56 protein-coding genes (2 of these 56 running past the window's edge) are annotated in these 56,625 nt (G+C 60.2%); 26 read left to right on the top strand and 30 right to left on the bottom strand.

Annotated features, from left to right (window positions below; all coding sequences use genetic code 11):
- From HB633_RS27850 to HB633_RS27835, 4 genes are all read left to right on the top strand, one after another.
- On the top strand, positions 1–1,976 hold the 3' portion of the coding sequence (locus HB633_RS27850) for a glycosyl transferase family protein (protein ID WP_213781388.1). The gene continues 148 nt to the left of window position 1, outside the view; the window shows 1,976 of its 2,124 coding nt (coding positions 149–2,124); the start codon falls outside the window, past its left edge; the stop codon is at positions 1,974–1,976.
- Positions 1,973–2,821, top strand: coding sequence for a twin-arginine translocation signal domain-containing protein (locus HB633_RS27845; RefSeq protein ID WP_346730378.1), 849 nt, complete (start codon positions 1,973–1,975; stop codon positions 2,819–2,821). The genes HB633_RS27850 and HB633_RS27845 overlap by 4 nt, the downstream gene beginning before the upstream one ends.
- The gene (locus HB633_RS27840; RefSeq protein ID WP_213781387.1) at positions 2,818–5,250 is read left to right on the top strand and encodes a tetratricopeptide repeat protein; all 2,433 of its coding nucleotides are present in this window, start codon (positions 2,818–2,820) and stop codon (positions 5,248–5,250) included. Before HB633_RS27845 ends, HB633_RS27840 begins: the two co-directional genes overlap by 4 nt.
- Positions 5,251–5,416: 166 nt before the next feature.
- The gene (locus HB633_RS27835; protein WP_213781386.1) at positions 5,417–6,304 is read left to right on the top strand and encodes an alpha/beta hydrolase; all 888 of its coding nucleotides are present in this window, start codon (positions 5,417–5,419) and stop codon (positions 6,302–6,304) included.
- Here the strand turns inward: HB633_RS27835 and HB633_RS27830 are convergent.
- Positions 6,296–7,549, bottom strand: a complete 1,254-nt coding sequence (locus HB633_RS27830; protein WP_213781385.1) for an MFS transporter — start codon at positions 7,547–7,549, stop codon at positions 6,296–6,298. The genes HB633_RS27835 and HB633_RS27830 overlap by 9 nt on opposite strands.
- A 98-nt stretch (positions 7,550–7,647) precedes the next feature.
- On the opposite strand from HB633_RS27830, the gene HB633_RS27825 reads away from it, so the two are divergent.
- The 9 genes from HB633_RS27825 to HB633_RS27785 all read left to right on the top strand — a co-directional run bounded on the left by HB633_RS27825 (position 7,648) and on the right by HB633_RS27785 (position 15,712).
- Complete coding sequence (locus HB633_RS27825; protein ID WP_213781384.1) at positions 7,648–8,586, top strand: LysR substrate-binding domain-containing protein; 939 nt, start codon at positions 7,648–7,650, stop codon at positions 8,584–8,586.
- Between the two features lie 94 nt (positions 8,587–8,680).
- Positions 8,681–9,850, top strand: a complete 1,170-nt coding sequence (locus HB633_RS27820) for a zinc-dependent alcohol dehydrogenase (protein ID WP_213781383.1) — start codon at positions 8,681–8,683, stop codon at positions 9,848–9,850.
- A gap of 144 nt (positions 9,851–9,994) precedes the next feature.
- Complete coding sequence (locus HB633_RS27815) at positions 9,995–11,137, top strand: ACT domain-containing protein (RefSeq protein ID WP_213781382.1); 1,143 nt, start codon at positions 9,995–9,997, stop codon at positions 11,135–11,137.
- Between the two features lie 158 nt (positions 11,138–11,295).
- Positions 11,296–12,015 carry a TIGR04086 family membrane protein gene (locus tag HB633_RS27810; protein WP_213781381.1) on the top strand — a complete coding sequence of 240 codons (720 nt, stop codon included), beginning with the start codon at positions 11,296–11,298 and terminating at the stop codon, positions 12,013–12,015.
- Positions 12,016–12,131: 116 nt separating this feature from the next.
- Positions 12,132–13,031, top strand: coding sequence for an SDR family oxidoreductase (locus HB633_RS27805; protein ID WP_213781380.1), 900 nt, complete (start codon positions 12,132–12,134; stop codon positions 13,029–13,031).
- Positions 13,032–13,169: 138 nt separating this feature from the next.
- Positions 13,170–13,481, top strand: coding sequence for a DUF2282 domain-containing protein (locus HB633_RS27800; RefSeq protein ID WP_213781379.1), 312 nt, complete (start codon positions 13,170–13,172; stop codon positions 13,479–13,481).
- Between the two features lie 30 nt (positions 13,482–13,511).
- Positions 13,512–14,435 (top strand): DUF692 domain-containing protein, encoded by a 924-nt coding sequence (locus HB633_RS27795; RefSeq protein WP_213781378.1) that lies wholly within the window; start codon positions 13,512–13,514, stop codon positions 14,433–14,435.
- A complete protein-coding gene (locus tag HB633_RS27790; RefSeq protein ID WP_213781377.1) occupies positions 14,425–15,216 on the top strand; it encodes a DNA-binding domain-containing protein in 792 nt (263 codons plus the stop codon). Before HB633_RS27795 ends, HB633_RS27790 begins: the two co-directional genes overlap by 11 nt.
- Positions 15,209–15,712, top strand: coding sequence for a DoxX family protein (locus HB633_RS27785; RefSeq protein ID WP_213781376.1), 504 nt, complete (start codon positions 15,209–15,211; stop codon positions 15,710–15,712). Before HB633_RS27790 ends, HB633_RS27785 begins: the two co-directional genes overlap by 8 nt.
- Here HB633_RS27785 and HB633_RS27780 read toward each other — a convergent pair.
- Positions 15,707–16,816, bottom strand: coding sequence for an alkene reductase (locus HB633_RS27780; RefSeq protein ID WP_213781375.1), 1,110 nt, complete (start codon positions 16,814–16,816; stop codon positions 15,707–15,709). The two genes, HB633_RS27785 and HB633_RS27780, sit on opposite strands and share 6 nt — an antisense overlap.
- 118 nt (positions 16,817–16,934) lie before the next feature.
- Here HB633_RS27780 and HB633_RS27775 point away from each other — a divergent pair, with 118 nt between their 5' ends.
- Together HB633_RS27775 and HB633_RS27770 are read left to right on the top strand one after the other, a co-directional pair.
- A complete protein-coding gene (locus tag HB633_RS27775; RefSeq protein ID WP_213781374.1) occupies positions 16,935–17,852 on the top strand; it encodes a LysR family transcriptional regulator in 918 nt (305 codons plus the stop codon).
- A gap of 155 nt (positions 17,853–18,007) precedes the next feature.
- The gene (locus HB633_RS27770) at positions 18,008–18,955 is read left to right on the top strand and encodes a Dyp-type peroxidase (RefSeq protein ID WP_213781373.1); all 948 of its coding nucleotides are present in this window, start codon (positions 18,008–18,010) and stop codon (positions 18,953–18,955) included.
- Between the two features lie 33 nt (positions 18,956–18,988).
- Here the strand turns inward: HB633_RS27770 and HB633_RS27765 are convergent, their stop codons facing one another.
- Positions 18,989–19,666 carry an HAD family phosphatase gene (locus HB633_RS27765; protein WP_213781372.1) on the bottom strand — a complete coding sequence of 226 codons (678 nt, stop codon included), beginning with the start codon at positions 19,664–19,666 and terminating at the stop codon, positions 18,989–18,991.
- A 142-nt stretch (positions 19,667–19,808) separates the two neighbouring features.
- Here HB633_RS27765 and HB633_RS27760 point away from each other — a divergent pair, with 142 nt between their 5' ends.
- Positions 19,809–20,423, top strand: a complete 615-nt coding sequence (locus HB633_RS27760) for a ProQ/FinO family protein (RefSeq protein WP_213781371.1) — start codon at positions 19,809–19,811, stop codon at positions 20,421–20,423.
- On the opposite strand, the gene HB633_RS27755 is transcribed toward HB633_RS27760, so the two are convergent.
- The 3 genes from HB633_RS27755 to HB633_RS27745 all read right to left on the bottom strand — a co-directional run bounded on the left by HB633_RS27755 (position 20,420) and on the right by HB633_RS27745 (position 22,760).
- Positions 20,420–20,812, bottom strand: coding sequence for a tautomerase family protein (locus HB633_RS27755; protein ID WP_213781370.1), 393 nt, complete (start codon positions 20,810–20,812; stop codon positions 20,420–20,422). The two genes, HB633_RS27760 and HB633_RS27755, sit on opposite strands and share 4 nt — an antisense overlap.
- 192 nt (positions 20,813–21,004) lie before the next feature.
- Positions 21,005–22,324, bottom strand: a complete 1,320-nt coding sequence (locus tag HB633_RS27750) for a PQQ-dependent sugar dehydrogenase (RefSeq protein WP_213781369.1) — start codon at positions 22,322–22,324, stop codon at positions 21,005–21,007.
- A complete protein-coding gene (locus HB633_RS27745) occupies positions 22,317–22,760 on the bottom strand; it encodes a DUF2231 domain-containing protein (RefSeq protein ID WP_213781368.1) in 444 nt (147 codons plus the stop codon). Before HB633_RS27745 ends, HB633_RS27750 begins: the two co-directional genes overlap by 8 nt.
- 47 nt (positions 22,761–22,807) lie before the next feature.
- Between HB633_RS27745 and HB633_RS27740 the strand changes: the two genes are divergently transcribed.
- On the top strand, positions 22,808–23,047 hold the full coding sequence (locus HB633_RS27740) for a hypothetical protein (protein ID WP_213781367.1): 240 nt from the start codon (positions 22,808–22,810) through the stop codon (positions 23,045–23,047).
- Between the two features lie 115 nt (positions 23,048–23,162).
- Here HB633_RS27740 and HB633_RS27735 read toward each other — a convergent pair whose 3' ends face one another.
- The 9 genes from HB633_RS27735 to HB633_RS27695 form a co-directional block, all read right to left on the bottom strand.
- Complete coding sequence (locus HB633_RS27735) at positions 23,163–23,789, bottom strand: DAK2 domain-containing protein (RefSeq protein WP_213781366.1); 627 nt, start codon at positions 23,787–23,789, stop codon at positions 23,163–23,165.
- A 12-nt stretch (positions 23,790–23,801) separates the two neighbouring features.
- On the bottom strand, positions 23,802–24,812 hold the full coding sequence (locus HB633_RS27730) for a dihydroxyacetone kinase subunit DhaK (protein ID WP_213781365.1): 1,011 nt from the start codon (positions 24,810–24,812) through the stop codon (positions 23,802–23,804).
- A 31-nt stretch (positions 24,813–24,843) separates the two neighbouring features.
- Positions 24,844–25,845 carry an ABC transporter permease gene (locus tag HB633_RS27725; protein WP_213781364.1) on the bottom strand — a complete coding sequence of 334 codons (1,002 nt, stop codon included), beginning with the start codon at positions 25,843–25,845 and terminating at the stop codon, positions 24,844–24,846.
- Positions 25,842–27,395, bottom strand: a complete 1,554-nt coding sequence (locus HB633_RS27720; protein WP_213781363.1) for a sugar ABC transporter ATP-binding protein — start codon at positions 27,393–27,395, stop codon at positions 25,842–25,844. Before HB633_RS27720 ends, HB633_RS27725 begins: the two co-directional genes overlap by 4 nt.
- Before the next feature lie 76 nt (positions 27,396–27,471).
- Entirely contained in the window at positions 27,472–28,575 is a 1,104-nt protein-coding gene (locus HB633_RS27715; protein WP_213781362.1) for a substrate-binding domain-containing protein, read from the bottom strand.
- Between the two features lie 76 nt (positions 28,576–28,651).
- Positions 28,652–29,314, bottom strand: a complete 663-nt coding sequence (locus HB633_RS27710; protein WP_213781361.1) for a class II aldolase/adducin family protein — start codon at positions 29,312–29,314, stop codon at positions 28,652–28,654.
- Complete coding sequence (gene mtnA / locus HB633_RS27705) at positions 29,311–30,390, bottom strand: S-methyl-5-thioribose-1-phosphate isomerase (protein ID WP_213781360.1); 1,080 nt, start codon at positions 30,388–30,390, stop codon at positions 29,311–29,313. The genes HB633_RS27710 and mtnA overlap by 4 nt, the downstream gene beginning before the upstream one ends.
- 15 nt (positions 30,391–30,405) lie before the next feature.
- Positions 30,406–31,677 carry an S-methyl-5-thioribose kinase gene (mtnK, locus tag HB633_RS27700; protein WP_213781359.1) on the bottom strand — a complete coding sequence of 424 codons (1,272 nt, stop codon included), beginning with the start codon at positions 31,675–31,677 and terminating at the stop codon, positions 30,406–30,408.
- A gap of 38 nt (positions 31,678–31,715) precedes the next feature.
- Positions 31,716–32,411, bottom strand: coding sequence for a GntR family transcriptional regulator (locus tag HB633_RS27695; protein WP_255581210.1), 696 nt, complete (start codon positions 32,409–32,411; stop codon positions 31,716–31,718).
- 335 nt (positions 32,412–32,746) lie between these two features.
- Here HB633_RS27695 and HB633_RS27690 point away from each other — a divergent pair, with 335 nt between their 5' ends.
- The gene (locus tag HB633_RS27690; RefSeq protein ID WP_213781357.1) at positions 32,747–33,862 is read left to right on the top strand and encodes an acyltransferase; all 1,116 of its coding nucleotides are present in this window, start codon (positions 32,747–32,749) and stop codon (positions 33,860–33,862) included.
- 133 nt (positions 33,863–33,995) lie between these two features.
- Positions 33,996–34,961 (top strand): glycosyltransferase family 2 protein, encoded by a 966-nt coding sequence (locus HB633_RS27685; protein WP_218626873.1) that lies wholly within the window; start codon positions 33,996–33,998, stop codon positions 34,959–34,961.
- A 3-nt stretch (positions 34,962–34,964) separates the two neighbouring features.
- Here the strand turns inward: HB633_RS27685 and HB633_RS27680 are convergent, their stop codons facing one another.
- The gene (locus tag HB633_RS27680) at positions 34,965–35,870 is read right to left on the bottom strand and encodes a LysR family transcriptional regulator (RefSeq protein WP_213781356.1); all 906 of its coding nucleotides are present in this window, start codon (positions 35,868–35,870) and stop codon (positions 34,965–34,967) included.
- 102 nt (positions 35,871–35,972) lie between these two features.
- Here HB633_RS27680 and HB633_RS27675 point away from each other — a divergent pair, with 102 nt between their 5' ends.
- The 4 genes from HB633_RS27675 (at position 35,973) to HB633_RS27660 (ending at position 39,163) form a co-directional block, all read left to right on the top strand.
- Complete coding sequence (locus HB633_RS27675; RefSeq protein WP_213781355.1) at positions 35,973–36,854, top strand: aldo/keto reductase family oxidoreductase; 882 nt, start codon at positions 35,973–35,975, stop codon at positions 36,852–36,854.
- An 80-nt stretch (positions 36,855–36,934) separates the two neighbouring features.
- On the top strand, positions 36,935–37,468 hold the full coding sequence (fae, locus tag HB633_RS27670; RefSeq protein ID WP_213781354.1) for a formaldehyde-activating enzyme: 534 nt from the start codon (positions 36,935–36,937) through the stop codon (positions 37,466–37,468).
- A 316-nt stretch (positions 37,469–37,784) separates the two neighbouring features.
- Complete coding sequence (gene ampC / locus HB633_RS27665; protein WP_213781353.1) at positions 37,785–38,951, top strand: class C beta-lactamase; 1,167 nt, start codon at positions 37,785–37,787, stop codon at positions 38,949–38,951.
- Complete coding sequence (locus HB633_RS27660; protein ID WP_213781352.1) at positions 38,948–39,163, top strand: hypothetical protein; 216 nt, start codon at positions 38,948–38,950, stop codon at positions 39,161–39,163. Before ampC ends, HB633_RS27660 begins: the two co-directional genes overlap by 4 nt.
- On the opposite strand, the gene HB633_RS27655 is transcribed toward HB633_RS27660, so the two are convergent.
- The 9 genes from HB633_RS27655 to HB633_RS27615 all read right to left on the bottom strand — a co-directional run bounded on the left by HB633_RS27655 (position 39,153) and on the right by HB633_RS27615 (position 48,469).
- A complete protein-coding gene (locus HB633_RS27655) occupies positions 39,153–39,947 on the bottom strand; it encodes a glucose 1-dehydrogenase (RefSeq protein ID WP_213781351.1) in 795 nt (264 codons plus the stop codon). The two genes, HB633_RS27660 and HB633_RS27655, sit on opposite strands and share 11 nt — an antisense overlap.
- Positions 39,948–39,973: 26 nt before the next feature.
- The gene (locus HB633_RS27650) at positions 39,974–41,443 is read right to left on the bottom strand and encodes an FGGY family carbohydrate kinase (protein ID WP_213781350.1); all 1,470 of its coding nucleotides are present in this window, start codon (positions 41,441–41,443) and stop codon (positions 39,974–39,976) included.
- Positions 41,444–41,463: 20 nt separating this feature from the next.
- Positions 41,464–42,546 carry an ABC transporter permease gene (locus tag HB633_RS27645; protein ID WP_213781349.1) on the bottom strand — a complete coding sequence of 361 codons (1,083 nt, stop codon included), beginning with the start codon at positions 42,544–42,546 and terminating at the stop codon, positions 41,464–41,466.
- Positions 42,547–42,565: 19 nt separating this feature from the next.
- Entirely contained in the window at positions 42,566–44,092 is a 1,527-nt protein-coding gene (locus tag HB633_RS27640; RefSeq protein WP_255581209.1) for a sugar ABC transporter ATP-binding protein, read from the bottom strand.
- Positions 44,089–44,727, bottom strand: a complete 639-nt coding sequence (locus HB633_RS27635) for a DUF2291 family protein (protein WP_213781347.1) — start codon at positions 44,725–44,727, stop codon at positions 44,089–44,091. Before HB633_RS27635 ends, HB633_RS27640 begins: the two co-directional genes overlap by 4 nt.
- 74 nt (positions 44,728–44,801) lie before the next feature.
- The gene (locus HB633_RS27630) at positions 44,802–45,749 is read right to left on the bottom strand and encodes a D-ribose ABC transporter substrate-binding protein (RefSeq protein ID WP_213781346.1); all 948 of its coding nucleotides are present in this window, start codon (positions 45,747–45,749) and stop codon (positions 44,802–44,804) included.
- Positions 45,750–45,853: 104 nt separating this feature from the next.
- Positions 45,854–46,651 carry a GolD/DthD family dehydrogenase gene (locus HB633_RS27625; RefSeq protein WP_213781345.1) on the bottom strand — a complete coding sequence of 266 codons (798 nt, stop codon included), beginning with the start codon at positions 46,649–46,651 and terminating at the stop codon, positions 45,854–45,856.
- Positions 46,652–46,677: 26 nt separating this feature from the next.
- Entirely contained in the window at positions 46,678–47,622 is a 945-nt protein-coding gene (locus HB633_RS27620; protein WP_213781344.1) for a transketolase C-terminal domain-containing protein, read from the bottom strand.
- Positions 47,615–48,469, bottom strand: coding sequence for a transketolase (locus HB633_RS27615; RefSeq protein WP_213781343.1), 855 nt, complete (start codon positions 48,467–48,469; stop codon positions 47,615–47,617). Before HB633_RS27615 ends, HB633_RS27620 begins: the two co-directional genes overlap by 8 nt.
- A gap of 180 nt (positions 48,470–48,649) precedes the next feature.
- Between HB633_RS27615 and HB633_RS27610 the strand changes: the two genes are divergently transcribed.
- A complete protein-coding gene (locus HB633_RS27610) occupies positions 48,650–49,417 on the top strand; it encodes a DeoR/GlpR family DNA-binding transcription regulator (protein ID WP_213781342.1) in 768 nt (255 codons plus the stop codon).
- A gap of 145 nt (positions 49,418–49,562) precedes the next feature.
- Here HB633_RS27610 and HB633_RS27605 read toward each other — a convergent pair whose 3' ends face one another.
- Together HB633_RS27605 and HB633_RS27600 are read right to left on the bottom strand one after the other, a co-directional pair.
- Positions 49,563–50,552 carry a PDR/VanB family oxidoreductase gene (locus tag HB633_RS27605; protein ID WP_213781341.1) on the bottom strand — a complete coding sequence of 330 codons (990 nt, stop codon included), beginning with the start codon at positions 50,550–50,552 and terminating at the stop codon, positions 49,563–49,565.
- Positions 50,553–50,620: 68 nt separating this feature from the next.
- Entirely contained in the window at positions 50,621–52,162 is a 1,542-nt protein-coding gene (locus HB633_RS27600) for a Rieske 2Fe-2S domain-containing protein (protein WP_213781340.1), read from the bottom strand.
- Positions 52,163–52,392: 230 nt separating this feature from the next.
- Here HB633_RS27600 and HB633_RS27595 point away from each other — a divergent pair, with 230 nt between their 5' ends.
- A complete protein-coding gene (locus HB633_RS27595) occupies positions 52,393–53,091 on the top strand; it encodes a GntR family transcriptional regulator (protein ID WP_213781339.1) in 699 nt (232 codons plus the stop codon).
- Here the strand turns inward: HB633_RS27595 and HB633_RS27590 are convergent.
- Both HB633_RS27590 and HB633_RS27585 read right to left on the bottom strand, forming a co-directional pair.
- Positions 53,076–54,437: an MFS transporter gene (locus tag HB633_RS27590; RefSeq protein ID WP_213781338.1), complete on the bottom strand. Its 1,362-nt coding sequence runs from the start codon at positions 54,435–54,437 to the stop codon at positions 53,076–53,078. The two genes, HB633_RS27595 and HB633_RS27590, sit on opposite strands and share 16 nt — an antisense overlap.
- Positions 54,438–54,530: 93 nt before the next feature.
- Positions 54,531–55,382, bottom strand: coding sequence for a class II aldolase/adducin family protein (locus HB633_RS27585; protein ID WP_213781337.1), 852 nt, complete (start codon positions 55,380–55,382; stop codon positions 54,531–54,533).
- Between the two features lie 149 nt (positions 55,383–55,531).
- Here HB633_RS27585 and HB633_RS27580 point away from each other — a divergent pair, with 149 nt between their 5' ends.
- Positions 55,532–56,431: a LysR substrate-binding domain-containing protein gene (locus HB633_RS27580; protein WP_213781336.1), complete on the top strand. Its 900-nt coding sequence runs from the start codon at positions 55,532–55,534 to the stop codon at positions 56,429–56,431.
- 11 nt (positions 56,432–56,442) lie between these two features.
- On the opposite strand, the gene HB633_RS27575 is transcribed toward HB633_RS27580, so the two are convergent.
- On the bottom strand, positions 56,443–56,625 hold the 3' end of the coding sequence (locus HB633_RS27575) for a GNAT family N-acetyltransferase (RefSeq protein WP_213781335.1). The gene runs 345 nt beyond the window's last position; 183 of the gene's 528 nt are visible here — the last part of the coding sequence; its start codon lies off the right edge, out of view; it ends in the stop codon at positions 56,443–56,445.

Genomic DNA, 56,625 nt, shown 5'->3' with positions numbered 1-56,625 from the left:
TTACGGTCAAGCGCGAATACGCGTCGCTGAAAGCAGCACAGTTGCAGGAGCGCGCGGAGCAGCCCATCGCCATCATGATCCCCGCCTGGCACGAATATGGCGTGATCGCGGCGATGCTGGAAGACGCCGTGCGCGTGCTCGATTACCGGAACTACGCGATCTTCGTGGGAACGTATGTGAACGATGCCGCGACCATCGCTGAAGTCGAACGCATGCGGATGCGCTACAAGCAGCTGCATCGCGTGGAGGTGCCTCACGAGGGTCCGACCTGCAAGGCAGATTGCCTGAACTGGGTGGTGCAGGCAGCGCTTCAGCATGAACGCAATGCGGATCTGGAATTCGCAGGCTTCGTGTTGCATGACAGCGAAGATGTCCTGCATTCGCTGGAACTGAAGTTTTTCAACTTTCTCCTGCCGCGCAAGGACATGATCCAGTTGCCGGTGGCATCGCTCGAGCGGCACTGGTACGAGTTGGTCGCGGGCACTTATATGGATGAATTCGCCGAGTGGCACGCAAAGGATCTCGTGGTCCGCGAGAGCATGACGGGCAGCGTGCCGTCCGCGGGCGTGGGCACATGCTTCTCACGGCGGGCGATGCTCGCGCTTATCGAAACAACGAAGAACCAGCCGTTCAATACCGATTCCCTGACCGAAGACTACGACGTCGGCGCGCGCTTGCTGAAGCTCGGCATGGAATCGATTTTCGCGGTGTTTCCAGTGCAGTACCTCACGCGCCGCAAGAGCGTATTCGGCTTGGGCGAAGATCGCGAAGTGACCGTGACGGTGCCGCTTTCCGTGCGCGAATTTTTCCCCGATACGGTTCGCACCGCGTACCGGCAACGTGCGCGCTGGGTGCTCGGAATCGGCATGCAGGGCTGGCAGCAGACCGGCTGGAGCGGCTCGCTCGCCAACCGCTATTTGCTGTTTCGCGACCGCAAGGGTGTGGTGACATCGTTTGTCGGCATGCTGGCTTATGTGCTCGTGCTGCAGTTCATCGCGTTCATGTGCGCGGCCTCGCTCGGGCTGACGAGCAACTTGCTGCCATCACCGTTCGTGGATTCGGCGTGGATGAACACGGTGCTCGCGCTGAACGCGATCGCCGTATTGCTGCGGGTCGTGCAACGGGTGTATTTCGTCACTCGCCTCTACGGCTGGGAACAAGGCATTGTCTCCATTCCACGCATGGTCGTCGCCAACTTCATCAACTTCCTGGCGGTATCGCGGGCATGGCGGCTATTTGCGTCGCATCTGGTTACAGGTAAGCGGCTCGCATGGGACAAGACCATGCACGACTTTCCATCGGCGGCGGGTCTCTCCGAAAAGCGGCGTCAGCGGCTCGGCGAACTGCTCGTCTCCTGGCAGGCAATCAACGAGGACCAGCTCAAGACAGCAATGGAAGACGAGCTCGCGAGCGAAGCGCCGCTTGGCCGCGTGTTGATCGCGCGCGGCTGGCTCGATGAAGAGACGCTGGCCGAAGCGCTGTCGTTTCAATCGGAGCTGCAACGCGCGGCGCTGGACCCTGCTCTGCTCGACGAAGGCCAGGTACACGTGCCGCTCGAACACGCCATTCGATACCGCGTGCTGCCGCAAGGCACGGACCATGCGGGCCGACGGATCGTGCTGGCGGCGAGCCCGCTCGAAGACGATGCCCTCAAGGAAATCGAACGCGTCGCCGGAACGCCTGTCACGCAGCGGATCGTACGTGAAAGCGAAATCGCGACCGGCTTCCGGTTCTTGCGCGGCGCTGACAACGCCCTCGAGCCGAACGAGACGAACGTGCCGCTTCTCGGCGATTTGCTGATCCAGATGGGCTACATCACGCGCGAGAGTTTCAATGAAGCGCTGAAGGTGTACAGACCGGAACGCGATGGCCGGATCGGTGAATTCATGGTGGCGTATGGCGCGATCTCGGCACGGGCGCTGAGCGATGCCGTGCAGACGCAGATCCGCACGCGTGAAGCGGGGCAGCACACGTGAGCGGCGGCTGCGCCTTGACGCTGAGCCGCCGTGCTTTTCTGCGCGGCAGCGCCGCCGGAATGCTGGCGCTCGGACTCGCGGGCTGCCAGTCCACGCCGCTCGTCCAGGGTGTTGCATGGCAACTCGACAACACGCATGCCGACGCACATGGCGACTGGAATCGCCTGGGCGTGAGCGACCTGCTGCTGCAATGGACCGCCGTCGATAACACCGCGTATGTAGCCGGAACGCGGATTCCCGTTGCGGCGCGCTTGCCGGACTGGAACCGCATCGCGCAAGAACCCTGGGCGCGGCACGTGCTCGTCGGACTGGCCGGCCGCTTCGACGAAAACGCCGCGCGCGCCAATGTCGCGCTGCTTGTCGATCAGTCTCTCGAACTCGTGCGCGCGGCGCCGCGGCTGAACATCGAAGGTTGGTATTTCCCCGTTGAAGTCGATCCGAGCTGGCAGGACGCGCATTCGCTTGCGCCGTTGCTCGCACGGTTGCCGCGGCCCTTGTGGATCAGCGTCTACGACCGCGGCAACATCGGCGGCGCGGCGCTGGCGGACTGGCTTTCGGCCTGGCTGCCGAACGATGTCGGCGTGTTGTTGCAGGACGGCGTGGGCGTGTATGCGCGCGAACCGCGTATTGCCCGGACCTATGCCGATGCCCTCAGCGCGAAGTTCGGCCTTGAGCGCGTGCGGGTCATCGCGGAAGCGTTCCGTCTTGCGCCGGGATCGTCATTTCGATCGGCCACGGCACAAGAACTCCGGTTGCAGCTGGATGCCTACCGCGGTTATCGAACGTATCTTTTCGATGGACCCCACTACGTGCCGCCTCAACTCGTGGACAGTCTTCTGCAGTGAATATCAATCCGCTTCGTGGTCAACTTCCCAAACGTGTGCAAGCGTCAGTCGTCGGCGTCGCGCTCTTCTGGTCGCTTCCCGCAATATCGCAGGCCGATCAAAACCTTCCACTGCCGCTGACCGGCAGCGCCTACAGGGTCGCGCGGCAAGCGTACGGCAGCTACGACAGCCATCGTTATCAGGCGAGCGCCGGGTATGCACGCGAAGCGATCCGGCAACGCCCTGATGTGGTATCACTGCGCCTGTTGCTTGCCAGCGCGCTCGAAGCACAAGGCGACAGGCGCGCAGCGGTACGCGCAATCGATGCCGCCATCAAGGACCTCGGCCCCGAAGCCGCGTTGCGCGCCCGGCGCAGTGCCTTGCTTGCGATCATCGCGAGCGGCGGGAATGGTCCGGCCGATCCGAACGCGCTGACGGGCAAGTTGGCGAAGACGGCGCAGCGCGCTTATCGGGCGTATGCGAAGCATGATTATGAAAACGCGATCGCAGCAGCGAACGAGGTCTTGGCCGTACGGCCCGATGTCATGCCGCTGCATCTTCTCGTGATCGATGCACTGACAGCCGAAGGACGCGACCTGGATGCGTACAACGCGGTCATCGCGGAAACGCAACGCGGCGCAGACAACGAGGGGCTGCGTGCGCGGCGCGGGTTTATCGGTGCGCGGCTTGGACCGGTGGCGGCATCGGAAGCCTATGACGCGCTCAAGCGCGGCGATACGGATGCTGCAATCGAACGCGCCCGCGCTGCGATCGGTTTTGCGCCGGACGTACCCGGTGCACGCGATTTGCTGATCGACGCCTTGATGCAAGGCAATCGTTTCGATGAAGCCGATCAGGCTGCAACCGACGCAATATCCGCCAATCCATCCGCCCTCGCGCCGTGGCTGTTACGCGGCGCGATTCGCGAACGGCTCGGCAGGCATGACGCATCGCTTGCGGATTTCGCAGACGCGCTGCGGCTTCAGGACGGCACTCGACAAGAACGCCGCAACGGCCGGATCGTGATCGCGGATATGGCGTTGGCAACCGGCGATCCGCAACGCGCGCTCGATGCGCTGAGCGGTCTCGATGCCGATGGCGACGCCACCGATCTGATGATCGCCGTACGCCGTCAAAAGGCGCGGCGCGCGTTATCGTCGTCTGTCGCGGCCAATCCGGCCGATCTGCCGCTGCCGTTGCTCGATTGCGCGCGCATCGACTCGGGCATCCTCTGCACGCTTCATCCGTACGATCCCGCCTATGCGCAGTACGCTGCGGCTTCGCGCGCCTACGACCAGCAGGACTACGCGCTTGCCGTGGCGCAGGCGCGCGAGGCCGTTCGCATCGCGCCCGACGATCCGGTGCATAGGCTGTTGCTGATCCAGGCGCTGGCATCGAACGGCCATGCGGCCGAGTCCAGACAGGAAGCGTCGAACCTGATCCAAAGCGGCATGATCGATGTTTTGCCGAACGTGAACGCCGCGTATTTCGCATCGAATGCGGGACAGCCGGAGCTTGCCGCACGCTATTACAACGAGGCCGATCGCAACCAGGAATTGCCTCCTTCGAGCTTGCTCGATGCAGGTTATGCCAACCTGAACGCAGGCGCGGCGCCCGTGGCGGGCGGATATTTCAGGCGCGGCATCGACGCCGGCAACAAGGGCGATATTTCGCTGCCGCCGCAACAGGCCTACGAAACCCGCCGCACGATGTCCGAGCTCGACCGGACCTGGGGCGTGAATGCATCGCTGGGATACCGGCCTACAGGCGACCAGACCACCTTTGTGGCCAGTCCTGGAAGTACCGCCGACAAGAATGTGCAAGCCGGCGCGGAAGCCTACTGGCGTCCCTTCGGTTACCTCGATGGACACATTGTCGAGCTCTACGCGCGCGCCTACGAGACGCTCTATTCGAAAGCGGGCAACACCACGGGCACGCCGAGTCTGGAAGGCGCGCTGGGTGTGCGCGCGAAGCCGTTCGCGAGCCAGAACCTGGTGTTCGCGTTCGAGCGCATTGTGCCGCTTGGCAGCGCGGTGCAGCCGGACTGGCTTGGACGTATCGCGTATTCGAACGGTTTCGGCACGGATCTGCGTGTGGACACGCCAAGCTGGTGGACCGGGCAGCTTTACGCGGAAGGCGGCCATTACGTGACGCATCCGGACAGCTATGCAACCTTCAGCGGCGAGCTGGGCCGAAGCTACCGGCTCGATGCCATCGATCCGCATCTGGTCGCGTTTCCCTACGCGGTGCTTGGCGGCGACTACAACACGCAGATCAACAACCGCGCGTCGATGGGCGCGGGCGTCGGCTTGAATTTGCGCTACTGGTTCCGCGAGGACACGTATCACGCGCCGCGCTCGTTCGTGGATTTCTCGCTGCAGTACCGGCTGAAAATTGTTGGCGATGACCGCGCGAAGGGTGTGTTCTTCAACGCCAGCTTCAACTATTAGGTGTGTCCGAACCGGACACCATCGCCGGTTCGATACACTCGATCGCGAAGGTTTATCTAACGCGAACATGGAATTTATCTGGATTGCCCGCCGGCCACGTGCTCGATATCCTTCCTCGGCGCATCATGGGAATCCCTTTGAAACGAACCATCCTCAGGACGGCGTCATGCTGAAAAACATCGTAACCGGCTTGCTTGATATCGCCTACGACGAACAAGGCGATCCGAACGGATGGCCGGTCGTCTTGCTGCACGGCTTCCCATACGATATCCACACATACGACGACGTCACGCCCCGCCTGACCGCCCAAGGCGCACGGGTCTTGACGCCCTATCTCCGGGGCTACGGGTCCACGCGCTTTCTTGACCCGGCGACACTTCGATCGGGCCAGCAGGCAGCGCTCGGGGCCGACCTGCTGGCGCTGCTCGACGCGCTTCAGATCGAACAAGCCGTGCTGGGCGGATACGACTGGGGCGGCCGCGCGGCCTGCATCGTGGCGGCGCTCTACCCCTCGCGAGCGCGCGGTCTGGTATCGGTGAACGGGTACAACATCCAGAACCTGTCCATTGCCGGGCAACCGGAAAGTCCGGAGAAGGAGTATCGGCTCTGGTATCAGTATTATTTTCATGGCGAGCGCGGCCGTGCCGGGCTGACCGAGAACCGTCGGGAGTTCTGCCGGCTCTTATGGTCGTTGTGGTCGCCAACCTGGCATTTCGACGACGATACCTACGCGCGCTCGGCCGCCGCGTTCGACAACGCGGATTTCGTCGATGTCGTCATCCACTCGTACCGGCATCGCTATGGACTGGTCGATGGCGATCCACAGTTCGATGACATCGAGCGCCGCCTGGCGGCCCTGCCACCGATCACTGTCCCGGCGATCACCCTTCAAGGAGACGCTGATGGCGTCAGTCCCCCAGGAGGCAGCCAGGCCGGCTTGAAGCGCTTCACGGGCCGTCACGAGAACCGCGTAGTGCCGAACGCCGGTCATAACCTTCCACAGGAAGCGCCGGACGTGTTCGCCACTGCGATTCTCGAAGTCCGTTCATGGTGACCTGGAGGTTATCCGCAGCGCGAATGCGAAGCCGGTGAACGCAAATCCCACGGCACAGACGCCAGTCCAGCCGGCCATTGCCCAGGCAGCGCCGGAAAGCGCTGCCCCTACCGCACCGCCGACAAAAAACGTCCCGACGAACAGGCCATTCAGTCTTCCGCGCGCAGCCGGGTCCATCAGGTTGATCGCGCGGCGGCCCAGGGTCTGGTCGGTTACCACGCCGGCATCGAGCGCTGCTGCGCCTAGAACGAGCGTCGCGATAGCCATAACCGGATGAGCCTGCGCCGAAAAGCCTGCCCAACCGGCGCCCGCCACGCCGATCACCGCGAGCGCGACAAGCATCGTCAGGTGGCCGGCGGACAACATCTTGCGGCTCCATCCACGGTCGCCAGCGCGGCCGGCAAGCGGCGTGACGATCGCACCGGCTGCCCCGGCGAGCGCAAACAGTGCAATGCCGTCCATGCCGAAGCTGAATGGCGGCTGGACAAGCCGGAGCCCGATCGCTGTCCAGAACGCGCTGAACGCGCCCATGACCAGCGCCGCCGATGCCGCATTGCGTTGCAGCACGCGCTCGGTGCGCACCAACGTCCAGAGCGAATATAAAAGTGCGGAGTAAGACGTCTGGTTGCCCGGCGTGCGCATGGGAAGCTTCAGATACAGGACGACAGCGACCAGCGCGTCGGTCAATGCAGCCAGGCCATAGAAAGCACGCCAACCGACTGTACCTGCTATCAGGCTTGCGGCAGGACGCGACAACAGGATCCCGAGCATCAAGCCACTCATGACATTGCCAACCGCGCGGCCACGGTGGCTTTCCGGCGCCATTGAAGCGGCCATCGGCACCAGCATCTGGATTGCGCTGGAAGCAACGCCGGCGAGCAAAACGGCGACGAGAAACAAGACGCGCGACTCGGCGAGCATCGCGATTGCGAGAAACGCGGCACCGCACGCCAGCGTGTAGACGATAAGACGGCGATTTTCCAGCAGGTCGCATAGCGGCACGAGCAGCACCAGTCCGATCGCATATCCGAGTTGCGGCAGCATGGCTGCCAGGCCGGCATACTGCGGCGCGAGATGCAGGCTGAGGCCAATTGCTCCCGTCAGCGTTTGCGCGGCAAACAGGTTCATCACCATCACACCGACCGCTGTTGCAAAGAACACGGTCATCGGAACGGTAAGCGTATGAGCGCCGTCCGGCTCGGGCGCCGGCGCCACGCGAGCGGTCGTTTCTGCTGTTGGAATCATCGAAGGGAAGTCTCTGGACTGGATCAGAGAAACATCCTATCGGCGAGATCATTATGCGACAATTGAAAAATGTTGATAATGATTATGCGGATATATTTGTGAACACGCGAGATTTGCAGGCGTTTGTTGCCGTGGTCGACAGTGGTTCGATGGTTCGCGCCGCGGAAAAGCTGCATCTCACGCAACCGGGTTTGACGCGGCGCGTGCAAAACCTCGAATCCATGCTAGGCGTGGAATTACTCGAACGGCAAAGCAAGCCGCTCAAGCCATCGGCGGCGGGCAACGAGGTCTATGCGCTGGCGCGGACCGTATTGCGTGCGGTGGACGACCTGCTGTCGGTGGCGTCGCTCGACAGCGAACCTTCCGGCGAACTGCGGATCGGCATGCCGCCTTTTCTGGGCGAGGTCGCGCTCGAAAAACCCGTTGATCAACTGCGCTCCGTCTTTCCGCGACTGACGCTACGTGTCACAGCGGGCTGGTCTCCGGCACTCGTGCAAAGCGTTGAACGCGCGTCCCTCGATGCAGCAGTCGTGCTGATGCCACCTGGCTTCTCGCCGCCCGAGACGTTGCACGCAACACGCCTCGCGTTCGTGCCCACGGTGATTGTCGCGGCGCGCTCCCTCGGTCTGTCCGAAGCGCCGGTGACGCTGGCCGAGCTGAGCCGCTATGAATGGGTGCTCAATCAGGACGGCTGCGGAATGCGCTCGGTATTGAGTCGCACGCTGCAGGCTGCGGGGCTGCCGTTGAATGTTGCAGTCGAAGCGTTCGGCTCCGAGCTGCAACTGTCCCTTGTCGCACGCGGGCTGGGTATCGGGCTTGTCACGCCGGACATGCTGGAACGAAGTTCGCATCGGCTGTCGCTGCAGATCATCGATACCACTGACTTTCGCACCGGCGTCGATGTCTGGTTCGTGCATGGCTCCCTTCCCGGCCGGCTGATGCGCGCTATCGAAGTCTTGCGTGCCTCGCTGGACGAGGTGCTGGCCGAACGCGGGATTTCCACGCTTGCCGAAGACATCGAAACGGTGGACAGATAGCCCGAAGGTATAGGTATTGCTGAATTGTCGTGCCGGGCGTGAACCCATGGACGGTGTTCACGGAACCTGGCCCACGATTATTCAGGAGTTACAAATGAGAGCGCTGCGCTGGCATGGAAAACACGATATTCGATGTGACACGGTTCCCGACCCCGTCATAGAAGAAGGGCGCGACGCGATCATCAAGATGTCGACCTGCGCAATCTGCGGCTCCGACCTGCATCTTTTCGACGGCTTCATGCCGACCATGGAAAGCGGCGACATCATGGGTCATGAGTTCATGGGCGAAGTCGTTGAAGTGGGCAAGGACAACAAGGCGCTCAAGGTTGGCGATCGGGTGGTAGTCCCCTTCACGATCTTCTGCGGCGATTGCGATCAGTGCAAACGCGGCAACTTCTCCGTTTGCGAACGCAGTAATCGCAACAAGGACAAGGCCGACAAGGTGTTCGGCCATACGACCGCCGGGCTTTTCGGTTACTCGCATCTGACCGGCGGTTATGCGGGCGGCCAGGCCGAATACGTGCGCGTGCCCATGGCGGACACCACGCACGTCAAAATTCCCGACGGCCTGACCGACGAACAGGTTCTTTTTCTCGGCGACATCTTCCCGACCGGCTGGCAAGCGGCGGTCAACTGCGATATTCAGCCCGACGACACGGTCGCAATCTGGGGCGCGGGGCCGGTCGGTCAGATGGCGATCCGCAGCGCCGTGCTGCTGGGCGCAAAGCATGTTGTCGTGATCGATCGGGTTCCCGAACGGCTGGCCATGGCAAAAGCCGGCGGCGCGATCGTCATCAACTTCGACGAAGAAAGCGTGCTTGACCGGCTGAAGGACCTGACCAACGGCAAGGGCCCTGAAAAGTGCATCGATGCCGTCGGCATGGAATCCCACGCAACCCGCTCTGTCGATGCCATGTACGACCGCGTCAAGCAGGCGGTCATGCTGGAGTCGGATCGTCCTCACGTGCTGCGCGAAATGATCTATGTTTGCCGTCCTGCTGGAATCCTGTCCGTGCCGGGCGTCTACGGCGGCCTGATCGACAAGATCCCCTTCGGTGCGTCGATGAACAAGGGACTGACATGGAAGATGGGCCAGACCCATGTAAAGCGCTGGACTGATGATCTGCTCAATCGAATTCAGGAAGGCCAGATCGACCCATCCTTCGTGATCACCCATACGGTCTCGATGGAAGACGGTCCCGCGATGTACAAGACCTTCCGCGACAAGGAAGACGGGTGCATCAAGGTAGTCATCAAACCCTGACGGCATTTCAATCCCGCCGGCGGGTTTGCGCCGGTGTGGATTCGAGCAGCTGTTCGTATGACAATGTGGACTTTGTTTAATAATGCGCGCCGGCCAAACTCGGCGTACGCGCACGATCAACCATGTTGCATGGGAGACAGCTGAATGAAATGCACGATCGTGGGATCGCGGTATTTCGGCGCGTCGGTGCTGGAAGCGTTCCGGGCCGACGGAATCGAGATTGCCGGCGTAGTCGCACCCGCCGCCGATGACCGCCTTGCTGTCGCAGCCCGCGCGGCAGGCTTGCCGACGGTGATCCACGAAAATCCAAAATATATCGATGGCAGCGCCATTCCCGAAGACACCGGTCTGATCATCGCCGCGCACACGCATGCGCGCGTGAGCGACGAGGCGCTGGCGCGCTCGCGCCTGGGTGGCGTGGGTTATCACCCTTCGCTGCTGCCGCGTCATCGAGGCATCGCAGCGGTCGAGTGGACCATTCTGGAAGGCGACCCCATTGCGGGTGGCTCGATCTATCACCTCTCGCACGGCTGGGACGCCGGGGCGATCGCCGCGCAGGACTGGTGCTTCGTGAGGAAGGGCGAGAACGCGCGAGAACTTTGGGAGCGCGCGCTGGCGCCAATGGGACTTGCGCTGCTACTGCGCGTGGCGCACCACGCACGCGAACACGGCGAGCTGCCGGCAAGCGTTCAGGACGAACAATTTGCCACGCGCGCGCCGATCATCCGCCGGCGCATCGATCTTGTCGAGGAACCGACTGGGCCGCTTGCAACGCTCGTTGTCACGGCGATTGGCGCGGATCGTCCGGGAATAGTCAATCTGCTTTCCGAACGCGCGCGAGCGTTCGGCGCGAACTGGACCGGCAGCCGCATGGCGAGTATTGGCAGCCAGTTTGCCGGGATGGTGCAATTCGATGTCGCGCAACGTCACGCCGACGCGCTTACCACCGCACTGCGCGATCTGGAGAGCGCGGGATTGCGCGTCGTAATTGCGCGCAGCGACCTGCCGCCGCTCGGTCAAGGCCGGCGCCGCATATCGCTAGAGTTAAGCGCTCCCGACCGGCCCGGGATCGTGCAGGATCTCTCGGCCAGCCTCTCGGCGCACGATATCAGCATCGAAGAACTGGGCACGGATCTCACGCACGAGGCCGAGCGGCCACGTCAGTTCAACGTCAAGGCGATGCTCGCCGTACCCGGGACAATGTCGATCGATGCGCTGCGCGTGCTGCTCGAATCGCTCGCCGCCGACATGCTGGCCGACATGGCGCTCGGGGAAGGCAGCGCCTGATCCTGTTGCCCTGGCCTCCTCGGCCAGGCTCCTGCAGCGGAAATCCCGGATCGCCGAAACACGCGGCACGGCGTTTGCTCCATGATGGGGCACGCCATCGCGTGCAAATACCAACACGATCTCTAACGGCTCCGGCTTCCGTTCAATCAGGAAAACTTATGAAACTGCTCACTACTCAAGACGGTCTGCCGCGCCTTTCATGGGGTTCCGTGATCGCTGGCGTGATTCTCTCGTCCATCGTCTATCTCATCATGAGTGTGCTCGGCGCCGCCATAGGCGCCTCGCTTCTGTCTCCATTGTCCCAGCCCAATCCCATGCACGGTTTCGGTTTTGGCTCCGGCGTCTGGGTGATCGTCACAACGGTGCTGGCGGTGTTCATCGGCTCGTATTTCGCTGGCCGATGCGCGCCCGTGCTCGGCTGGCTGCATGGCCTGCTCTCATGGGCGGTCATGACGCTCTTGATTGTCTTCGGCATGACGTCGATGATAGGAAGCGCCGTAAGCACGGTTGGCAGCGTTGCCGCCACGAGCGCACAAGTCGGGGCAACGGCCGCGAACCAGGCGAACGCGGATCCGTCCATGATGAATTCGGCCAAGCAACAGCTCCAGGCCGCGGTTGCATCGGCGGCATCCGCTGCGTCGAGCCCCGACGCTGAACAGGACGCACGGCAGGCAGCCGATACCGCTGCACGCGGTGTCGCTCGTGCAAGCTGGTTCTCGTTTGCCGCGCTGATCGTGGGCGCGATCATCGCCATCGTTTCCGGCGGCGCTGGGTTCCGTCATCAGCCGCCCTACGAGGACGTAGGCGGCTCGGCAGTAGGCAACGATGCGATCTCCGCACGCAGCCGCGTGGTGCGTCCAGGCACTGGACCGCTGTAATCCCCCCGCAGTCCGATGCTGGCCGAAGCAAATGCTTCGGCCTTTTTTGTATGGAACGGGCATTGCTGTTCCTTTGGCTGACGACTATTCGTTCATCAATTCGCCAAGGAGCGCGCATGAGCACCGAAAATCAATACGCAATGCAGGACCCGACCAAGCAGTATCCACAACCCGAATTCGATAAACAGCCGCAGTCCGCCCCCGGACTTGCTGCAGACATGAACCCCAGGCCCGATCACGGTGAAACCAGCTACAAGGGCTTCGGCAGACTCGCCGGGCGGCGCGCGCTCATTACCGGCGCGGACAGCGGCATTGGCCGCGCCGTTGCAATCGCGTTTGCCCGAGAAGGCGCTGATGTCGTGCTCAACTATCTCCCGAGCGAAGAGGAAGATGCGCGCGATGTCGTGGGTTTTGTCGAGCAGGCCGGACGCAAGGCGGTCGCGCTTCCGGGCGATATTGGCGACGAGGCGTTCTGCAAGTCGCTGGTATCGCAAACAATCGAGCGGTTGGGCGGGATCGATATTCTCGTGAACGTCGCGGGCAAGCAAACAGCGGTCGAAGACATTGCCGACCTGAGCACCGAGCAGTTCGAAGCCACGCTGCGCACCAACGTTCTGGCGATGTTCTGGCTGTGCAAGGCAGCGCTGCCCCACATGCCGCCGGGCGCGACGATCATCAACACGACATCCATTCAAAGCTACCAGCCAAGCCCGAGCCTGCTCGACTATGCGCCATCCAAAGCCGCCATTACCGCGTTCACCCATGCGCTGGCGAAACAAGTCATCGGCAAGGGCATTCGCGTGAACGCCGTTGCGCCGGGACCGGTGTGGACACCGCTGCAACCCAGCGGCGGACAGCCTCAAGAAAAGATCGTCTCATTCGGTTCCGAAGTACCAATGAAGCGGCCCGGCCAACCGGCAGAACTGGCGCCGGTTTATGTGCTGCTGGCATCGCAGGAGTCGAGCTTTACGACGGGCGAAGTCTATGGCGTGACGGGCGGCAATCACTTGCCTTGAGCGTTGTTACGAATGCTGCATGCGGCAATAATCAAAAACAAAAAGATTGAATCCGCTGTAACCGGATCTCGACAGTCGGCGAAATAGATTACGTACCCGCCACGGGTACCGTCTACCTCAACCACTGGAGAGATTCAAATGTCCGCAAAGACCACTGTTAGCGCCACCCTTCTCGCTGGCGTTGTCGCGAGCCTGCTTGCATCGGTGGCTCACGCCGCGCCGCTTACGAAGGGCGAAGAAAGCGCCGCCATCGCGGCTCATAAAGAGAAGTGCTATGGCGTTGCACTGAAGGGGCAAAACGACTGCGCCGCCGGTCCCGGCACGACGTGTCAAGGTACGTCAACGATGGATTTCCAGCACAACTCCTGGAAGTTCGTACAAGGCGGAACGTGCGCAAGCATCCAGGTTCCTGGTGGCGAACACGGCTCGCTGACGCCGATGAAGTCCTGATCCCGCGAACGATCAAGAATGGAAGCGGTCATGGACAATTCCACGAAGACAAGCGCGGTGATTGATGCAGGCCGCTTCCGTCGCGCGCTATCTGATACGCCGAAGCTGACCGGCACTAGTTTCAAGCACGAACACCTCGCTGCGATTCTCTCGGATGGATTGAACGAAGCGTTCTTCGAGGTCCACGCCGAAAACTACATGGGTGCGGGCGGGCCGCCGCATCGGATGCTTGCGTCGATTCGCGAAAACTATCTTGTTTCCATTCATGGCGTGTGCATGTCCATTGGCGGCCCGGGCGCGCTGGACGATGTTCATCTCGCACGATTCCGCGATGTGGTGAGCCGATACCAACCCGCGCTGGTATCCGAGCATCTGGCGTGGTCGTCGCACGGCGGGTCGTTCTTCAACGATCTCCTGCCCTTGCCGTACACAAGGCAGACTCTCGACAAGGTGTGCTCGCACATCGATCAGGTTCAGGAAGCGATCAAACGGCCGATCCTGCTCGAGAATCCATCAACGTATGTGGCCTTTGCTTCATCGACCATGAGCGAGACGGGATTCCTCCGCGCGGTCGCGCAGCGCACCGGCTGCGCCCTCCTGCTCGATATCAACAACGTTTTTGTATCGGCGAACAATCACGGCTTTTCGGCGTCGGCGTATCTGGCTGAGTTTCCGCTTGAACGCGTCGGCGAAATACATCTCGCGGGACACAGCGAGCAAGAAGACGACGAGAACGAACTGCTTCTGATCGATAGCCACGACCGCGCCGTCTCCGATCCGGTCTGGAAGCTGTATGCAGATGTCGTATCGAAAATTGGGCCGGTGCCCACGTTGATCGAATGGGACAGCAAGCTTCCCGACTGGCCCGTGTTGCGCGAAGAGGCACAGATGGCGCGGCGAGTCATGGAAAGAAGCGCCATGCCGATCTCCCGGGAGATCAATCATGCGTTCTGAGAATTTCGTGAGCGAGTACGCCTTTACGTTTGCGCCAGGACTGACGGACCCGGCGACGGTCGCGCCGCAAGACGTGGTTGCGCGACATGGCAAGGGCGTGATCAAACGCTACAACGTGTATCGCAACAACGTCACGGTCAGTCTGATCGATGCGCTCGCCGCGATCTATCCAGCGGTCCAGCGCATTACCGGCGCCGATTTCTTCAAGGCAATGGCGCGCTTCCACGTGCGCGAAACGCCTCCCACATCGGCGTTGCTGTTCGAGTACGGTCGGCATTTTCCGGCGTTCATCGAATCGTACGAGTACGCGCGGGAAATGCCGTGGCTCGCGGATACGGCGCGCATCGAGCGGGCATGGCTAGACGCGTATCACGCTGCCGACCGCGTCACGCTTTCGGCTGAAGCGCTGGCGTGCATCGATCCGGCATTGCTGGCCGACGTGCGTTTCGAAGCGCATCCCGCCACGCGGATCGTGCGCTCGGCTTACCCCGCCGTTGCCATCTTCGCGATGAACCGTACCGATGGTCCCGTGTCCCCGCTCTGTGCGAGCGATCCCGAAGATGCACTCGTCACGCGCCCGGATCAGGATGTGATCGTCTCGCGCCTTCCGGCGGGCGGCGCGGCCTTCCTCAGCCGTCTTCTCGATGGCGCGTCACTCGGCGACGCGATCGCCGCCGCATTCGAAGAAGCCCCTGCCTTCGATATCCACGCCAATCTGGCAGGAATGATCTCGGCCGGCGTGTTCACCGCCGTTCAACCTGGAGACAAACAAGATGTCTGACCGACAAGATGTAGCACTTCCCTTCCCGGGCGCGGTGGTATCGGTGATTGGCGCCGCGAGGCGGCTGGTCGAGCGGCTCGCGCAGCCGTGGCTCGTTCAACTCGTGCTGCGGCTTGCGCTCGCCGTGCCGTTCTACAAGTCCGGCATTCTCAAATGGCACGGCTTCCTTCAACTCAACGATACCGCTATCGACCTGTTCACCGAGGAGTTCAAGCTGCACCTCCCGGGCGGTCCATACGCGTTCCCCCATCCTGCCGTTTTTGCGTTCCTGTCAGGTTGCGGTGAAGTGATGTTTCCGGTTCTGCTCGTGCTTGGATTCGGCACGCGCTTCGCCGCGCTCGGTTTGATATTGATGACCTGCATCATCGAGTTGACGGTGCCGGAAGGCTGGCCAATTCACCTGACCTGGCTCGCCATGGCGCTCGCGATCGCCGCCTGGGGACCGGGACGGATTTCCGTCGACTATCTGCTGGGTGACAGGTCGTTCAGGTCATGACCCGCGCGCGGCTTCCGGATAATCCGTATAGCCGCGAGCGTCGCCCTGATAGTAGGTCTCGGGCGCCGATTCGCGCAGCGGCAGGTCTTCGCGCAAACGCTTGACCAGATCAGGATTGCCGATGAAAGCCTTCCCGAAGGACACGAGATCCGCATGTCCGCTTTCTATCGCACGACTGGCCGATGCCTTGTCGAAACCGAAGTTGGCGATCAACGCACCCTCGAAGCGCTGCCGGAAGTATCGGATGGTGTCCTGCAAGGCCGCCACCGGCGTGCCGGCAAGGTCGTTCAGCGCCTGGACCACTTGAAGATGCGATAGCGGCAGGTCGTTGAGACGCGCGACGAGGTAGTCGTAGGTCGCGATGGTCTTGCCGGTTGGCGCAAAGCCGCCCATCGCCATAGTGGGGCTGATCTTGACGCCCACACGGCCGGGGCTCCAGTCGCCTACCAAAGCTTCCATGATTTCAAGCACGATTCGCGCGCGATTTTCGACGCTGCCGCCATACGCATCATCGCGTATGTTGAGCACGCTGTTGAGAAACTGCGGCAATAGATAGAAGGTGCCGGCATGCACTTCAACTCCGTCGAACCCTGCTGAACGGGCGTTCCTGGCAGCAGCGCGGTAAGCATCGATTGTTCTCGTGATGTCATCCTTCGACATGGCTCGCGGCGTGACCGTCGCCTTGAATCCTTCCGCCGTGAAGGACCTGAGGCGCGGGTTGATCGCGGACGGCGCGAGGGGTTGCTCGCCACTGAAGAAATCCGGGTGCGAGACCGATCCCGAATGAGCCAGCTGCGCGAAGATTGTGCCGCCCGCCGCATGGACCGCGTCGGTAACGGCGCGCCATCCAGCGACCTGTTCGGGCGTGAACAAGCCCGGCACATTGATGAACCCGATGCCCTCCGGGCTGACCCACGTCGCCTCGGTCAGGATCAATCCCGCCGATGCCCGCTGACGGTAATACTCGACATGCAAATCCGTCGGGACGAGTCCGGCGTTCCGGGCCCGTCCGCGGGTCATCGGCGCCATGACGATCCGGTTGGTCAGCATGCGCCCGCCGAGGTCGAAGGACGAAAAAAGCGGATTTGCCGCAGTCTGGGACATCAAAACTCCTGATTCCGATGAGGCCTCCGGAAATGGAAGCCTCGATCCGACGGAGCCTAACTCATGCGAAAAAGTCGTAGTAGCATCAGAAACTAGCTAACTTAAATTTGATTTCTGAATGAACGACCGCTTCTATTCGCTGATGTTGTTCGCCCGCGTGGCGCGGACCGGCAGCTTTTCTCTTGCCGGCCGGGAGCTTGGCATTTCGCAGCCGACTGCATCGCGGATCGTCGCCGCGCTTGAAAAACAGGTCGGCGCAGCATTGCTTACCCGGACGACCCGCGCCGTCACGCTGACCGAGGCAGGCGCGGACTACCTGGCGCGAGTCGAAGCGATCCTTGCCGCTCTGGACGAGGCCGATCACGCGGCGCGCGGCACGGGCGAGCTTCGCGGCGTGCTGCGGATCGCAATGTCGACATCCACGGCCGTACGAAGCGTGCTCCCGCGCATGCCCCGCTTCACCGATAAACATCCCAAACTTCGCATCGAATTCGTTCTCAACGATGAAAAGCAGGATCTCGTGGGCGATGCCGTCGATGTCGCGCTGCGCATCGGCAGCCTTGCGGATTCGTCGGCGGTGGCGCGGAAGATCGGCGTCGTGCACAGGACGCTCGCAGCGTCGCCCGGCTATCTGGCGAAAGCGGGCACGCCGCAAACGCCTTCGGAGCTGACCGGATTTTCGATCATCGTCGGGCCGGCAGGCCGTGGAATGGAGGGATGGATATTCACCAAGAACGGCAAGACCGTCTCGGTCCGTGTCGATGGCCGTTTCATCCTGAACGGCGCCGAGGGCGCGACGGCCGCGGCGGTTGCCGGCCTCGGCATCGTTTCGTCCGGCGCCCTTGGCATGCTCGAGGAGTTGCAGAGCGGCCAGCTGGTCCGCGTGCTCCCGGACTGGGAGATGGGATCGGCCGATGTTCATGTAGTGCTCCCCGCCGGACGCGCCGCCAAACCTTCTGCACGGGCATTCGCGGATTTCATTGGCGCCGAGTTGCGGGAGCTGGAGACGGTTTGGGCGTCATTGGCAGGTGCGTGACGTCACGTCCTGAGCTGACAGATCTCGCGTCGATTGCAGGAATTCGTTAATCTTGGTGAGACACAAAATTTGACCAATTCCTGAAACCCCGAGCTTTCCGGCGGTGACGATCCACAACCTCGCCGGAATCCTCGAAGCGCAGAGATCCCCATCCGATGCCCACCGACACTCCAGAACCACAGGCCGTCTGTAATCCCGTCACTCGCAGCGCGATTTTTATCGTCGCCACGCTTAAAGCCGGCGCTGAAAACGCCGGCACCGTGCGCTCCTTGTGCGGCGACGTCGCGGCGCTGGTCCGTGCAGTTGGCACGCGCGCGCCCACGGGCGAACTGTCGTGCGTGTTCGGCTTCGGAGCCGAAGTCTGGGATACGCTTTTCGGCGCGCCGCGCCCGGCGAATCTTCATCCATTTCGTGAGTTCGGCGACGGCAACCGCCGCGCTGTCGGCACGCAGGGCGACCTGCTCTTGCATATCCGCGCGGACCACATGGACCTGTGCTTCGAGCTCGCCGCCCAATTGATGGCGCGTTTGAGCGATGCCGTTTCAGTCGTCGACGAAGTGCACGGTTTCCGCTATTTCGACTTGCGCGACATGGTGGGTTTCGTCGATGGCACCGAGAACCCGCGAGGCCGCGAGGCTTTCGACTTTGTAGTGATCCGCGATCAGGATCGCGATTTCGCCGGTGGCAGCTACGTGATGGTGCAGAAATACCTGCATGACATGACGGCGTGGGAATCACTTCCGGTCGAGGCACAGGAGAGGATCATCGGCCGAAAGAAGCTGTCCGATGTCGAACTCGACGAGTCCGTCAAACCCTCGTCGTCGCACAGCTCGTTGACGACGATCGAAAAGGACGGCCAGGAAGTGAAGATCCTGCGTCACAACATGGCGTTCGGGCGTCCCGGCGCGGGCGAGTTCGGAACGTATTTCATCGGCTATGCGAGTTCACCCGAGCCTATCGAGCAAATGCTCCAGAACATGTTTGTCGGGCGTCCGCCCGGCAACTACGACCGGCTTCTCGACTATAGCCGCGCGGTCACGGGCGGCTTGTTCTTCGTTCCATCGGCTGAGTTGCTCGAGGAGCTCGCTGACCGCAAGCCTTGACTCGCGGTCAGTGAGAAATCACGCCGCCCGGCTCTACCATTGGGCGAGCAACGCGGGCAAGCCGGCCATGTCCTTGAAGACGTGAGCCACGCCCGCCTCGCGAAGCGCTTTCGGCTCGCTATGTCCTTCCTCGCGCGGGCTGTAGCCAAACACCGTGGCGCCCGCGGCCACGCCGGCCGTCGCGCCCGTGACCGTGTCCTCCACGATCGCGCAACGCGCCGGATCGACGCCCAGCGCCTTGGCTGCCGCCAGATAAACGTCCGGGTAGGGTTTGGTGTGCGCCATTTCGTGGCCGCTAAAAACGCGGCCGTTGAAGTACTCCATCATGCCGACCTTCGTCAGTTGCATCTCGACCTTGAACCGGTCGGCGCCGGAGGCCACGGCAATGCGTCCATCGAACGTCCGGTGCAGCGTTTGAACAGCCGAAAGCGCGCCGTCGATAGCGACCAGCCCACGTTCGAGCGCCACATTGCGTCGTTCGCGGAACTGCACGAGCCACTCTTCTGTAAGAGGCACGCCGGTGCGCGCTTCAATCAGCGGCGCCTCATCCTTCACCGCCTTGCCGATAAAGATCCGCATGGTTTCCTCGACACTCACGTGCCAACCCAGTTCGCCCAGCATCTCGCTGAGGACGCGGTTGGTGATGAGTTCGGAATCGACGAGCACGCCGTCGCAGTCAAACAGTACGGCATCGAAAGGAAGCTTGGACATGGAGGATAAGAGTGTTGGTCCGCAGAACGGGCAAGGATACCGCACGACGCGCACGGCTTAGTGAAGGCACGTGTGACCTGCCCCAGCGCTTGCAGACCGAGGGACTGCTACAATTCCTGTTCTTTTTGCCCGGACGGACGTAATGGGATTCGAACAGCTAGCAAAACTCAGGGATCAGCTTTCAAAATCGGCTAAGACGAAGGCTCCCGCGCGCGCAGACCGCAACCGGACGCCCGCTGCCGTTTCGAAAGGGAAGCCGGCTGCCGACGCCAGGCCTGATAACAGAGCCAACGTCAGACCCAATGCGAAGTCCGCAAATCCGGTATCGAAGGCAGCGCCCAGGCCAAAACCGCCGGCCAACGCCAAACCGGTCGATCCGGTCGTGGTGCATATCGGGCGGCTGCAAAAGCGCTTCCCGGAGGCGTTTCCCAAGAATCCGGCGCCAAAGGTTCCGCTCAAGATCGGCATTTTCGAGGATCTGATTCCGCATATCGCGGAGTTGAAGCTGACCCAGCCTGAACTGCGCGATGCCATCAAGGTGTGGTGCCGCGGAAGCCGCTACTGGAGCGCCATGAGCGCCGACGCCATCCGCATCGATCTTTCAGGCGCGGAGGCCGGCCGGGTGTCGCCGGAAGATGCGGTTCGCGCGCAGAAGCTCGAGGAAGCGCGCCTCGCCCGCGTCGCAGCCAAAGCGCAGACGGCAGCCCCGGCGGCGCCCGCGGAACCCGCAGCGGCTTCCGAGCCCAGCGAGTCTTAAACGCCCGGCGCGTACTGCATTTCGCCGTTCCCGAACGACCAGTTCTCGCGCTGGACGTCGATCAGACTGATCCACACGTCCTCGATCCGCACCCCCGCCTTTTGATGAACGCCTTCTGCAACCGCTTTGTAGAAGGCCTTCTTCACATCGACTGAACGTCCTGCGTTCCACGTCACCTGAATGAAAACAATACCCGGCGAATAATCAATGCCCAGATATCCCTCCGTGGGATAGACGAGTTCGCCTGGCGCGTGGCGGGTGATGATCTGGAACTTGTCGTTCGCCGGAACGTTCGCGACGGCAAGCATGGATTCGTAAATGACGTCGCTGATGGCTTGAACGCTTTCAGCGGAGGCCTCTTTCGAGACGTTGATTCTGACCAAAGGCATATCGGATCCTTACATTGTCGAGTGCGTGGCAAAGGCTGTTGCTCGCTTGGATTATGCGGCAACTCCAAATTTTCGACAGAACCGGAGAGCCTTTGAGAAGCGGTCTTGCCGTGCACTCAATATCCGATCAAACCCGGTGTCTCCGATAAACAATTGGAGACACCGGAGACGGAGACACCGAAGACTTAATGCCTAAGCTCCCGCCTTCGTCACGCGCCAGACGGTATTGCCGGCATCGTCTGCGATGATCAGCGCGCCGTCGTGATCCTGCGTCATCCCGACCGGCGCACCATACAGTTCCTTCTCATCGGCGGACACAAAACCCGTGACAACAGGCTTCGGCGTGCCAACAGGTTTGCCATTCTCGAACGCGACGTACGTCACCGCATAGCCGCTCAGCGGCGAGCGATCCCAACTGCCATGTTCGCCAATGAAAGCCCCGCCTTTGAACTGCGCCGGGAGGTTGTTGCCCGTGTAGAACAGCAAGCCGAGCGGCGCGACATGTGAGCCGATCGCGTAATCCGGCGGGATTGCTTTCGCGACCAGGTCCGGGCGCTGCGGCTGGACACGACGGTCCACGTGCTGCCCGTAGTAGCTATACGGCCAGCCATAGAAAGCACCGTCCTTCACCGAGGTCAGGTAGTCCGGAACAAGGTCGGCGCCGATTTCATCGCGTTCATTCGCGACGGTCCAGAGCTGCCCTGTTTTCGGCTCCCACTGCAGCCCGGTCGGATTGCGTATCCCCGCTGCAAAGATGCGGCTGGCGCCTGTGGTGATATCGACTTCAAGCACGTTTGCACGGCGGTACTCCACGTCGAGCCCGTTTTCGCTGACATTGCTGTTCGAACCCACGCCAACGTAGAGCTTCTTGCCGTCGGGGCTCGCGAGCAGCGCCTTGGTCCAGTGATGGTTGACGCGATCCGGCAGGTCGGTGAGTTCCACGCCGGGCGTGGCAATGGCCGTGTCACCGGGCTTGTACGGAAACTTGAGGATGGCATCGGTATCGGCCACATAAAGCGTGTCGCCGACCAGTTGCATGCCGAACGGCGAATGCAGATGGTCGATGAACACATGCTTGTCCCATTCGCCGCTGCCATCGGTGCGTTTTCTCAGCAAGGTGATGCGGTTGCCGCCCTTCGCTTCCTTGCCCGAACGGCTCTGGACCATGCCGGCAATAAGCTGCTTCGGCGTGGTCACGGGTTCGGCATCGGGACTGCTCGATTCCGCTACCAGGATGTCGCCGTTGGGAAGCCCATACACCTGCCGCGGATGTTCGAGCCCTGAGGCGATCTTCTCGATCTTCAGTCCGTCCGCGACTTTCGGTGTTTCGTTGTTTTGCCAGCCGACGTGCTTGGGTACTTGCATCGGCGGGGTGAAGAAATTCTGTACGCTCGGCAATGGCGGGTTGGCGCCGGCCTGATGTTCCGAATCGTATTGGGCTTTCTCGTTGCATCCGCTGAACAAAGCCGCAATGGACACCGCGATAACGCTGGTCAAGATGGATCTATTCACGAGTCGTCTCCTTGAAACCGAACTTGTCGAATGCAAGCACGACTTGTCCAAAGCTCAGCAACGCAACTGTAATGACTGAAAGAATGACGCTGAGCGGTACTTGAGCATAAGCATCGCGGCTATGAACGAATGCATTCAAAATCGCCGCGATAATGCCGAGCAGGTTTAGCCAGAAGGCGAGTCTCTCGCGGTTTTTACCCACATAGCGATATCCAAACCACACGTGGCCGAGATTGATGAAGCGCGGAATGATCGCGAAAAGGAGTCCGACGGTTACCAGCCATGCAGCGCCTTTTGCCCAGAAAATATTTTCTGTTATGGCGTAGATAATGTCGAAAATCAGGGTGCCGACGAACATTCCGTACGGGATGGGATTTAAAAGATCGAAGAGTGATGTCGCCAGTCTTGACCGATATCTCGGGCTGGTCGGAGTCATGGATTAAGTCCCTTACTGAAGGTAAAGATGCGATAAACGGTGCACCGGTGATAGACGTTCGAATCCACGGTGCATCGTTTTCCCGGCTCGTACCGCTCGGGCATCGCGTCACGCAACTGAATCTCGAATGGCGTGCGGCCGTCGAAGATCAGGCACGCCTTCATCGAAAGGGTTTTGCAAGCGTTGGGATCCAGAACGATCCGAAGCTTGGGCGCGTGTCGTGCGGGCAGCGTTTTCCAGTTGGACGAGCCCCTTGCGTGACGCACATCACGTGCCCGACGCTTTAGGTTTTTATTTATAGGCGTTCGGGAAAGGCAAAATACAGCTTCATGACTGTATTGAGGAATAACAGTCTATCGGCTGTATTTCTGGGAATACTACGCATGCAGGCATTCTGAAGGCTTAACCCTTCATCCCTTCTCGCAACGCCTCTAGAAACCTTGAATACGCGGTAGCGCCCGGATCTGCATGCCCGATACTGCGCTCCTGCACCCACGCCGCGCGTCCCTTTTGCGATTGCAATCCCGCCGTCGCTTTCACCCGTTCCTGCGATGTCGCGATCATCGCGGCAAGCAATGCATCGGTATCGCCGTCTGTGTTTTCCAGCATATCGAGACTTGGAACGAGCGCGTCCAGCACGGTTTTATCGCCTACCTGGCTCTTGCCACGCTCGATAATGCGCCCCGCAACCGCACGTCCGATAGCCAACGCCTCCTCTTTGCCGACCGCGTCCTTACCCGCCATCGTCTTCGATGCCGCCAGCAATCCGCCGCCGATCAACGCCGCGAACGTCGATGGATTTGCGGTCGAAAACGCCTTGCCCGCGGCAAGCAGCACTTCAGCAACGCTCGCCCCTTCAGGCAAAGCGGCAAGCGCCTTCACGACCGCCGCCGACCCCGCTTGCACGGTAATGCCAAGATCGCCGTCGCCGAGGGCGGCATCGAGCTCACGCAGCTCCTCGGCATGCGCGGGCAGCACGGCGAGCGTACGCGCAAGCAAGCCGCGCAGTTCAGTGGAAGAAATACTCATGTCATCCTCCGTTCAGGCTTGCGACCATTCGCGAAAGAAAGGCGAGCGCGCCGGCGCTGCGAGCAGCGCTTCGAGTTCGTCATCGACGAGCATGATCGTGATCGACGCACCCGCCATTTCGAGGCTCGTCACGTACTCGCCCACGTACGAGCGCGCGATCGTCAGCCCTTGTCCGCCAATGATCGCCGCCGCGCGCCGATACAACAAATACAGCTCTTCCAGCGGCGTCGCGCCGAGCCCGTTGATCAGCACGGCGACACGCGAACCTTTGGGCGCATTGAGGTCTGCGAGAATCTCGCCAGTCAGGCGCGTTGCGATCTGATCGGCGGTTTCGAGCGGACCGCGATGCGTGCCCGGTTCGCCATGAATGCCGATACCAATTTCCATCTCGCCTTCAGGCAGCGTGAATGTCGGTTTGCCCGCAGCTGGAAGAATGGTCGGCGAGAGCCCCACGCCCATGGTGCGGCACTGGTTGTTGGCCTTCGCCGTGATGCGCGCGACTTCATCCAGCGAATCGCCGCGTTCCGCCGATGCCCCCGCGCACTTGAACGCAAACACCATCCCCGCCACGCCGCGGCGGTCGGCGCTGCGTGCACTCGGTGCCGACGCTACATCGTCGGTCAGCAGCACGGTCTTGATATCGATACCTTCCGGTTCCGCAAGATCCGCTGCGAGGTCGAAGTTGAAGACATCGCCGCCATAGTTGCCGTATACGTACAGCACGCCGGCGCCGCCATCGACGGCTTTCGTCGCTTCGAAAATCTGTTCCGACGACGGCGATGAAAACACGTTGCCCACCGCCACGCCGCTGCACAGACCCTCGCCTACGTAACCCAGGAAGCCAGGCATATGCCCTGATCCGCCGCCGGTCACAATGCCCACGCGTCCTTGCTTCGGCGCGTCGGCGCGCACGAGCGCACGGTTATCGGCGGTCGCGGATTTGATCCATCCTGGATGCGCGAGCAAGAGCGCATCGATGACTTCGTCCACGAATTGATCCGGCTGGTTGATGATCTTTTTCACGTGATGCTCCTTGAAAGGAAACTGCGATGGCTCACACCTTGCGGCGCTGGCTGAGCGCGTCGAGCATGACAGCGGCGAAGATGACGCCGCCCTGAATGAATTGTGTCCAGAATGGATTGACGCCGAGCAGCGACAGCCCGACGTTGATCACGCCGATCAACACCACGCCAATGAACGTGCCGATGATCGAACCGCGCCCGCCGGCAAGCGACGTGCCGCCGATCACTACGCCGGCAATGACCTGAAGCTCGAGTCCGTTCGCCGCCGAAGGCAACGCGGAATTCAGGCGCCCCGCGAGCACGATGCCCGCAATCGCCGCCGTCACGCCGGCCAGCGTGTACGTCAGGAAGATCACGCGCCGCACGGGAATACCGGCAAGTCGCGCGGCTTCCTTGTTGCCGCCGACCGCGAAGACCTGATGCCCGAAAGTCGTCTTGCGCAACAGCACATGCCCGACAATAAACACGACCAGCATCACGATCATCGGTGCCGGAAGACCGGCCACGGTTTTCGCGCCGAATGCGGTGAACGCGTTCGGGAAGTCGAACTTGGTACGGCCATCGGAGATAGCGAGCGTGAGGCCGCGCGCCATCGCCATCATGGCCAGCGTGACAATGAACGGCACGAGCCTGAACCACGCCACCGAGAGCCCGTTCAACGCGCCAACGCATGCGCCAACCGCAAGCGCGACCGCCAACCCGCCGATTCCCAGTCCGATGTTCCCCGGCACCGATCCCGCCATGACCGTCGCTGCGACCATGCCGCTCAGCGCGACCAGCGAACCGACCGACAGGTCGATCCCCGAAGTGATGATCACGAACGTGCCGCCGACCGCCGCGATGCCCACCACGGAGACCTGCACCATGATGTTGGTAAGCGTGCTCGTCGTCAAAAACTCAGGCGATGCAATCGACAGCACCACGCAGATGAGAATGAGCGCCGCGAACAAAGGTCCGATACCGCTGCGTAATTGCCGGACGAAACGGCGCGAGAGCGCCTCCTGATCGGCCTGCTTTGCTGCTGTCGACGTCATGCGCCTACTCCTGTCGTAGCCCATTGAATCACCGTCTCGGAGTCCGCTTTATCCCGCGCGATCTCCGTGACGATGCTGCCTCTGTACATCACCAGCACGCGGTCGGACATGCCGAGCAACTCCGGCAATTCCGAGCTGACCATGATGACGGCCGCACCGGCGCGCGCCATCGACACCATGTGCGCATAGATCTCGGTCTTCGCGCCTACGTCGATACCGCGCGTGGGTTCGTCGAGCATGATCACGGCCGGTTCGGTTGCGGTGGCGCGCCCGAGGATGACCTTCTGCTGATTGCCGCCCGACAGATTGCCCGTGATCTGCATGACCGATGGCGAGCGCACCGCGAAGCGCGTACTTGCTTCCTGCGCGAGCTTGCGTTTCCGTGCGTTGCTGGTGAAGCCGCCAGTCGCGAGCGCCTTCAGGCTCGAAAGCGCGACGTTCTCTTCGATACTCGCTTCAAGCACGAGGCCTTCGAGCTTGCGGTCCTCGGCGGTGTACACGAGTCCATGCCGGATGCCATCGGTTGGCGATTTGATGTTGACCTTTTTGCCGCGTATCAATACCTCGCCCTTCGTCACGGGCAACGCGCCGAAGATCGCTTTCAGCAACTCAGTGCGCCCCGCGCCCGCAATCCCCGCGATGCCCACGATCTCGCCGGCCCTCACGCTGAGGCTCGCGTGCCGCACGATCGGCGGACTCGCCAGATCGCGCACCTCGAGCACGACCGGCCCATAGTCGCGCGCCTCCCACGGATAAAACGAATCGAGGTTGCGCGCGACCATGGCCTGCACGAGTTCCTGCTCCGTCCACTGGTTCATCGGCCGCGAGCTGACGGTGGCGCCGTCGCGCATGACCACGGCCGAGTCGGCCAGCTCGAACACCTCTTCCAGATGATGCGAGATGAAAATGATCCCCATGCCGGCCGCGCGAAGCCGTCGGACCACCGCGTACAGATTTGCGATATCGCCACGTTGCAGCGCGGCCGTGGGTTCATCCATGACGAGAATGCGGGCGTCGCGCGCCACCGCTTTTGCGACTTCCACGAGTTGCCGCTTGTTCAACGGCAAGTCGCCCAACCGCATGGACGGCGAGACGTTATCTAGTCCAACTTGCGCAAGCGCCTGACGCGCATGTTCGTTGGCTTCGCCGCGCTTCACGAAACCGCCGCGCGACGGCATGCGCCCGAGGAACAGATTCTCCGCGACCGTCATGTCGTTGATCAGGGACAGCTCCTGATAAATCACGGCCACACCCGCGTCAATGGCTGCATTCGTTCCACGTGCAAGCGGCACGCCGTTGATCTCGATGCGGCCCTCGTCGGGTTCATACGCGCCCGACAAGGTCTTGATCAGCGACGACTTGCCAGCGCCGTTCTCGCCGACGATGGCCATGACATGACCCGCCTGCAGCGACAGGCTGACGCCCCGCAACGCCTTCACGCCGGGAAAGCTCTTGACGATGCCCTCCATGCGCAACAGCGGCGCGTTGCTGCTGCCCGCCGCCTGTTGCACGCCGCCGGCAAGATCGGGCGAACTCGTTTCGGCACTCATGATCGACTCTCTCTTGCGAAGGCATGCGCTGCGTCGAAAATGCAACGCAACGCATGCGCTCAGTCAATGACGACGATTACTGGCTGACCTGCAGCGACCAGAGACCATACTTCTTGGTCGTATCGGAATCGATATTCGACTTGTCGATCAACAAGGTCGGCCACGCATAGTTCGCGGGCACGTCCTTTTTCGCGGTGTAGTCCTTGATAAAACTCAGCGCCTTGGCCGCCATCTCGATCGGGTTCTGCGAGATCGTCGCGTCCTGCTTGCCCGCACGGATCGCGGACAACGCTTGCGCCGTACCGTCGGCGCCGATCACCATGATGTGTTCCTTGTCGCCGAGCGGCTTGTACCGGTTGGCGTTGTCGATGGCCTTTTCCGCGCCGACGGTGTTGTCGTCGTTTGCACCGAAAACTGCATCGATCTGCGGGTACTTTTGCAGGATGTTGGTCATGGCGTTGAGCGACTTCTCCTGGTCGAACGCGCCTTCCTGACGAGCCACGACCTTGATGTCGGGGTACTTGGCGATTTCATCGGAGAAACCTTTCTCGCGATCGGTCGCGGCAGTCGTGCCGACCAAGCCGATCAGGTCGACCACGTTGCCCTTGGGCGAGCCGTACCGCGTCTTCAGTTGATCCGCGATCCACTTCGCGGCGGTCGTGCCGAGCGCCACGTTGTCCGACGCCACGAACGACGTCACCTTGCCGCCATCCGAGCCGCGATCCAGCGTGAACACGGGAATGCCCATGCTGTTTGCCTTCTCGACCGCCGGGATGATCGCCTTCGAGTCGATAGGATTGAGCACCAGCGCGGTCACGCCCTGGCTCAACAAGTTGATGGCGTCGTTGACCTGCTGCTGCGCGTCGCCGTTTGCGTTTGTCTGGACCAGATCGAAGCCCTGATCCTTCGCACCTTTTTCAACGCCGAGCTTCAAACCGACAAAGAATGCGTTGTTGAGCGTGGAAACCGAAAAGCCGACCTTGGTCTTTCCACCCGATGCCGCCGGCGCAGCGCTTGCGACCGCGGCAGGGCTTGCGCTTGCATCGCTCGCGGCGGTGGTCGTTGATGGCGATTCGCTCTTCGAACAGCCGGAAAGCGCGGCTGCCGCGCATAAGACCGCTGTTCCAGTACGTGCGCCCAGCTTGCTCCATGCGTCAAATCTTCCTGAATTCCAGGCCATGACTGTCTCCATTTTTCAAGTTATAAAGGCGGTTGCGTTGCGCGCTGCGGGTACGACATCTGAATCAGATTAATGTTCAGTGATCCTCTGTTCTTCGTGGTCCGTAGTTTTTGAATTTCTCCACGACCTCCTCCATCTGTTCATCCGATAAAACCGGCGGCGTTCCCAACTGGCATGCAAGCAGATACTGCTTCGCCAGGACTTCCACCTCATGCGCGAGCCATAGCGCACGCGTCAGATCCCTTCCTAATGCAATCACGCCGTGATGCGCGAGCAGACATGCCGTGCGATCTTCAAGCGCATGCATCGCGAGATCGGATAGTTCCTTGCTGCCGAAAGCTGCGTAAGGCGCGCATCGGATGGAATTGCCGCCTGCGGCCGCCACCATGTAGTGATGCGCGGGGATATCGCGCGAATGAATGGCGAGCGCCGTGGCTGCGCTCGAATGCGTGTGAACGACCGCACCGATCTCGGGCCGCGCCTGCAGGATATCGCGATGAATCCGCCATTCCGACGACGGTCGCAACTGCGCGAACAATGGCGACGCCGCGTCTATGTTCATCGGCAGGAAGACGATCGAGGCCGGCTCCAGCCGCGCGGCAGGAATGCCGCTTGGCGTGACCAGGAAACCGTCGTCGAAGCGCGCGCTCACATTGCCCGACGTACCCTGGTTGATGCCGAGACGCTCCATCTCGCGCGCTGTTTCCACTATGCCTGTGCGCAGCGCCGCTTCGGTCATGCTGCGTCCCCTTCCATTGCGAACAGCGCGGCGAGATTGATATCGAAGGGCTTTTGCACGATGCCTCGCTCCGTGATGAAACCGGTCACGAGGTGGTTCGGGGTGACATCGAAGGCGGGATTGCGGACCTTCATGTTCGCCGGTGCCACACGCTCGCCGTACAGATGCGTGATTTCATCGTCGTGACGTTCTTCAATGACGATGTCGCGGCCGGTCGCCGTGTGAAGATCGAGCGTGGACGACGGACAGGCAACATAGAACGGAATGTTGAAATGACGCGCGACGATCGCAAGGCCAAGCGTGCCAATCTTGTTCGCGAAGTCGCCATTTGCCGCTACGCGATCGGTGCCGACGATCACCACATCGACTAATTTTTGCGCCATGATCGACGCAGCCATGCTGTCGGTGATCAGCGTGACATCGACGCCCGCCTGCTGCAGCTCGTAAGCAGTCAGACGCGCGCCTTGCAGAAGCGGACGGGTTTCATCGGCGTAGACGCGAAATTGCAGTCCTTCGCCATGCGCCTTGTAGATGGGCGCGGTCGCCGTGCCAAGACCGGTGGTGGCGAGCGCGCCCGCATTGCAATGCGTTAGCACGCCGCAGCCCTCCGTGATGAGCGGCAATCCATGTTCGCCAATGCCATTGCACAACGCCTGATCTTCGGCGTGGATCGCGACGGCTTCTACAATCAATGCGTTCAAAAGCGCCGCAGATTCGCTTGCATCCGATGCGTGCGCGGCCTGCAGCATGCGCTTCAGACTCCAGCTCAGGTTGACCGCGGTTGGACGCGCACTATCAATATAGGCGGCCTGTCGCGCCAGTTCGGTCCGGAATTCGTGTATGGGCAGATGAAGGGACGCGCGCATTGCAACGCATAAACCGTAGGCCGCGGCCACGCCGATTGCAGGCGCGCCGCGAACCCGCAGTTCATGGATTGCACGCCAGACCTGCTCGGCCGTCGTCACGTTTTCGATGACGGTTTCGCGAGGCAAACGGGTCTGGTCGAGGATCGACAGGCTGTCGTTTTCCCACGTGATGGTCGCTGGAAGACTCGAAAACAGCGGCGCCGAAATCATGCGTGCTCCGGGTGATTATTGATTGTTGGAATGGTTGGCGCTCTGGAGCGCTTGTGCCAGACGAACGACTTGGCTGATATCGCTCAGGGATTGCCTCTCGACCAGCAGCGTCTCCGCGCATTGCAGACAACGGACTTCGATAGCCGCGCGCGCCGCGTCGTCGGGAATGTGCGTGATTTCCGCGACCTTCGCCATGCCCACAATCCGGCGGATCATCTTGCATCCGGCGAAGCCAAGGGTATCGGCGAAAAGGCGCTGCATGAAGCGCGTCTTGAAGGCATCGGCGCATGCGCGATCAGGATCGTCGCCAATAAACGCCTTTTTGCTGCGGCCTTCATGTTCGCGCCATAGTTTCTGGAACTTGGCGGCGAACTCCGTCCAGATGGTGCTGAGCTGTTCCAGCAGCCATGCCTGGTACGGTTCAGGTCGTCCGTCGTCAAGCCGCCCATGCCAGTCCCGCGAGAAATAGGCCAGCAGCAGATTGGCGAGCACCGCGCCAATATCGAAGGCCACGGGACCGTAGAACGAGAACTCGGGATCGATCACATAGGTCTCGTCCGCGTTGACCATGATGGACCCGGTATGCAGGTCGCCATGCAGCAAGGTCTCGGCGTGATTCATGAACGCCCATTTCATCTCGGCTGCGGCCACGCGCAATGCGGGGGTCTGTCTGAGACGTTCGAGAGCAGCCCTCGGCAACTTCGGGCTGTAGACGTTCGATGAATGGTCCTCGAACGGATAGGTAAAAACCAAATCTTCGGTGATGCCGCACAACTCGCTGTTTACGGCCGCGCTCATCGCCTGTTTCTTGATGTCCGCTGCAAGAAACAGGTCCGAGCCGAAGAAGAGCGTGTTTGCCAGATACGTGGACAGATGATCCGCGAGTTTCGGATACACGACGCCATCCATCAGCCCTTGCCGCAAGATCCGGTGACTCGCAAGCCGCTGCATCACCATCAGGAAGAGCTGGCTGTCCGCGTGATAAACCGTCGGCACATGCTGCGGACACAGCGACCCAAAGCGCCTGAGTGCGGCCACCTCACGTTCCATGCGCTCGCGTCCGAGCGGCCAGGTCTTGCCTACCAGCCGAAGAAACGGCGGCGCCTGTTTCACCACCACGCTTTTTTCCGCCGCCCGCGCATTGCTTGCAAAGTAGACATAGTTCAGGTTGCCGTCGCCCACTTCCGCAATGTCGAGCTCGGCCGGCTCGCCCAACAACGCATACACCGCAGGAATGCCCTGAAGGTAAGCGGTCAATTCGGAAGCATTCAATGCCTCGAATTCCATGATGTCTCCTCCGTGTCTCCTGGTTTCACGCGAGCGTCTCAATGACGTTTGCGGACCAGGTCGAACTTGAAGATGCTCGTGTTGTAGTAGTCGTTGCTATAGCAAAGCGGGTCGCCGCTCTGGTCAAAATCGACCTCGTCCAGCAGCAGGAACAGACCGAAACCATCGCCGAGTTCAGGCAGGTCGCGCGGCGTGAGGATGGTCGGCTGGACGGACGTATGGGTATGCGACAGCCTGCGTCCGGTGCGCCCCAGCATGGCGAACAGCGACTCGCCGAGATCGTTGCCGACGGCATCGAAAACTTCCCTTGGCACGATATCGATGCAATACGCCGCGATCGCGTCGTCGGCGCGCCGCACGCGTTCAATGCGTACGCATGGATCACCCACTTTTAACGCCAGTTTTTCCGCCAGGCTTTCCGATGCCGGGATGTTCTCGATCTGCAACCTGCTCGTGGACGGCACGGCGCCAACGCTCTTGATCATGTCGGTCACGGACATCAGATCATCCAGACCGCCCTTCAGTTTCAGCGAAATTTGTCTGATGAAGGTCCCGCGACCCTGCACACGCGACAGCAATCCATGGGAAATCATTTGCGCCACGGCCTCACGCAAGCTTGACCGCCCGACGCCCAGCAACTCGCACAACTCGATCTCGGTCGGGATCTGATCCCCTGGTTTAAGGCCTTTTTCGCGAATCATGGCCAGCAGTGATTCCTGGATCTTGTCGCTCATCGATTGTTCGACGCTCAAGCGCATGGGAGCCTTTCTCTCAAACTTTTTTGCAATATACATCAGACGTCTGATGTTTTTTCTGGGATTTACCCTGATTTAGGTTGGCGGATTCCGGAGCGCGCGAAACGGATTCGCGTGCCGCAACAACCGGCCTGGAAAGCGGGCATACGGCGTTTCAGGGCTGCCGCAAACATGAAAACGCGGCCGTTTTTGTGCGACGCAGTGCATCGCCGTGCGCTTTCGCACATTACGAATTTTTTGCCGATGACACACTTCGCCGGCCCATTGCAGATACCGGACCGAACCTCCCGACCGCCGACGCCACGGATAGATAAATGAAGAAAAACCTGCCAGAGATCAGACCGCTCACGGGGATTCGGGGAATTGCCGCATTGACGGTCGTCCTGTACCACTATTTCGGAAATTCGAAAGTGCCCGGGCAACCGTATTTCTTTCTGACAAAGGGCTATCTTTCGGTCGACCTGTTTTTCATGCTCAGCGGGATAGTGCTTGCAATGAACTACTCAAAATCGGTCACGCTTCAAGCTACGTTCCCGATGTATCGGACCTTTATCCTGAAACGGCTGGCGCGAATCTATCCGCTTTACATCAGCGCGACAGTGTTCCTTTTGATGATCGCGGCGGCCCGTTACTATTTGAAAGGCGTCCCGTTCACACCGGAACAGAGCTTGCCGTCCATCATCGCGAATGTGTTTCTGATTCAGACCTGGGGTTTCGGTGAGAGCATTGTTGGCCCGGCGTGGTCAATCAGCGTTGAATTCTGTGCTTATATTCTCTTCCCCATTCTGGTTGCGCTCGCCATTACTTCGCGTGCAATCGTTGCATCGGCGTTCGCGGCAATCTTGATCTCTCTTTTGTACTTCGCGATGCCTCACGCGAGCCCTTTTCCCGGCCTGGATCTGTGGGAGGGCGACACTGTGTTTCCCCTTCTCCGATGCATCGCCGGGTTCTCCTTCGGGCTGATTGCGTTCAGGTTGAGCCAGAACCTTGCATTACAACGCATGTTCGCCAGCAACTACTTCTTTGTTTTCGCAATACTCGCCTGCGGTCTATTCGTGGCATTCAATGAAAACGACCTCGCGATATATTTTTCGCTTTTCATGCTGATTATTTCTTGCCACAGCGCGTCGAAAATCGCGAATATGACGTTCGGCAATCCGGTGGCTCATTATCTTGGGCAGATCTCCTATTCGATCTACCTTGGCCACGTCGTGCTATGGTCTTATCTGACGAAACTGTCGGCTTTTTCGGATCATTATCTCGGACGGGCCGGTGCACTTGGAAAGTACCTCTTGCCGGTGTTGATCCTCGTCATAATCGGAACCGCGCTTCATTTCGTCGTGGAACGTGGCGGCAAAAAGATCTTTTTTGCACTGTTTAATCTCAATAATCGCGTGCGGCTCACAGATCCGACCAAAACAATGATGTGAGCAAAAAGATCCCACAATGTATGTGACCAATCGCGCAGAGCTTGAATACCGAAATGGCTGAGAATCGAGCCAACATAAAATCGCCCGCACCCGCTCAATGCTGGTCCCATAACTGGCCATCGGTGACAACATCATGAGAAACACCAAGGTATCCATCTGCGTACCTACATACAACAGACCCGAGTTGTTGATCGAATCGCTCGAATCATGCCTCGCACAAACGTATGAAAACATTGAAGTCGTGATTGGCGACGATTCATCCGATCGCCGCACGCAGGAATTGATCGAAACGAGGTACGCCAATGAGCCGCGGATCAAGTACCTCAGGCACGTGCCGTCGCTGAAACAAGCCGATAACATCGCGAACCTTTTCAATCGCGCCACCGGCGACAAAATCCTTCTGATTCATGACGACGACAAGCTGACGAACAACTGCGTCGAACGTCTGCTGTCTGCGTGGAAAATCCATCCGGACCTGGATATCGCGTTCGGCGACCAATACGAAATGGACGATCTCGGCCACGTGAACCATGAGGCGAGCCGGCAGCTCAATATCGACTTTCTGCGCACGGAAAGCGCGGTTGGATTACAAGCCAATCCGGGTCGCATTGGCCTGATCCAGATGATCCCGAACAACGGCTGGATGGCGAATGCCGATCTAGCGCGAAAAATCAGCTACAAGAAACAATACGGCGACGGTTGCGAATTCGTGTTCGGCGTAGAGATCTGCATGGCGGCAAAAAAGATCTATTACCTCAAGGAATACGTTTCGTATTACCGGAAGACCGAGGTATCGATGTCAAAGGACACCGCCCGTTCCATGACCACCGCGCCCGTCATGGCCTATGGCTTTCTCCAGACGCTGAAGGTGGACGCGAGCCTCAAGCCGGCGCGCGCAGTAGCGCTCAAGCGGATTGTGCCAATTGTTGTATCGGTTTTTGCGCGCAACCACCAGCCGGTGCAGGCGCTTGGCATCGCACTTTCGCATCTGAATTCGTATGACTACGGTCTCAGCAAGCGGCTTTACTTCCATTTGCTGCTGATCCTCAAGGGACTGACGTCGGCGGCGAGTTACAGAAGCAGCACCCAAGCCGGCTAAAGATCAAACGTCCATCGAATTTTCGGCCTTCACAAATTCAATAAACACGCGCAGCGGCGCAGGCAAATGCCTGCGCCCCGGGTAGTACAAGAACGGCCCGGAAAACTGCTGCCACCACGGCTCCAGAATCGGCTCCAGCGCGCCGCTTTCCAGATGCGGGCGCAGCATTCCCTCGAAGAGATGGATGACGCCCACGCCTGCCACGGCGCTGCTGATCGCAAGGTCCATGGCCGCGCCCGGCCTCACCAGCAGCGGCCCCGGCGGGTCGAGCCGCACCACTTCGCCGTCACGCTCGAAGTTCCACGTCGGCATGGCGCCGCCCGCAAACTGGCCGCGCAAACACGCATGCGTGAGCAGCTCGCGCGGATGCGACGGGCGGCCGTGTGCATCGAGATAGTCCGGCGCCGCGGCGGTCGCAAAACGCTGCACGCGCGGCCCGATCGGAATGGCGATCATGTCCTGCTCCAGGCGCTCGTCGTAGCGAATGCCCGCATCGCAGCCGATCGACAGCACATCGACGAAACCATCCTCGACCACCACTTCCACGCGGATGTCCGGATACGCCTTCAAAAATGCCGCGATGACCGTCGGCAGCACGATCCGCGCGGCGCTCGACGGCACGTTCAGCTTGAGCGTGCCCGTGGGTTTGTCGCGGAAACCGTTCAGCACGTCCAGCGCCGCTTCCATTTCGCTGAACAACGGCGAGAGCTTCTCGATAAGCCGTTCCCCCGCCTCGGTCGGGGCCACGCTGCGCGTGGTCCGGTTGAGCAGGCGCAAGCCCAGCTTGGACTCGAGCCGCCGGACGGCGATACTCAGGCTCGACGCCGAAACCCCGCTGATACGCGCGGCGTCCCGAAAACCGCCGGCGCGCGCTACTGATACAAACGCGGCGAGATCATTGAATTCCATGGGTATTGTTCAAAATAGTGCACGAGCTGTGCAATCTAGACCCGATTATCGAACAACGCAATCCGTCCCATACTGGCGTCCAACCCTTTAAGGAGAAACGTCATGTCGAACTTCAATACCTCCGAGACCTTTTCGCTTGCTGGCCACACGGTGCGCCGCGTGGGCTACGGCGCCATGCAGCTTGCGGGACCCGGCGTGTTCGGGCCGCCGAAAGATCGCGAAGCGGCGGTAGCCGTGCTGCGCGAGGCGTTGGCGTCGGGCGTCAATCACATCGATACAAGCGATTTTTACGGACCGCACGTCACCAACCAGATTATTCGCGAGGCGCTGCATCCGTATGCGGATGGCCTCGTGATCGTGACGAAGGTCGGCGCCGAACGTGGCGCGGACGGTTCATGGAATGCGGCGCTCGAGCCTGAAGATATCAAGCGCGGCGTCCACGACAACCTTCGCAACCTCGGGCTCGATGCAATCGAAATCGTGAACATGCGCAACATGGGCGACATCCACGCGCCGGCCGAAGGTTCGATCGCAAAACAGGTCGAGGCGCTCGCCGAACTTCAACGGCAGGGGCTCGTGCGTCAAATCGGGCTGAGCAACGTGACGGCGACGCAGATCAAGGAAGCGCAGGGCATTGCGGAGATTGTCTGCGTGCAGAACCATTACAACCTGATCCAGCGAACCGACGACGCACTGGTTGACGATCTGGCGGCTCAGGGCATTGCGTACGTACCCTTCTTTCCGCTGGGCGGCTTCACGCCGATTCAATCGTCGGCGCTTTCCACGATTGCGCAGGGCCTGAAAGCAACGCCCATGCAGGTCGCGCTTGCGTGGCTTTTGCATCGTGCGCCGAACATCTTGCTGATCCCGGGCACGTCGTCTGTTACGCATCTACGCGAAAACCTGCAGGCATCGCAGTTGAAATTGCCCGACAACGTGCTTGCCGAACTCGATACGCTCGCCGGGGCGCATCCCGGTCATTGAAGGCAGCAATGACGCCGGCAATGAACGAACCGGCGCGGTGATAGAGTGACCGCTCCCAACGGTCATCAAGGAGACGCGCCATGCCCGAGAAGTTCGTGTTCCATGCAGGAGAAGCAACTGTCTTTGCAGCGCCCGGACAAGCCACCGACGCCATGCCCGAAATCCTCATCGGACGCGTTGATGGCCCTGTGGGGCAAGCCTTCGCAAACATGATGGCGCAGAGCAAGGGGCACACGGCCATGTTCGCGATCCGCGCGTGCAATCAGCTCGTGCGCCCAGTGACCATGCTGGTGCCGAAGGTCACGCTCAAGGACATGGCGACGATCGAATTGTTCGGCGGCGTGGTGCAATCGGCGACTGCGGACGCAGTCATCGATTGTGTCATTGAAGGCTTGATTCCGAAGGAACTCGCGAACGAACTTTGCATCATCAGCCTTGTCCGGATCGATCCGCGTTGCGCAACGGACGCGAATCTGGACAAGAAGGACATGTACCGGACGAATTACGAGGCGACCAAGCTGGCGCTGCACCGGGCGCTCAATGGTGGGCCGACTATCGATGAACTGATCGCCAACCGGCACGCGATCAAGCACGACATGGATGACTGGAGCTGAACGGCGGCTTGTTTCGACCCCCATGAAAAAAAGGCGCCGGAAGGCGCCTTTTGTCTTACTCGTCGATTCTGTCTGCTCTAGTTCGAAAACGTGCGCACTCCCCGACCGCGCCACGATATCCAAATCATGGCAATCACGGTGAAAAGTCACGCAACGGTGTCCTTGCAATGCATATCGGCGGGAATGGCGCTTTCTTTAGGGCGATAGATTTTCTTTTGTCTCGGATAACTTATCGTCGATAGTCGCTTGATCGAAAAAAACGGATACTCCTGCCTCAGCAGTTTGGCCCAACCCAAACCCGCCAAGGATCAGGCAAATGAAACAAAGCGCAGTTCGTCTTGTTGCAGCAATCGTTTTTTCGTGCACGATTTCAAGCGTTGTCCACGCCACCGGTAAAAATATTCAGGCGGAAGTGGACGGCACAATACAACCGTTGATGAAGCAATACGCGATCGCCGGCATGGCGGTCGGGGTCATCGCTGACGGCAAGCCGTATGTGTTCAACTACGGTCTTGCATCGCTGAAACCCAGAGCGCCAGTTACGCGCAATACCTTATTCGAGCTTGGTTCGATCAGCAAGACATTCACCGCAACGCTTGCCGCGAAGGCGCAGATCGACGGTTATTTGTCGTTGTCGGATCGCACGAGCAAGTACCTTCCTGTGCTGCAAAACACCCCCTTCGGCGATGTAACCCTGCTCAATCTCGGAACGCACACGCCCGGCGGCCTGCCGTTGCAGGTGCCGGACAACGTCAACAGCATCGACGAACTGATGCAGTACTTCAGGCAGTGGAAGCCCACATACGCGGCGGGGACGTATCGGACGTATGCGAATCCCGGTATTGGCACGCTCGGCCTCATCACGGCGAAAAGCATGGGTCAGGACTTCGATACGCTGATGGAGCGGCGCCTCTTCCCCGCGCTTGGCCTGCAGAGCAGTTACATCAACGTGCCCCCGGCAAGAATGAAGGATTACGCGGAGGGCTACACCAAGGCCGGTGCGCCGATCAGGATGAACCCCGGCGTACTCTCTTCCGAGGCTTACGGTATCCGGAGCACGGCGGCCGATATGTTGCGCTTTCTTCAAGCCAACATGAGCCTGGTCGATCTTGACCCGAACCTTCAGCGTGCAATAACCGATACGCACACGGGCTACTTCAACGCCGGGCCCATGACGCAAGACCTGATATGGGAACAGTATCCGTACCCGGTCGCGCTGGAAAAACTGCTGGAAGGCAATGCGCCTGCGATGATTCTGAATGCAATGCCGGTCACCGAACTAAAGCCGCCGCAACCGCCGCGCAACGATGTCTCGATCAACAAGACCGGCTCGACCAACGGCTTCGGCGCATACGTGGCGTTCATTCCGCAAAAGCGCCTGGGGATCGTGATGCTGGCGAACAAGAACATCCCCAACGATGCGCGTGTGACAGCGGCATACCGGATTCTCGAATCGCTGGCCAAGGAGGCACGGACACAATGACCGTTCACCGATTCATAGTGATCACGATGGCCGCCATCATCAGCATGCAGTCGTTCGCAGCCAGCAAAGCGCCCGCCGCGAAAGATACGATTGTCTTGCAAAGGGTTCGTGTTGCCGGCACTGATCGGGAGCTGGGCATGGGTTCCGGGGAAGCCGTTCAACGTTCCGGTTTCGGATTGAAACTGGTCCCCGGCACGAGGCTCAGGACATGAACATCCCACCGTCCACGTTGACCGTTTGCCCGGTGATATAAGACGCATCGTCCGACGCGAGGAACGCGACCAGGCCGGCAACGTCCGCACCCGTGCCGGCACGTCCCATCGGAATGTTCTTGACCCACTCCGCCATTAATTCGCCCGGCTTGTAGTCGCCGAGTAGTTTGCCCCAGGCTTCATCGTTGTAGGACCACATGTCGGTCGTGATGATGCCCGGGCAAAACGCGTTGACCGTGATGCCCGTCGGCGCGAGTTCCTTCGCCAGGCTTTGCGTGATGCCGAGCACGCCAAACTTGCTTGCGGCGTAATGCGGCGTGTACACAAATCCCTGCCGGGCCTGACCCGAGGCCGTGTTGATCAGCCGCCCGGATTTTCCCGCGCGCAACATCCGTCCCGCCGCTTCCTGACAACACAGGAAAACGCCCTTCGTGTTGACCGCAAGCACCTTGTCCCAATCGGCCTCGGTCAGGTCGGCCAGCTTGGCGATGGTGATGACGCCCGCGTTTTGTATTGATACATCGACTTCCCCCAGCTTTGCCGCGACCTCTTCGTACAGCGCTTTTACCTGGGTTTTATCAGTGACGTCAGTTTCCACGCCGATGGCATCGTGTCCTGCTTCGCGCAGTTTCGCGGCGGCATCGACGACGCTTTTTTCATTCGCCGACAGACATATTTTCGCTCCTTCCTGCGCGAATCGCTCCGCAATCCCCAAGCCAATTCCGCGGCTGCCGCCGGTCACCACGACGACTTTGTTCTCAAAACGCTTCAAATTCTGGCCCACGTCTGCTCCTTGCTAAAAAGGGTTGTTCAAAGCCGCTCGATCCAGCGCAGCCATTGCGAATGATTGGCCGCCGCGTGATCCACGCCCGCGCCGGGCTCGACGCGCCGCAATACGGGACGCTCGGCGTGAATTGCATCGAGGTTCGTAATCAGACCCAGTTGCAATGACGCAAGCGCCGCCGCTCCTGCCGCCGAGATCTCGCTCATCGCAAGCGTACTCACGGGACGGTTGAGGGTATCCGCAAGATACTGCAAAAGGAACGGTCGCTGGACGAGACCGCCGTCAAGGAACAACTCGACCAGCGGAACGCGCGCCGCTTGCTCCATCACGGTAATGACGTCCTTGATCTGATAGACGATGGACTCATACGCCGCACGCGCCACGTGTTGCCACGACGTAGAAAAGTTGAGCCCGACGATTTGCGCGCCACCCGGGTATTTCCAGTGCGGACAGCCTATGCCCGAGAACGCGGGGATCAGGAAAACGCCGCCATTGTCGTAGTCGGTGAACGCTTGCTCGGCAGCGGCAAAATCGTCGAATAAACCGAGTTTGTCCTTTAGCCAGGCAGGCGTCGAACCCGCGCTGATGATGATGCCTTCCATTGCATAGTCGGTGCGCTGCGGCGTTGCGAAGCACAATGTCGACACCAGTCCGTGCGCTGGCGCTTGCGGTTCTGCGCCTACGTTCATCATGAGCGACGAGCCGGTTCCCATGGTCGCCTTCGCCAACCCCGGCTTGAGACATCCTTCCCCGACAGCGGCCGCATGCGAGTCACCGATCATCGATACGACCGGCACCGGCTTCGCAAGCAGGCCTTCGAAATCGGTCGCACCAAAGTCGGACGCGGACGGGCGCAGTTCAGGCAGGCGCAAGCCATCAAGACCGAATCGCGTTATCAGTTCGCGATCCCATTCGAGCGTATGCAGGTTCATCAGCATGGTGCGCGACGCGTTTGTGTAATCCGTCAGGTACGCAGCGCCATGAGTGAGCCGATACAGCAACCAGCTGTCGACCGTGCCGAACAACGCGGTGCCCGCAGCAATATACCCGCTGACGCGTTGATCGTTTTCGTTCAGCCAGATAAGTTTTGTCCCTGAAAAATAAGGGTCGATGAGGAGCCCGGTTTTGTCGGCGATCTCTTCAGCCAAGCCTTCTTCGCGCAGACGCTCGCAGATGCCAAGCGACCGCTGGCACTGCCACGATACCGCCGGCACGACAGGCTGACCATCGCTGCTCCAGAGCACAACGGTCTCGCGCTGGCTGGAAATGGCCACGCCCGCAATGGCATTCTTGTCGCCATCGAAACGAGCGAGACATTGCGCCACTGCGTCCAGCACCGAGCGGTACAACGCGTTTGCATCCTGTTCGACTAATCCTGCGCGCGGATGCGTGCACGGCACGCCGATAAAACCGCGCGCGTGCACTTCGCCGTGTGCATCGAAGAGGAGTGCCTTCGTGCCGCTCGTGCCCTGGTCGATCGCCAATATGTATTGCATAGCTATTCCGTGTCCTGAGTTCACGCCGTCAGCGAAACCATGCGTGACTGAAGCCGTTGCTGCAATTGGTCGATAACCACCGCAAAGATGATCACCAGTCCCTTGATGACCATCTGCCAAAAGTCGCTGATGCCGCACATCACCATGCCGTCGCCAAGAATACTGATCACGCAGGCGCCGACAACCGAGCCGAACACCGTGCCGCGGCCGCCCATTAGTGCAGTGCCTCCGAGCACTACCGCGGCGATCGCGTTCAGTTCGAATGTTTGTCCAGTCAGCGGATGCGCGGTCTGCAGTTGCGCGGTAATCACGAGGCCGACGATCGCTGCGCAAAACCCGGAGAACATGTACACGAACAACTTCACGCGATTCGTCCTGATGCCCGAGAAACGCGCCGCTTGCTCGTTGCCCCCGATCGCATAGATGCGCCGGCCAAGTGGCGTTTTACGCGCAACGAAAATGGTGATCGCGGCCAGCACGACGAGAATCCAGACCGGCATGGACAGGCCGAGAATGGTGCCGTTCCCTATGAACTCAAAGCCCGTATTGCCAAGCGCGGCATTGCCTTCGAGATCGGCATACGTGCTGCCGTTGTTGACGAGCAGCGCCGCGCCGCGAACCACGTACAACATGCCGAGCGTCGCAATGAACGGCGCAACGTTCAGCATGGTGATCAGGTATCCGTTGATGGCGCCAATCAGCGCGCCGAGCAGGCATGCAATCAACGCAACACCAAGTGGCGTAAAGAACACAACGTGATGTCCGATCTTCACGCCTTCCAGCAGCAGGTAACCTGCTGCCATGCCGCTGATCCCGACTATCGATCCAACCGACAGGTCGATGCCGCCCGTCAGAATCACGAGCGTCATGCCTATCGACAAGATCGCGACGACCGTCACGTGCTTTGCCATGATCAGCATGTTGCCGGTCGACAGGAAGTTGTCGGTGGCAAGCGAAAACACGATCACGATTGCAAACAGCGCAATAAAAATGCGCAACTTCAATATTCCGACGGTGATGCGCGACGCCCAATAGGCCGCTTCGCGATTCGGTTTGGCGGGCAATGATTGCACGGGGGAATTGGCGCTGTTAGGTGTATTCATGGGTTCAACCTCAGTCACATCAGACGACGGCCGTCGCGGGCGTCGACGCGCGCACGATCCGTTCGCTATCGAATTCGGCCCGTTCCATGACCGCCGTGAGCTTGCCACTCGCCATCACGAAAACACGGTTTGAAACGGCCATCGCTTCGTCGAGTTCCGACGTTGCGTAGACCACTGCTATGCCCGACTGCGCGAGCAGGCTGATGGTCTTGTAGACGTCCTCTTTCGCGCCGACATCGATGCCGCGCGTGGGCTCGTCCATCAGCAGGACTTTCGGCGATGTCAGCAAGGCCTTGCCGATCACCACCTTCTGCATGTTGCCGCCGGACAAGGACGTAATGGGTGCATCGACTGAACTGGTCTTGATGGCAAGCCGTTTGATGACGTCGTTCGCCGCGTCGACCTGTTTGGTCCGGCCGAGCGCGCCGAAGGCAAACCGGCGCGTGAATTTGCCCAGGCTCGATAGCGTCATGTTCTCCAGGATGGTCATGAGCTGCACCATGCCCTGCTTCTGGCGATCCTCCGGCACGAGCGCGATGCCCGCTTCAATGCGCTGCGGAATATTGCGACGCTCGATGCGTTGTCCCGCCAGTTCGATCGCGCCTATCGCTAGCGGTTGCGCGCCGAGCAGCGCTTCAAGCAATTCCGTACGTCCCGCGCCCATCAAACCGTAGATGCCGACCACTTCGCCCGCGCGCACGCTGAATGACACGTGATCGAGCGCATAGATGCCGTTGGAGCGCTTGAGCGCAAGGTCAGTCACCTTCAGCACTTCCTCGCCGAGTGCGTGCTGCGCGAAGGCGAAGCGTTTCTTCGACGAACCGACCATCGCTTCGATGATCCAGGGGATGTCCACATTCGCAATCTCATCTTCGGCGACAAGCCGGCCGTTGCGCAGCACCGTGATGCAGTCGCCGATCGCCATGATCTCCTCCAGCCGATGCGAGATGTAGATCACCGTCACGCCCTGCTCTTTCAACTGGCGGATGATCTTGAAGAGGATCTCCACTTCGGTCTTGGACAACGCCGACGTTGGCTCATCCATGATCAGCACCTTGATGTGCTTCGAAAGCGACTTTGCAATCTCGACCAGTTGTTGCTGACCCACATAGAGGTCGCCGAGCCGCGTGCGTGGATCGATTGGAATCTGCAGGCGTTCGAGCAGGATCTTTGCGTGATGGTTCTCGGACTTGCTGCGGATTACGCCGCCGCTCGTGATCTCGTTGCCCGCATAGATATTCTCGGCAACGGTCATCTCGGGAAAGAGGTTCAGTTCCTGGAAAATGATGCCAACGCCGTGATGCTCGGCGCTGCGCACGTCGGTGATATGCGCGAGTTTTTCATCGATCCAGATTTCACCCGCGCTTGCCGTCTCGGCGCCCGCGAGCAATTTCATCAGCGTTGATTTACCTGCACCGTTCTCGCCAATCAGCACGTTGACCTTGCCGCGCTGCACCGTGTAATTCACATCGACGAGCGCAGCGGTGCCCGGATAAGTCTTCGAGAGACCTTTCGTCTCGATCACATTGCGAGTATTGACGCTCATTTCCATGCCACCGGAATGGCGCGGATCTCACCCGCCGGTTCGCTCCAGCTGCTGTAAACGGCAGCGACGTCTACTTGATCGCCGACCTTGAGTTTCAGCGAACTTTGCACGCGGGTAACGACCAGCTTGTTGATTTCCTGACCAAACGCGGCGAAGCGCGTCTGGTCGTCGAAGTCGCTATATTTGATGCCCGGGAACCCGTCGCGTACACCCGTACCCACGATTACCGGTCCCATCTGCAACACGATATCTACCGGCTCGCCGCCCGCCGCTTGCGTCAGTTCCACATACGCCTTGCCGACCCGCGACGAGGTATCGATGCGCGTCACCTTGCCTTGCACACGAATCCAGAAATTGCACGGGAATGCCGTGCTCTGGCGGAAGCCATATTCCTTGCATGCGGTATCGAAGTTTTGTGTCAACGCACCCACGACCTGCGCCGCCGGCTTTGCATTCTTGTCGGCGTACGGGAGCAGTTGGGTATTGAGCACTTGCGCCGCGTCGGGTCCGTGGTGCTGGCCCTGGCTGCGGATCGCAGCCAGTTCCGTATCCGTCACCACATGACAGCCCGCAAGCGCCAGCGTGACAACGGTCGTGAGCTGCATCGCGCGCGCGGAGTTGATTCGATAAAACATGGCGTCCTCACTTCAAACCAGCTGCGTGCGGGCGCGCCGTCACGGCGCCACTCGCACGTTCGCAACCAACCGCTTTACTTGGTGTAGTAGAAGTCCTTGACCTTCGACGCGTTGTCCTTGGTGATCAGGATGCCGCGGAACAACTGGCGTTCCTGTTCGCCGGTCTTGCCCGACGCGATGTACTTGTCGAGCAGATCGACGCCGTGAATGGCGATGCCCTGCGCCTGAAGCATGACAGTCGCCTTGAGCTTGCCGGCAAGGATGGAATCGCGCTCGTCGTTGCTGCCGTCGATGCCCATTACGACTACGTCCTTATGCCCCGCCGACTCCAGCGACGCAATCGCGCCCAGAGCCACCGGCCCGTTGCCTGCGATCACACCTTTTACGTTCGGATGTTCCTGCAAGATGGAGTCCATCGCCTGCTTGCCCGGCAGCAATGCGCCCTTCGCGTCCTGACGCGCGACCATTTTCAGGTCGGGGTATTGATCGAGCACTTGATGGAACGCTTGCGACCGCGTGACGCAATTTTTGTCCGCAAGATTACAGGTCAGCTCGACGTATTCGCCTTTCTCGCCGATGGTCTCGACAAAGCGTTGCGCAACTTCGGTACCGGCCTGCAAGTTGTTATGGCTTAACTGTGCAATCGCGAGATCATCTTTCGGAATCTCACGGTTGATCAGCACCACTGGAACCTTTTTCTCTTTTGCCCCGCGCACCGTTGCGACGCTGCTGTTCGAGTCGGCGTTGTCGAGGACAATACCTTTTACGCCCTTGCCGATGACCAGGTTGACCAGTTCATTCTGCTTGTTCACGTCTTCGCCATGCGAAAGCACGATGGTGTCGTAGCCGAGTTTCTTGGCTTCATTCTCAGCGCCCTTCGCTTCGGCCGCGTAATACGGATTGTCGAGTGCGTTGACCAGGATCGCGATAGTGCCCTTGCTCGCGGCGTGCGCGCCCAGTGGCAAGACGGCCAGACCAAACGATGCAGCGACGGCTGCGGACAGTGCAAGTTTCTTCCACATTTTGTTGTCTCCTGATTTGACTTCAACTAGGGATGCGGTCTTTAGCCGCTTGCTTCCTTCTTGATTCTCTTTTGATTCCGCCACGCACGATCAACGCTTGCACGTCAACAAATCGTGTAGCCGCCATCGATCATGATGTCCGCGCCCGTGATCATGTCCGACCCATTTGAAAGCAAAAACAGGATGGCTGCGGCGATTTCATCGGTGTATGCAAAGCGGCCGACGGGTATGGTCTTTTTCATCGCCTCGCCTTTTTCGCCTTCCCAAGCCGCGGCGCCCATTGGCGTAAGGACGACAGTCGGCGATACGGTATTGACCGTGATCCCACGGCCGGCCCATTCTTTCGCCAGCACTTTGGTCATGCCGATCAAACCTGCCTTCGCCGATGTATAAGCGCAATGCTGGTCGATTGCCACCGTCGCCGCTTGCGAAGCGATGTTCACGATCTTGCCGCCGTGACCACTTGCCAGCACTTTCCTCGCGAAGTGCTTGGCACAAAGAAATGGTCCCGTCAGGTTGACCGCGATCTGGCGCTGCCATTCTTCGAAGCCTATTTCTTCTGCACGCGTAAGCGTGATGCACCCGGCCGCGTTCACGAGCAGATGAAGGTCACCGAAATGTTCGTGCGCAGCAGCGATCGCGGCCTCGACTTCAGCTTCCTGCGTGACGTCGCAAGCGAAAGCCACCGCGTTCGACTGACCCAGTTCTTCAATAGCCGCAGGCACGCGCGCTTCCTCGAATTTCGGATATAGGATTGCCACGCGTGCGCCCTTGCCGATCAGCGCGGCGTTGGTCGCCATTGCAATGCCGCCGAGGCCGCCCGTCACCACCGCGACCTTGCCGTCGAGCCGGAAATCGAAATCCACGCCATGGCGCAGCGACATATCGTATTGAATGCTCATGCTTTGTCTCCGTCTTGTCTTTGGCGCTAGCGTGCGTAAATGGATCGCACGGTCTGCGCAATGCCCGCTGCATCGATCCGATAATGTTTTCGAATGCCTTTGCGCGTGCCGTAGTGCGCAAATTCGCCCTCGCTGATCCCAAGCATGGTGAGCGACTTCGACAGACGCCGGCGAGCCAGCAACACCGCCACCGTCGCGCCAATACCGCCGTGCAGCGAATGCTCTTCCACGGTCACCACCGCGTCGTGCCGTTCAATGATCGCCGCGAGCGAGTCGTGATCAAGCGGCCTGAGCGATGACAAATTGACGAGTGTCGGCTCGATCCCATCCTCGCTTTTGAGCGCCTCGCACGCATCGAGCGCTTCGCCGACGACCGAACCCAATGCAATGACCACGACGTCCTTCCCATCAATCAAAACGTCCGGCCGGCCAGCCTTGAACTGGTAATGCGCGTCATGAACGATCGGGAACTGCGCATTGTCGAGCCGGATATAGACCGGCCCGTCAATGGACGCTGCGTATTCGATTACCTGCCCCGTCTCCACGGCATCGCAGGGCGCGAAAATCTGCACGTTGCCAAAGCCGCTCATGACAGAGATATCGTCTATTGCGTGGTGCGTCGACGCCAGCGGCCCATAAGCCACGCCTGCGTTCAAGCCGAGCATCTTGACGTTGGTCGCGCTATAGCAGATATCGTTTTTGACCTGCTCGTTCGCGCGCCCCACGAGAAACGGCGCGGCGTTAGCCGTGAAAACCGTATGACCGCCCAGCGCCAGTCCCGCCGCCATGCCGACCATGTTCTGCTCCGCGATCCCCACATTCACCACGCGATCCGGATATGACTTCATGAACGCCCCGATCTTCGAAGTCGAAGTCGAGTCGGCCACCATTACGATGATGTCCTGCCCCGCGTCCGTCAGGCGACCGATCGCACCTACCGCGCCGTCGCGCAGATCACCGTACTCACGCATCTTCGAGCTCCCGCAACGCCTGCTTCAATTGATCTTCATCCGGAAACTTGTGATGCCAGGCCGGAACGTTTTCCATGAACGACACGCCGCGTCCTTTGATCGTGTTCGCGATGATTGCCTTTGGCTTTCCATTTTTCGTATCAAGACTTTCTATTAGTTTCCAAATTTGATCGGCTTCGTTGCCGTTGACATCGTGCACTTCAAAACCGAAAGCCTTGAACTTATCGTCCAGCGGTTCGAGATCCATGATGTTGTGCGTAAAGTCGGCAAGCTGAAGGCGGTTCCGGTCAACGATCACCACAAGGTTCGACAACTCGAAATGCGCGGCCGACATGGCCGCTTCCCAATTGGAACCTTCCTCGAGTTCTCCGTCGCCAGTCAGCACGAAAACACGCCCGGTCGTGTTCCCGCTCCCAGCGGCATGACGCTGCTTCGCCATCGCAAGCCCGGCGGCGATAGGCAGTCCGTGACCAAGCCCACCCGTGTTGACCGTGACCCAGTTCGGCAGCTTCTGACGCACAGGGTGGCCTGGAAGACGAGAATCGTCTTTGAGGTAGGTGAGCAACTCGCGGTCTTCGAGCCAGCCAAGTTCCGCGAAACACGCATACAATCCGCCAACGCCATGACCTTTGCTGAGGATGAACTGATCGAGCCATTCAACCGATTGATCTGCTTTTACTTCGTAACGCATCACGTGGAAATAGAGCGCCGCAAGGATGTCCGCCTCGGACATGTCGCCACCCGTGTGGCCACTCTTTGCGGCGGAGTTCATGACGCAAATCTTCTTGCGAATTTCCTGCGCTCTCCTGTGCAGCGTCTGCCCGGTCTGCTTGTACGGGTTTTCCATTTCCTACTCCTTGACCTTCTTTTTCACTTGGCTTTTAGTTTCTTTTACTTTCTATCGAAAGTCAAACAAAAAGACTTAGACGCGGGAAAACACCAACTCCGGCATTTCCTTTAAAGGGATGAGGCACAATATGGAGTCGACGCGGCACGCGTCTAGCCAAGGCTTTGCAGGGAAAGCGGAATGGATCAGAGGACCAGAACAGAAAAGATCTTTGAAATGGTGCAGGCCATGAAGCTCGTGAAACTTTCCGAGCTTTCCACCGAATTCGGTGTGTCCATGCCGACCATTCGCAAGGACGTCGATGAACTGCAGAAAGGCGGACGGGTGGAACGCGTCCACGGGAATGTGCGGCTCGCAATGCGTCAGCCCAAGGCGCAACTGGAGGCTTACGACGCAGGCATTCTTCCCACCAGCGAAGAGAAGGCGCGCATCGGACGCAAGGCGGCAGGCTTCATAACGAACGGGGACTCGGTCATCCTCGATTGCGGCGCAACCACGACTGAACTGGCACGGGCGTTATCGGAGCGGCAGAATCTGCGCATCGTCACCAACGCGCTGAACATCGCCATAGTCCTCGGAAGCGAGCCGACAAACCGCGTGATGCTGACGGGCGGGATTTTCAAGGCGGAGACCATCGCGGTATCGGGCGAAAAAGCATCGGCGTTCTTCGAAGGAATGTTCGTCGATAAACTTTTTCTCGCAGCCGGCGGGGTGTCGATGGAAGCGGGGATTTCGTATCCGGACTTCATCGATCTGCATGTGAAGCACGCCATGATTGGTGCGGCGCGTTCGGTCTATCTGCTCGCGGACTCGAAGAAATTCGGCAAGCGCGAATTTGCGACGTTCGGGGCAATGGACAAGATCGATTACCTCATCACGGATACCGGACTCGACAAGCAGCATGCCGAATGGATCACCGGCAATGGCATCGAGATCATTTACGCCTGACCAGTCTTGTCTCCGTCTCGTCTTCGTCTTGTCTGGTCAGCGACCAGCCGGAATCTCCGATCAACTCGGCTGGTCCGTCAGATATCCGTTTAATCGCCCAGCGGATCCAGCGCACGAACATGATGTCTCCGCCGTGGCGAAAGCGTTACAGGTCGAGCACGAGCTCCCCGCTCGTCGCCCTCGATACACACGCGGTCAGGTATTCGCGCTTTTCGTCGTCGCCGAGAATGCAGTCGTTGTGCGCGACCTCACCCGACAGATACCGCACCTTGCACGTGCCGCACAGGCCCGCACGGCAGGATGTTTCTATCGGCACGCCGGCTTCATCCAGCGCGTCCGCAATGCTTTGGTCCGCGGTCACCGGGATCATCTGCCCGGTGCTCGCAATCTTCACGATGAACTCGCCCACCGCGCCCGCGACCTCCTGACTCAAGTCGCGTTCCGGCGCCTTGAAATGCTCGAAGTGGACGGTGCCTGATGGCCAGTGTTGCGCCGCGGCCGCGCACGCCTTCATGAAACCCGCCGGGCCGCAGTAGTAAACGTGGGTGTCGTCGGCGGGTTCGCGCAGCAGTTCGCCAATGTTCAGCCCCGCCGATGGATCGCCGTTGTCGAAATGAAAATGCAGGCGCCCGGCCGACTCGATGCCTGCCAGTTCGTCGGTGAATGCCGTGCAGCGCGCGTCCCTCGCGCAATAGTGCATCTCGTACTCGATGCCCGCTTCCTCCAGCCGGTGCGCCATCGCCTTCAACGGTGTCACGCCGATACCACCCGCCAGCAACACGACCTTCTTTGCATCGGCGGCGAGTTCGAAGTTGTTACGCGGCGCGCTGACCTTCACGCGATCCTGTACGCGTAACGTATCGTGTACGGTTTTCGATCCACCGCGCCCCGCTTCATCGCGTAACACGGCGATCACGTAGCGATGCCGCTCACTCGGCGCATTGCTGAGCGAATATTGCCGGATGGTACCGCCCTTCAGATGGATATCGATATGCGCGCCGGCCGTAAACGGCGGCAACATCTCGCCCTCCGGATCGACAAGCTCGTACGAGTTGATGCCTTTTCCTTCGAAGCGGATCTGTCGCACCATCAAATCAAGCGTGCGTCCGTCCCCTGTATTGTCTGGACTTGCCATGGACTTCCCTGTTGGTTCTTTCAAGCGGCGGCGCGTCCGGCATGACCGGCACGCGCCGCCGTCAACCTTCACGCCTTCATCGATGCCTCAAGCGATTCGAATTTCTCGCGCACGAACTGCGCGCGCTCCTCGCCCTTGAACTCGTCGCTTTCCGTCAGGATCGCGACCAGTTTTTTCGTCAGCGCCCGACGATTGGCAACTTCCTGTTCGACGCTTTCCGCTTCTGGCAGATCGAACACGTTGCCCGAGCAATAGCTGTTGGGCGAGCCTGCGTTTGCCCTGAACCATTCCGCGAAATTTTCCGCCGACGCCGCCGGGTTCGTCCCGCGAACCGCATCGCGCAGCATCTTGCGAAAGAGGAAAAGACCGGCATCGAATTTCGTCGGATTCTCGAGCGAATGCACGGCGATCGGGCGTTGGCTGATGATGGCTTCGTAATCGCCGGGCGCGTACTGCGCGTCCTTGTAGTTCTCACGTTCGCGATGATTCGTCGGAATCGGCGGCAGTTCTTCGAGCTTGTATTTGCCGAAGCGCTCAGGCCGGCGCATCGCGACCTGGCCCTCGAGGAAGTCGATCGACTCGTAGCCGACGAGCGATTTATCGCCGATACCGCGTGTATCGATTCCCGGACCCATTACGCGCCAGCCGATCATCTTCGAGTTTTCATCATCGACGGGAACGGTCCAGCGAATGATGTGAAAGCGGCTGAAAAGCTTCTTCTTCGCGCCGTCTTCCGATGTGTACGCATGCAGGCTCAAGTTCGGCAAGACCTGATGCTGGACGCGCACGAACATGCGATCGCGGTCCACACGGCGAGCGCCTGCGCATGCGAGGCTGCGGCCCTGCTGGACCGGCACGAAATGCATGTCGGGCGCCACTTCCATGGACTTGGCGCCGACTTCGTCGAAGGTCGTGCCTTGGTACTTGCCGTTGACCACGTTCTTGCCGGCGTGCAGCGCGGTCGGGTGATAGTTGTCGGCGGCGTTGTCCTGAACCTGCAACCAGTTGCAATGCTGGAAGTTGCTGTAGGGCACGAGTTCATCGGTCGGCGCAACGGTGAAATCGCCTTCCCATTCAGGGAACGGCGGTTCCTTGTCGGGCGGTCCCATGTAGGCGAACACGAGGCCGTGACGTTCGACGGCCTTGTACGCGCCTTGCTGGATCGAACAAGCGTATTTCTCCGCCTCCTTTTCTTCGCCATTCGGGAACGGCACGTGAAGGCAGGTGCCGTCCACGTCGAAGACCATGCCGTGATAACAGCACTTGATGCCGTGCTCCTGGATCGCGCCATATTCAAGCGATGCACCGCGATGCACGCAATGCGCATGCAACACGCCGACAGCGCCGCTTCCATCGCGAAACGCAACCAGTTCCTCGCCGAGGATCTTCAGGAAGCGCGGGGTATCGGTGAGCTCGACTGCCATGCATACCGGATGCCAGAACGCGCGCATGTATTCCCCCATCGGCGTTCCGGGGCCGGTTTCGGTGAGCTCGGGATCGTGGCCCGGTACCTTGTTCGAGTAGTAGCCACCGAAGGGCACCAGCTTCTTCTGTACCACGCCGCCGCCGCTGCTTTTCTGCCCTTCTGCCTTTTCCGACTTGATGTTCATGTGTGCCTCTGCTGAGTGTATCGATAAGGGGAACTGCGATTTATCGTTCTTTTAAATTGGCTTCTGAACTCCGAACTCTGTATACAAAGATTAGTTTCGCAATGCTGCCGTGTCTCTACAGGTAAACACTTGGGTGCGAGATTGCCGCCCGGTTTCCCTTTTCGTTTGCAGCCGCCGCACACTGGCTGTACGCTCTTGAACTCTGTATCCAGAAAACTTCGAGAGCAATCATGGCCGCCAAACTTCTGAAACTTCAGGCTCGCACCGACTATGTCGATGAGGTCTACAAAGTGCTGCTCGACGCCATCAGCGAAGGTTCCCTCGCGCCCGGCGCACGCATCACGCAGGAAGAGATTGCGGAGCAGCTCGCGGTATCGCGTTCACCCGTACTGCAGGCGCTGCGTCTGCTGAAAAAGGATGGCCTCGTGCAGGACGCGCCCGGTCGCGGTTTACTCGTCGCGCCGCTCGATGCCACTTGGATCGGGCATCTCTACGAAATTCGCGGCGCGCTCGATTCGCTGGCAGCGAGCCTTGCCGCGGCCAGAGGCGCAACGCTCGACAAGACGCTGATATCGAAGGGCCGGCGTGCATCGAAAGGTGACGATGTCAAAGCGATGATCGATGCTGACTGGGCCTTCCATTCCGCCATCTATCGTGCATCGGGCAATCCGCTGATCGAGCAAACCGCGCACCTGCACTGGGTGCATTTGCGCCGCGTGATGGGCGCGGTGCTGCAGTCGTCGGCGCAACGCAAGTCCATCTGGGACGAACACGCGGCGATCTTCGATGCCATCACCGCCGGCGACGCGGCCGCTGCCGTTGAACTGACCAACCTGCACACGCACCGCGCCCGGGAAAACCTCGTTAAACGCCTGGGCGAAGTGCTGGCCGACGACACCAGCAACGCCTCGGCTCATGTACGCGTTTGAGGACTGGCATCGAGCACCGGGCGAGTGCTTGACGGCGCTTCCCGTCGGCGAATATTCACGAGTTTCGCCGGCACCGTGAACACCAGTGCGCTGCCGATCACCAGACTCACCGCGAGCCCGAGCACCCCGTTGCCGGTCGATCCCGTCGCCGTCTGGATCAGCCCGATCACGTAGGGACTGACGACGCCTGAAATGCTGCCCACCGAATTTGCGACGGCGAGTCCCGCAGCCGCCGCTGCACCGCCGAGGATGGCCGGCGGCAAGACCCAGAATTGCGAGATCGTGGTCATGACACCCATGGTGCCGATGGTCAGCGCGACCATCGCGATTGGCGTTGAATGCGCGTAGGACACGCTGAAATACAAACCCGCCGCACCGATGATCCCAGGCAACGCAAGATGCCAGCGCCGCTCGCCGCGCAGATCGGATGAATGGCTGACGAGCACCATCGCGACCGCCGCCGCTGCATAAGGAATCGCGCTCAGCAAACCGATGTCGAGCGTGTCCTGCACGCCGCTCGCCTTGATCAAAGTGGGCAGCCAGAAGCTAACGCCGTAGAGGCCCATCGTGAAGAAGAAATAGATCAGGCTCAACAGCAGGATCTTCGGATGCATCAGGCCGTCCTTGACCGAATGCAGCAGATCCGGCGAACGTTCTTCGTCGAGCGCGCGCTGCAGGAAAGCGCGTTGCGGCGCGCTGAGCCAGCGGGCGTCGCTGACTTTATCGTTGAGATAAAAGAGCGCGATAAGACCAAGCATGGCCGTGGGGATGCCTTCGAGCACGAACAGCCATTGCCATCCTGCCAGGCCATGGATGCCGCCCATGTGACTCATGATCCAGCCTGAGAGCGGACCACCGACGACGCCGGACATTGGAATGCCGGTCATGAAAAGCGCGGTCACCTTGCTGCGCCGCGATGCCGGAAACCAGTAGGTCAGGTAGAACAGGATGGCCGGGATAAACCCCGCTTCGGCAACGCCTAGCAAAAAGCGCATGATGTAGAAGCTCATGGGCGTGGTCACGAACATCATGCCCGCCGAAATGATGCCCCACGTGATCATGATCCGCGCTATCCATCGCCGTGCGCCGACGCGCAGCAGCAGCAGGTTGCTCGGCACCTCGAACAGAAGATAACCCACGAAGAACACGCCCGCGCCGGCGCCGTAGACGGCATCGCTGAAATTCAAGTCCTTGAGCATCTGCAGTTTCGCAAACGCCACGTTGATCCGATCGAGATACGCGCAGAGATAACAAAGAAACAGGAATGGCAGTAGTCGCCACGTGATCTTCGCAAACGTGGCGGCTTCGTCGCGTTTGCTGAGTGCAGCCGGACTGGCGGGATTCATGCGTGTCTCCTGGGGACGGATTGGGGCGGGACGCCGGCCGTTCTGAGTGACCGTGTCGTCCTGCGCTTTTTTGTGCTGATGCGTTGAAGCGGTTCAGTCGAACATGTCCGGCTGCGTAGCCACAAGGTCGTTCCAGATGGTCTGAAAGTGCAGCCAGCCAATGTACTCGCTGCCCACGTGTTCGCGGCTATAGCGCGCCCGGTCCGGCGTGACGAGCTTCGGCGTGATGCCGGTTGCATCGATAAGAAGCTGTTGCTGGCAGCAACGTTCCAGCGCGATGAACCAGAACGCCGCCGACTCGATGCTGTGCCGGCTCGCCGTCAGCAAGCCATGGTTCTGATGGATCGCCGCCTTCACGCCCTTGAACGCATTCGCCACCTTGTGACCGGCCTTCTTTTCGACCGCGACTTGTCCGGCTTCATCGCCGATCACGACGTGGTCTTCGAAGAACGCAGCCGCGTCCTGCGTGATCGGTTCTAGCTTTTTGCCGAGCGCAGCGTAGGCCGTGCCATAAACCGTGTGCGCATGGCACATGGCCACGATGTCCTGATGCATCTCATGCACCGCCGCGTGCAGCACGAAACCAGCACGGTTGATCGCGTGATTGCCCTCAACCACGCGGCCTTCGTGATCCGCGCAAATCAGGTTCGACATCTTCACTTGCGAGAAATGGATGGCCATCGGATTGGTCCAGTACAAGCCTGGATTTTCCGGATCGCGCACCGTCAGATGCCCGGCGAATCCGTAATCGAAGCCTTGCAGCGCGAACGCCCTGCACGCGCCGACAAGACGCTCCTTCAGATGCTGCCGATGCGCCGCCGGGTCCGAAAACACGGGCAAGTCCGGGAAGATCAGACCCTCTTGCTCCGGCTGATAGATCGATACCTTGCCGTCCTTCACGATCTTTTCCGCGACTTCCGAACCCGCTTCCATGACTGCCGCCATTTGCTTATCTCCTGTTGAATCGTTGAGTTGCTTTGCAGGGTTGTACTGTCGGCTTTGCAGCGCCTGTTGACAAACGATGACTGTTCATACAAAGATGAACTCCATTCATGTATCGATGAAAACCATTAGAAAACAGGAGACTGCAGCACATGCGGCGCATCCCGAACTTCGTGCTATTGCGCGCTTTTGAAGCGGCGGCGCGGCTTGAAAGTTTCACGCTTGCGGCTGAAGAATTGCATTTGACGCAGTCGGCCATCAGTCATCAGGTGAAGGAACTCGAGGCTTATTTCGGCGTGCCGCTGTTTCATCGGCGTAATCGCCGGGTCGAGACAACGGCGGAAGGAAGACGTCTCTTCGACAGTCTCGGCCGGGTGTTCGATGTCATCGAAAACGCCTGCAGCGAAGTCACGCTCGCACCGCAGGCGCAAGTGCTCGCCGTGCATTGCGCGCCGAGTCTTGCTGTAAAGTGGCTGGGTCCGCGCCTGCCCAAGTTCATGCAGGCGCATACGGACATTACGATCAGGCTGTCATCGGGCGCGGAGCCGGTGGACCTCACGCGTTTGCATGAAGTCGATGTCGCGATCTCCTACGGCGCGGCTATCGAGCGCCCGGGTCTGCAGGTCGATGCACTCGGTGCCGAACGAATCGTTCCGATGTGTTCGCCGGCCATGTTGCGCGACGACGTTTCGCTCGAAGAGCAGGTCAAGGGCTTCACGCTGATCGATTCGCAACTGAGCCGCGTCACGTGGCGCGACTGGTTCGTGCTCAATGGGATCGAGTTTCCCAACAAGCCGCGGCCCTCATTTGACCGCGGCGCATTGGCGATCTCGGCTGCGGTCGATGGCATGGGCATCGCGCTTGAGACCACGCGCCTCGCAGAGCGTGAATTCGCGCGGGGCGAACTGGTCGAATTCGGCGCCGGGCATTTCAAGCCGTTCATGCGCGAGACGCATTTTGTATCGTTCAGGACGAGCGACAGGAACGCCGAGAAGGTCAGGACGTTCCGGGCGTGGCTCGCGGAGATAGCGGGCATGGGTGGGCAGTGGTGATGCCCCTTCGCTCAAACGTGCTTGTAATAGAAAGTCGTGCCACAAAACGCGCCATCCGGCATCAGCGCATACTTGGGCACCACGCCAACGCGTTGCCAGCCAGCGCGCTCGTAAAGCCGCTCGGCATCGCCGCCGGTGACCGTGTCTAGTACGAGCACCGACTTGCCTTCATCACGCGCGGTTTGCTCGGCGGC

The sequence above is a fragment of the Caballeronia sp. dw_276 genome (assembly GCF_018449635.1).
Lineage (GTDB): Bacteria > Pseudomonadota > Gammaproteobacteria > Burkholderiales > Burkholderiaceae > Caballeronia.
Note: the sequence above shows the minus strand (reverse complement) of the source record. Positions and strands in the feature narration are given on the sequence as shown.

What these genes read in the sequence shown, in the direction of transcription:
- HB633_RS27835 (WP_213781386.1), top strand. Translation starts at nt 5,417, where the DNA reads ATGCTGAAAAACATCGTAACCGGCTTGCTTGATATCGCCTACGACGAA.
- HB633_RS27830 (WP_213781385.1), bottom strand. Translation starts at nt 7,549, where the DNA reads ATGATTCCAACAGCAGAAACGACCGCTCGCGTGGCGCCGGCGCCCGAG.
- HB633_RS27820 (WP_213781383.1), top strand. Translation starts at nt 8,681, where the DNA reads ATGAGAGCGCTGCGCTGGCATGGAAAACACGATATTCGATGTGACACG.
- HB633_RS27815 (WP_213781382.1), top strand. Translation starts at nt 9,995, where the DNA reads ATGAAATGCACGATCGTGGGATCGCGGTATTTCGGCGCGTCGGTGCTG.
- HB633_RS27810 (WP_213781381.1), top strand. Translation starts at nt 11,296, where the DNA reads ATGAAACTGCTCACTACTCAAGACGGTCTGCCGCGCCTTTCATGGGGT.
- HB633_RS27805 (WP_213781380.1), top strand. Translation starts at nt 12,132, where the DNA reads ATGAGCACCGAAAATCAATACGCAATGCAGGACCCGACCAAGCAGTAT.
- HB633_RS27800 (WP_213781379.1), top strand. Translation starts at nt 13,170, where the DNA reads ATGTCCGCAAAGACCACTGTTAGCGCCACCCTTCTCGCTGGCGTTGTC.
- HB633_RS27795 (WP_213781378.1), top strand. Translation starts at nt 13,512, where the DNA reads ATGGACAATTCCACGAAGACAAGCGCGGTGATTGATGCAGGCCGCTTC.
- HB633_RS27790 (WP_213781377.1), top strand. Translation starts at nt 14,425, where the DNA reads ATGCGTTCTGAGAATTTCGTGAGCGAGTACGCCTTTACGTTTGCGCCA.
- HB633_RS27785 (WP_213781376.1), top strand. Translation starts at nt 15,209, where the DNA reads ATGTCTGACCGACAAGATGTAGCACTTCCCTTCCCGGGCGCGGTGGTA.
- HB633_RS27780 (WP_213781375.1), bottom strand. Translation starts at nt 16,816, where the DNA reads ATGTCCCAGACTGCGGCAAATCCGCTTTTTTCGTCCTTCGACCTCGGC.
- HB633_RS27775 (WP_213781374.1), top strand. Translation starts at nt 16,935, where the DNA reads ATGAACGACCGCTTCTATTCGCTGATGTTGTTCGCCCGCGTGGCGCGG.
- HB633_RS27770 (WP_213781373.1), top strand. Translation starts at nt 18,008, where the DNA reads ATGCCCACCGACACTCCAGAACCACAGGCCGTCTGTAATCCCGTCACT.
- HB633_RS27765 (WP_213781372.1), bottom strand. Translation starts at nt 19,666, where the DNA reads ATGTCCAAGCTTCCTTTCGATGCCGTACTGTTTGACTGCGACGGCGTG.
- HB633_RS27760 (WP_213781371.1), top strand. Translation starts at nt 19,809, where the DNA reads ATGGGATTCGAACAGCTAGCAAAACTCAGGGATCAGCTTTCAAAATCG.
- HB633_RS27755 (WP_213781370.1), bottom strand. Translation starts at nt 20,812, where the DNA reads ATGCCTTTGGTCAGAATCAACGTCTCGAAAGAGGCCTCCGCTGAAAGC.
- HB633_RS27745 (WP_213781368.1), bottom strand. Translation starts at nt 22,760, where the DNA reads ATGACTCCGACCAGCCCGAGATATCGGTCAAGACTGGCGACATCACTC.
- HB633_RS27735 (WP_213781366.1), bottom strand. Translation starts at nt 23,789, where the DNA reads ATGAGTATTTCTTCCACTGAACTGCGCGGCTTGCTTGCGCGTACGCTC.
- HB633_RS27725 (WP_213781364.1), bottom strand. Translation starts at nt 25,845, where the DNA reads ATGACGTCGACAGCAGCAAAGCAGGCCGATCAGGAGGCGCTCTCGCGC.
- HB633_RS27720 (WP_213781363.1), bottom strand. Translation starts at nt 27,395, where the DNA reads ATGAGTGCCGAAACGAGTTCGCCCGATCTTGCCGGCGGCGTGCAACAG.
- HB633_RS27715 (WP_213781362.1), bottom strand. Translation starts at nt 28,575, where the DNA reads ATGGCCTGGAATTCAGGAAGATTTGACGCATGGAGCAAGCTGGGCGCA.
- HB633_RS27710 (WP_213781361.1), bottom strand. Translation starts at nt 29,314, where the DNA reads ATGACCGAAGCGGCGCTGCGCACAGGCATAGTGGAAACAGCGCGCGAG.
- mtnA (WP_213781360.1), bottom strand. Translation starts at nt 30,390, where the DNA reads ATGATTTCGGCGCCGCTGTTTTCGAGTCTTCCAGCGACCATCACGTGG.
- mtnK (WP_213781359.1), bottom strand. Translation starts at nt 31,677, where the DNA reads ATGGAATTCGAGGCATTGAATGCTTCCGAATTGACCGCTTACCTTCAG.
- HB633_RS27695 (WP_255581210.1), bottom strand. Translation starts at nt 32,411, where the DNA reads ATGAGCGACAAGATCCAGGAATCACTGCTGGCCATGATTCGCGAAAAA.
- HB633_RS27690 (WP_213781357.1), top strand. Translation starts at nt 32,747, where the DNA reads ATGAAGAAAAACCTGCCAGAGATCAGACCGCTCACGGGGATTCGGGGA.
- HB633_RS27685 (WP_218626873.1), top strand. Translation starts at nt 33,996, where the DNA reads ATGAGAAACACCAAGGTATCCATCTGCGTACCTACATACAACAGACCC.
- HB633_RS27680 (WP_213781356.1), bottom strand. Translation starts at nt 35,870, where the DNA reads ATGGAATTCAATGATCTCGCCGCGTTTGTATCAGTAGCGCGCGCCGGC.
- HB633_RS27675 (WP_213781355.1), top strand. Translation starts at nt 35,973, where the DNA reads ATGTCGAACTTCAATACCTCCGAGACCTTTTCGCTTGCTGGCCACACG.
- fae (WP_213781354.1), top strand. Translation starts at nt 36,935, where the DNA reads ATGCCCGAGAAGTTCGTGTTCCATGCAGGAGAAGCAACTGTCTTTGCA.
- ampC (WP_213781353.1), top strand. Translation starts at nt 37,785, where the DNA reads ATGAAACAAAGCGCAGTTCGTCTTGTTGCAGCAATCGTTTTTTCGTGC.
- HB633_RS27660 (WP_213781352.1), top strand. Translation starts at nt 38,948, where the DNA reads ATGACCGTTCACCGATTCATAGTGATCACGATGGCCGCCATCATCAGC.
- HB633_RS27650 (WP_213781350.1), bottom strand. Translation starts at nt 41,443, where the DNA reads ATGCAATACATATTGGCGATCGACCAGGGCACGAGCGGCACGAAGGCA.
- HB633_RS27645 (WP_213781349.1), bottom strand. Translation starts at nt 42,546, where the DNA reads ATGAATACACCTAACAGCGCCAATTCCCCCGTGCAATCATTGCCCGCC.
- HB633_RS27640 (WP_255581209.1), bottom strand. Translation starts at nt 44,092, where the DNA reads ATGAGCGTCAATACTCGCAATGTGATCGAGACGAAAGGTCTCTCGAAG.
- HB633_RS27635 (WP_213781347.1), bottom strand. Translation starts at nt 44,727, where the DNA reads ATGTTTTATCGAATCAACTCCGCGCGCGCGATGCAGCTCACGACCGTT.
- HB633_RS27630 (WP_213781346.1), bottom strand. Translation starts at nt 45,749, where the DNA reads ATGTGGAAGAAACTTGCACTGTCCGCAGCCGTCGCTGCATCGTTTGGT.
- HB633_RS27625 (WP_213781345.1), bottom strand. Translation starts at nt 46,651, where the DNA reads ATGAGCATTCAATACGATATGTCGCTGCGCCATGGCGTGGATTTCGAT.
- HB633_RS27620 (WP_213781344.1), bottom strand. Translation starts at nt 47,622, where the DNA reads ATGCGTGAGTACGGTGATCTGCGCGACGGCGCGGTAGGTGCGATCGGT.
- HB633_RS27615 (WP_213781343.1), bottom strand. Translation starts at nt 48,469, where the DNA reads ATGGAAAACCCGTACAAGCAGACCGGGCAGACGCTGCACAGGAGAGCG.
- HB633_RS27610 (WP_213781342.1), top strand. Translation starts at nt 48,650, where the DNA reads ATGGATCAGAGGACCAGAACAGAAAAGATCTTTGAAATGGTGCAGGCC.
- HB633_RS27605 (WP_213781341.1), bottom strand. Translation starts at nt 50,552, where the DNA reads ATGGCAAGTCCAGACAATACAGGGGACGGACGCACGCTTGATTTGATG.
- HB633_RS27600 (WP_213781340.1), bottom strand. Translation starts at nt 52,162, where the DNA reads ATGAACATCAAGTCGGAAAAGGCAGAAGGGCAGAAAAGCAGCGGCGGC.
- HB633_RS27595 (WP_213781339.1), top strand. Translation starts at nt 52,393, where the DNA reads ATGGCCGCCAAACTTCTGAAACTTCAGGCTCGCACCGACTATGTCGAT.
- HB633_RS27590 (WP_213781338.1), bottom strand. Translation starts at nt 54,437, where the DNA reads ATGAATCCCGCCAGTCCGGCTGCACTCAGCAAACGCGACGAAGCCGCC.
- HB633_RS27585 (WP_213781337.1), bottom strand. Translation starts at nt 55,382, where the DNA reads ATGGCGGCAGTCATGGAAGCGGGTTCGGAAGTCGCGGAAAAGATCGTG.
- HB633_RS27580 (WP_213781336.1), top strand. Translation starts at nt 55,532, where the DNA reads ATGCGGCGCATCCCGAACTTCGTGCTATTGCGCGCTTTTGAAGCGGCG.